The sequence below is a fragment of the Chryseobacterium sp. genome, assembly GCF_041914225.1.
In the GTDB taxonomy this organism is placed as follows: Bacteria; Bacteroidota; Bacteroidia; order Flavobacteriales; family Weeksellaceae; genus Chryseobacterium.
On record NZ_JAYSDT010000001.1, the window covers coordinates 172,651 to 216,312 of the forward strand.

The window sequence follows — 43,662 nt, forward strand, 5'->3', positions numbered from 1 at the left end:
CTGAATTAGTCTAGTATTTTCTGGCCAGTAACACGTTCAGTAAGAATGTTCCTGCCCAGTTACTGTTATTGGTAGTGGCCCCATTCGTACCAATAAAGTCTACACGGGCAACAGATACGGTAAGCCTGGTTTTACCACCTGTACCATTATTGGCCAGACTTACAAAAGATGCTGTAAATACATCCGGGAAACTTGAGTTATTTCCTGCAGTAAGAATAGGATACATATTGGTAACATTGAAAGGGGTACCCTGGTATTCATACACAAGGGTCATTCTGCTGGCATTGGAGTAGACAGCAGTTTGGGCTCTGTCCACAGATGTTTTACTCACGATCCACCATCTGTCTGTTGCAGCACCTGAATCATAGCTTGTATTCGTATGATTGGTCCAGTCTGCAATAGCTGCTGTTCCGAGTGCATGAGGAGGAATAAAGAGCTGTGTACCGTAAATTTCCACATTGCTTGGCTTGGGAAGAACCGTAAAAGATAAATCCCATGTTCCCCCTGAAGTATTGCTGTTGTTCACCACTTCAGCATAAGCTCCGGTAGGGATTACAAAAGAAGCAACAGGAGTGTTGTCAATCCTTAATGTATTACCGCTTGATGCCTGAAGCGTAATATTATTAGGCGAAATGTTTTTAATCTTATAAATTCTCCCTGTAAAACTTGTTGTACCAGTTCCGATGACGGGAAGTGTAAAAGTGGCATCAGCGGTTCCGTTATAAGTAATGTAATGATCAGTAGCCAGAATAGAATAGGTTGTGGCAGTGGTCTGGGTATAGCCGGCCCTTAATGAGCCATTGACGGGCAGTGTACTGTTGGGAGTGATGGTATTAATACCTACTTATGCAGTTAAGGGAAGCGCTGCAAATAAAAGGATCGAGATGTATTTTTTCATGTCTTAGATATTTGGTTCATAACAAAAATATAAAAAAAAATAGCTAAAAAATCAACAGAGACAGAATAAATTACATATTTTTCGTTAAATCCCTTCCTGGTGATAGGAGTTACTTGTAGAAATTCATTAAATCAGCCTGCATGGTACCTCCAGATCTTCCGTAAGATAATAGCTGCAGCACAGGCGGTGATAACCATCTGCAATGATCAGTTCATTTTGTCCTCTGACTAGTAATATTGGCGAAAGTTTTTTATTTTTTTCTACTTTTTTTAGATTTTCTTTCACATGGATATTGGTTTCAGGAAGAAGAGAAAGCTTACTGGCTCTTAAAATATCTTTCGATTTTTTGATAATGGTAGGAGCTGTTTTTAATTTTTCAACCATCTTTTGTGCATCATCCGGCTTGAATAGAAGTTCCAGATAATCCTGTGCCGCCGGGAAATCATGCTCCTCCGGTTCCTTCAGCCATATCGTATTTTTGGCCATATTGCTTTTTTTCACAGTTTTCATAAGTGCTTAATTAAGATAAATAAATGTATGAAAAATAGACGGTTATCAGCGTATTTAATTTCAAAATGAATCATCCGTTTGATACAGATTTTTGATTTCTTTTAAAAAATATTGGTATGATATATGCAAGATTTCTGATGAACCGGAATGAATTTAATTAACACTTTGAATTAATTGAAATCATTCAAAAATATGAACATTATGAAAAAGTTATTAATTTCAACAGTATTGTTACTAGGTTTATCTATGAATGTTTCAGCGCAAAAACATCCGCCAGTTCCTCCACATCCTTCAAAAAGTGAGCTGGTAAATATTAAAATGCAGGAACTTACCAAAAAATACAACACAGAGAAAAAACTGATCCTGAACCATCCGCTGGCTACCAAACGGATGAAGCGAGATCAGCTGAAAGCTTTAAATGAAAGATATGCGGCTGAGAAACGATTACTTAGACTGGCGAAATAACATAAAAATTTTGCAGTTATTCAAATAGGAAAAGACGTTTTTTATATTTTGAACTTTGAGAAGTTTTTAATGTAAGATAAAATTTATTGAAAGAGAATGCGGTATGTGTTCTCTTTCTTTGTTTAAAATCAAATGAAAACAGCTTTATTGATGCATTTTAAGATCAGGCTGCAGAAACATGAAACATCCAATATTTTTCCTTAAATTCGCATAAAAATTTTTAAAGTAATGAATTACGATATTATTGTCATTGGAAGTGGTCCTGGTGGATATGTTACTGCGATCAGAGCAGCGCAATTAGGTTTCAAAACCGCAATTATCGAGAAAGAAAATTTAGGAGGAATCTGCCTTAACTGGGGATGTATTCCAACTAAAGCTTTATTGAAATCTGCTCAGGTTTTTCATTATATCAACCATGCTGAAGATTATGGTTTGAATAAAGTGGAGGCAAGCTTTGAATTCCCTAACGTGATTCAGAGAAGCCGTGGTGTTGCCAGCAAAATGAGCAAAGGGATCGAATTCTTAATGAAAAAGAATAAGATTGACGTAATTCTTGGTACTGCAAAAGTACAGAAAGGTAAAAAAGTTTCTGTTACAGATAAAGAAGGTAAAGTAACTGAGTATTCAGCCAACCACATTATCATCGCTACAGGAGCCCGTTCAAGAGAATTGCCAAACTTACCGCAGGATGGTAAAAAAGTAATCGGATACAGACAGGCATTATCTCTTCCTGAGCAGCCAAAATCTATGATTGTTGTAGGTTCAGGAGCTATCGGGGTAGAATTTGCTGACTTCTATAATACAATGGGAACTAAAGTTACTATTGTTGAATTTATGCCAAACATTGTACCTGTAGAAGATGAAGAAATCTCTAAGCACTTAGAGAAATCTCTGAAAAAATCAGGTATTGAAATCATGACAAACGCTTCAGTAGAAAGTGTTGATACAACTGGTGAAGGAGTAAAAGCTAACGTAAAAACAGCTAACGGAAATATCACTCTTGAAGCTGATATCCTGTTATCTGCTGTAGGTATTGCTGCGAACATCGAGAATATCGGATTGGAAGAAGTAGGTATCCAGACAGATAAAGGAAGAGTATTGGTAAACGAATGGTATGAAACATCAGTACCTGGTTACTATGCGATCGGAGACCTTATCCCGACTCAAGCGCTAGCTCACGTTGCTTCTGCGGAAGGTATCACTTGCGTTGAGAAAATCAAAGGACTGCATGTAGAAAAAATTGACTATGGCAATATTCCTGGATGTACATACTGCCACCCTGAAGTAGCTTCTGTAGGTCTTACTGAAAAGCAGGCTAAAGAAAAAGGATACGAAATCAAAGTAGGTAAATTCCCTCTTTCTGCAAGCGGTAAAGCTACTGCTAACGGAAATACAGACGGATTTGTCAAAGTGATTTTCGACGCTAAATACGGTGAGTGGTTAGGATGCCACATGATCGGAGATGGAGTAACAGATATGGTTGCTGAAGCTGTTGTAGCAAGAAAATTAGAAACTACAGGGCACGAGATTATCAAATCTATCCACCCGCACCCAACAGTTTCTGAAGCAATTATGGAAGCTGCTGCTGCTGCTTACGGTGAAGTGATCCACATTTAATCTGAAAAGATAGAAATCTATATAAAAAAAGCCCGGAGAAATTCGGGCTTTTTCGTTTTCAAGAATCTGTAAGAGATATTTATTTACTGTATTGGAACTGCTGAGATCATGTTTTCTCCCCAATTTGATCCTCCAAGACGGTCTAAATAAACAGAAGATGATGGAGTTCCTATCACTTCTGAATTTCCTACTATAAGCCAGTAGGTTTTGCTCGTCCCTGAATTATTGTTGATAAGAAGCTGCCCATTGGCAATATTATATTTCAGTGCCCCTGAAGGAACAGGCCCTTGTAGCATACCACTTACTTTATCAGCACTTCCCTGAATATCCGGGCTTTTATCAGTAAAAAACTGAGAATCTGAAAATGTAGACCTGAACCATACATAATCATCAGAATCTAATACAGAATTGTTATTATTTAAGGATAATAAATTAACAGTAACAAGCCATTTTCCTGGAGGAAGAACAATATTAGAACCTGTTTGATGATAATTGTAATCATAAGAAAAAGGAAGATTATATCCGTTTCCCATAGTTCCTACTACAAGCTCTAAACTTTGTTTTTTCCATGTGCCTACACCATTTTCATCTGATGTGAGTACTTTATTTTTAGCCTGCAGTCCATCATTTATTTTAATTCCAGGGATCGGTGACGCAGAAGTTCCTGAAGTAGAAATATCCACTTTTACAGCAGGTGAAAGTATCCCAAAACCTACATTTCCTGTTTCTGAAACAATAAAATCATCTGATAATTGAGCTGATGATGGAAGTATGGATGTCGGGTTATTTTTTCCTCCGTCTACATGGAAGGTGCCAAGAGGATTTGCAGTATTTATCCCTACCTGGCCAAAAATAAAAGTATTCACAAAAATAAAGGAAGCAACGAAATGTTCCATTTTCAATAATGTCATGTGTTTTTTGTTAGTTTGATTAAGCGCAGCAAAATTAAAAGAGCATTATTAATTAAGCAATGAACAAATGTTAATAAATCTGCCTTTTGATTCTACTTAAAGCCTGAGGGGTAATTCCCAGATAAGAAGCTATATATTTTTGGGGAATCTGTTTGATTAAAATAGGATTTTCTTTAAATAAATTCTGATATCTGTCTTTTGCAGAATATCTTAGAAAGGAGTAGAGTCTTTGAGACCGTTCCAGAAACATATTCTGATGGGCAATTCTTCCAATGCGTTCTGCATTTTCTGTTTTTTTGTAAATGTCCTGAAGATCCTGATAAGTAAACCGATAAAGCAATACATTTGTCAATGTTTCAATCCCATATACAGAAGGTGTTCTGGTAATAAAGGACTCGTCAGCACACACAAACTTTTTTTCAAACATAAAATCATACGTAATATCTGTTTCTTTATTTTCCTCCGTTGGGATAAAGAACCTTAATACTCCTTTTGATAAGAGCGAAAGATGATCTTCCTGGTCACCGGGGTGTAGAATAATTTCCTTTTTTTTAAACTCCTGAATAAACATTTTAGAAGCTATTATTTCCCAATCTTCATAGGTGATGCCAAAATGATTTTGTAAGTATAAATAAATTTCATCCATAGATGCTGTTATAGATTTGATTATAAATGGTATTCTTACATGGTTATTGTTTTTTTATATATCAGAACTTTACAGCAAATATGAACAATTAATCCATGACAAATATTAAAATAATTTTAAAATCAGCATATTTATAAAAATTAACCTGATTATTTCAGGTCGTTTTCTTACATTTATTCTATGAATTTTGAAAGAGTAGGACTTGTTTTATCAGGCGGCGGTACCAAAGGAATCGCTCATGCAGGTGTATTAAAATTCTTACAGGAAAAAGGAATTGAAGTTGATATCCTTTCCTGCTGCAGTGCAGGCTCTATTGTGGGATGCCTTCATGCAATAGGTAAAAGTCCGGAGGAAATCCTGGAATTTTTCAATTCCGTCTATTTTTTCAACTGGAAACACTTTACATTCAACCAGCCGGGACTGGTTTCTTCAGTGATCTTCAGAAATTACCTGAAACCTATTTTCCATGATATGAAATTGGGAGATCTGGATATAGAAGTGAAAATTGTAGCAACAGAACTCGTTGCCGGAACCCTGAAAATTTTTGATCAGGATTTTGAAATTGTTGATGCTATTATTGCTTCCTGTTCCATCCCGGGTATAACCACACCTTACATTATTGGTGATGAAATGTACTGTGACGGAGGTGTCCTGAACAATTTTCCTGCAGATATCATCAGGGACGATTGTGATAAGCTGATTGGCGTATTTGTATCCCCACCCAATGAAGCAAAGATTAAAGATCTGAACTCCATTAAGGCTATCGTTTCCCGTTCCTATGACCTTCTTTCCTATAGAATAGAAAAAATAAAGTTTGATTATTGTGACTGGTTTATTTCTTCTCAGAAATTAGCGGCTTACGGAACTTTTGAACGTAGAAAAGACAGGCTTGAAGAGATTTTTAACATCGGTTACAAAGCTGCAAAAGAAAGTTATGAAGAAAGCAACTTTTTTACAGAATTAAAACAATCCGGAACATAAAAAATCCTGTATCAATACAGGATTTTTATTTTATCAAAGGTGAATTTGAGTAAACAGGCTATAATAACTTCCAGCTTCTATCCTCAAGCTTCCAGCCTTTATGTCTCCTAATTTTTAACCACATATCCGTCCTGACGTACAATTTCACGGTCGTTAGCATCATTTACAACCAATGTGTAAGGGGCTTTTTTCGGAGAATCCGTAAGGTAATTTCTCCAGACCTGGTAACTGTGTCCTTCATTGCTGAAGTTGATGTAATAATTTCCTCCCGTACCATCTGGAATCAGTTCTCCGTCACTGATGATCATACTTGGTTTTGCTGTAATCTTGGCATTGGCATTCCATGATTGGTAAAGGTACTTGTCGTTCGGCTGCTTGTCGATTCTGATTTTGAACTTTTTGGTTTTGATAATAACAGTCTTCGGAACCTGCTGAAAGGCAGAAAAAGTTATAAAACCAGCTGTTTTCGGATTGGGAACCTCTTTGGCATTAACGAAAGAAAACTGAGCTAAGCAGAAAGTTCCTAATAAAATATGCTTTATCATATTAAATGGTTATTGGTTAACATTTCAGATTCTATCAAATATGACGCCATTATGAAATCGGTCCGGAACTCAGTCCGGAACTTTATTTCAGAACTGCTGTATAGCTTGCAAACGCTTCTTCCAGGCTTTCAAATTTACCTTTGAACTCATCAATAGGGCAATCCTGAAGGATATTTCCTTTGTGAATAAGAATCACTCTGGAGCAAAGTGCCTCTACTTCCTGCATAATGTGGGTAGATAGTAAAACAGTCTTTTGCTGCCCGATTTCTTTTACCACATTGCGGATTTCAATGATCTGATTAGGATCCAGACCATTGGTAGGTTCATCCAGAATCAGTAAGTCCGGCTGGTGAATAATAGCCTGGGCAAGCCCTACACGCTGTTTGTATCCTTTAGACAGTTGTCCGATCTTCTTCGATTTTTCCGGGGTAATTCCTACCAGTTCAATAACCTCATTTACTCTGGATTCAGGGATTTTGTGAATGTTGGCCACAAACTGAAGATATTCTTTTACATACATTTCCAGATAAAGCGGGTTGTTTTCAGGAAGAAAGCCTATTTTCTTTTTGCTTTCAATCTCATTTTCAGAGATGTTCAGACCATTGAAAATGATTTCACCCTGGTCAATTTTCAGCGCACCGACAATAGATTTCATCAGGGTAGATTTTCCGGCACCATTCGGACCAAGAAGACCGATAATTTCATTTTTATCAATAGAAATGTTGATGTTGTCAAGAGCAGTCTGTTCACCAAATTTTTTGGTTAAATTGATTATCTGAAGCGGCATAATTTTTAATGTCTTTCTGCAAAAATAAAATAAAAAAACTCATCCGGTGGAATGAGTTTCGCAATATTTATAAAATATAATTATTTTCTTGATTTTTTCTTGGCACCGCCGGATCCGGGAGCTGCTGTAGAGGCTGTATTTGTAGTGCCTTTGGCTGCAGCAGGATTTATACTGGCTGGATTATCATACATAGTGTATTTTCCGTTCGTTCTTCCGAAGATTTTATCCACCTGTTTCTGGGTCAAAAACTGTGATTTTCCAATGTATTTACGGTTTTTGTTGATCACCTGGATAAACTGCATGGTTTGCTGCCCGTAATTCTTTTCATAATGAAGTTCAATGATATCATTAGGCAGCTCCAATACTACATTTTCATCCGGAGTGGAGGCAAAGCCATCCATAATAAGCTTGTATAATCCGGCAACATCATTATCCAGGTTCTGGAATGAAAAAGATCGGATTGTATTCAGGTTACTGGTATTCAGATCCTGGTAATTGACTGTAAATTTATCTTCCTTTTTATATAGACCAACGGAATTATCTTTACCAATTTCCACCAAACTTTCATTTTTCAACACTTTGATCTGTGAGAAAACTGAAATACCGAACATACATGTAAGAAGTAGAATTATTTTTCTCATGGAATGAATTTTAATGTTTTATAAATTGGTGCACATAAACTTACTCATAAAAAAGCTGAAAAGCAATTTTATTCGTTAAAGCAAAAGTAACATTTTTTTTTAATATCTGTCAGAGATTATCTGTCGGTGCTATGGATTGCATTGTTTATTCAAATGACTGTGAATCATTAATTTGAGTCTTCTTCTATAAAAGAATGTGTTTTCACATTGTGGCAGATTGATCATTACTGACACAAGGTAATGTGCTGAAAAACAGGTTGAAAAATATTTGTACAGGCATTTGATAAAAACTCATTTAAAATAAATGTTAAAAATGTGGTTTAGTGAATTAAAATAAAACCAAAAGTGAATTCAATCCTTTATAAAAGCTTATTTTTGGAAACTGCTGCTATAAAAGTATCAAAGTCTTGCTTATAGCTCCTTCCGACAGGTATCTGATGGTGGCCTGCCTTCACTTCATTATTGTTAAACGCAGTAACAAAAGCCGCATTGATCATAAAAGATCTGTGAATCCTTACAAAACCTTTACCGGATAAAGTTTTCTCCAGATCTGTTATTTTAGTTTTTGAGATGAAACTTTCCTGAGTGTTTAATACAACCTTGATATCATTTCCCTGGCTCTCAAAAAATACAATTTCTGAAAGAGAAATTTTACGATGTATTCCACCTGTTTTGATAAGGATAAAATCTTCTTTACTGCCGGCTGTATTTCTCAATATGCGTTCTGCCGCTTTGAAAAAACGTTCGAAAGTAATCGGCTTCAGGAGATAATCTACTGCTTCAAGTTCAAATCCTTCAATGGCAAAATCCCGATAGGCTGTAGTGAAAATAGTTTTAGGCCTTTGGGGCAGTGACTTTAAAAACTCGATTCCGTTCAGGTGAGGCATCTGAATGTCCAGAAACATCAGGTCAACAGGTTGATTTTGCAGTATCTTGTAAGCCTGCATGGCATTTTCTGCTTTTCCTGTAAGCTTCAGATCATCAATTTTTGTGATGTGGTTTTCCAGTAAGGAAGCCGCTAAAGGCTCGTCATCTACAATAATACAGTTAATCATAATGCGGAGGCGTTGTTATTTCAACTCTAAAAATATTGTTTTCCTGTGAAATCCGGAAGGTAAAATGTTCCTGATAATGATATTGCAGCTGCCTTTTTATATTTTGCAGCCCGATTCCTTTTTTATTTTCTTCCTGATAAGCTGTAAATGTATTTTCAATGGTGAAAACTGAGTGTTGGTTATTCGTTTCTGCTTTAATATGAATCTCGGTAGGATCTGAATTTTTTCCGGCTCCATGTTTAAATGCATTTTCTACCAAAGTAAGATACAGAAGCGGGGGAATAGTATTCGCGGTGTTTACGGTAATATGCTTTCGTATTTTCAATCTTTCATTATGATACCGCAGGCTTTCCAGCGCAATATACTCATCAATAATAGCCAGTTCGTCAGAAACCTGTACCCATTTTTTCTGTCCTTTGTATAAAATATAATCCAGGATATCTGAAAGCTGGCTTATGGATTGGGACGTTTTATCAGAGTGACTGACGGACAGAGAATAAATATTGTTCAGGGTATTAAAGAGAAAATGTGGGTTAAGCTGGGATTTGAGCGATTGCAGTTCCAGTTCCATTTTTTCTTTCTGAAGTTTGATTGTTTGCTCTTTTTCATCTTTATACCGCATGATAAACATGATCGAAATAAAAATAAAAGCGCCGCTTATAATCGGGAAGGTATAATGAAACAAAAGATAGGAGATATCTGTGAAAATACTTGAAACACTGTCCTTTACTTCATGGGTGAATAAAGGTTCTGCAATATAAACAAGAAATAACCTGTTGATGACGGAAATTATATAGAGACTCAGAAGAAGATACATCAAAAATTCAATATACTTTTTCCGGTCAAAAAAATGACGGATCAGGACAAAATAAATAAAATTGGCTCCGATAATCTGAAACATCCAATGGCAAAAATTATAGATCACCAGGACTTTAAAAGCCCCGCCATCATATTCTCCGTAGCTTTTTGCGGTTCCAAATAAAAATAGAGCAGTCCAGAATAACAACTGGAAGTATAAGGTATGCCTGATATGAGCTTCAAACGTGATTTTCATGACCTTCAAAAATATAAAATCTTGGGACAGATTGGAAAAAACGTTGTTAAAGACTTCAGAAAAGGTGGCGGATGACACCGTTTTTTATGTGGATGGAATATTCTGCTATTGGTATTGAAAAATCTGCAGTCTGGATGATAGGTCAGAAACTGCACCGGAATTAATCAATATTTGCATAAAAAAATATGACAGAACGTTCCGAAAGGCTTTATGGATTGGATCATCTGAGGGCAATAGCTATTTTGCTTGTATTAATGTATCATTACCGGGCATTCAAACATCCCGGCTGGATTGACAGTATTGGAAAATTTGGCTGGACAGGTGTGGACCTGTTTTTTGTTTTAAGCGGTTACCTGATCTCCGGACAGTTGTTTAAAGAAATAAGAAATAAAGGAGCAATCAGCCTGAAGACTTTTTATATAAAACGATTTTTCAGGCTTATTTTTTTACGCTTTTCCTGTATTTTACACTGCCTTTTTTCAGGGAACGGAAAGCTTTATCACCTTTATGGAAGTTTCTTACTTTTACCCAAAATTATGGGCTGGATGTTATCAGCCGCGGAACATTTTCACATGCATGGTCATTATGTATTGAAGAACAGTTTTATCTCATTCTTCCTTTGTTTCTCTTAATTCTGATACCGTCAAAACTATTCAAATATCTGGTGGTTCTGATGATGGCTGTTATCGGACTTTCTGTTGTATTCAGATTTATAGCATGGAATGGTTTCATAACAGAAATTAATCCTATTTCTACGGATTTCTGGAAGTTATGGTATATGAAAATATATTACCCTACTCATACCAGGCTGGATGTGCTTGGAACAGGTGTTTTGATCGGATATTTGATGCAATATTCATCCGTTTTTAAAAAAAGGGTTGAAGCTCATGGAAATTTATTATTCTTTCTGGGCATACTTTTATTGGGAATTTCATTCTGGATATGCCGTGAGCAAACTTCCCGAACAGCTTCTATCTTTGGTTTCTTTTGGCCGCGGTTTCAAAATCCTCCTTTCTATATCGTTCAAAATCTAATCTTACTGCTCAGCTGGCATCTTTATCATACGCTGTTTATCTTTCGCATAAAGGCATTATTCATATGGTGCAGACAGCTCTTGATGATTTTAATCTTGAAAGCTCAGGTAATGTAAGCCTTCTTCTGTGTCTGTCAGCCTGTATTCTTGGTGGCCTGATCTATAGATTTGCTATTGAAAAACCTTTTTCAATCATTAAATTTAAAATTCTGAAAAAAAGGATGTGATACCTCGAATTTTTGCTTATACAGGTTGTAATGCATTGTTCTTCGGATATGCGCAGAAGCATAAACCACCGGAATAAATATGCTTATTTTTATTGATCATTTTTGGACTTTTATCATCGTTTACTGTTCAGAAATGCTGTACTTTAGTCAGAAGAGAGAATCATCAATAAACTCCTTTGTTATGGAAAATACACAGCATACACCCGGAATATCTCCTTCCAGAAAGGCTGAAAAGCATTCAGCACCTTCTTCTTCAATGTACAGGCGTTTTGTGCTGATGGCTTTGATAATGTTTTTTGCCATGTATATTATGATGTATGTAATGATAGACAGCCTGCAGAATCTTATTTCGAATATTAATAATTTATATATGGCACTGCTGATGACCTCAGTGATGCTTCTTATTGAATTATGGATCATGCGAAAAATGTATACCGGTAAAACAATGAATTGGACCATCGCGATTATTGCTGTGGTAACAGGTATTTTTTCCTGGTTGGGAATCAGGGAACAAATAAATGTGGATGACAGGCAGTTTGTAAAAAGCGTGATTCCTCATCACGCTGCAGCTGTTTTAATGTCCGAAAAAGCACATCTCACCGACCGCAACTCATTACGTTGCAGAAAAATATTCTTAAAACACAGTCCGAAGAAATCAGGCTGATTAAGCAGAAACTCAGAGAATTTGAAAGAAAGTAAAGGGAAAACGGACTATTAATATGGGAAATTATAGAAAATTTCTTTTTGTTACGCAAAGTTTTAGTTCTTTCTCTGATTTTAAGGAAGCAAAGAGGAAATCAATTGCATAGATTCTTTCCAAGCGCATGTATTTTGTTAGCTTCATCTGCGACTTGGTCACTTTCTTCGCGTGCCTTAATATAAAAAAGGCACCATTTACAAGTAAATGATGCCTCGTCACTGAATATATTTGAATGTAAAATTGTTTTTTCTTTATCTATTCATTCTGTTTGATTTGTGGGTTATTATTAATTTCTTTATTAGGAATCTGGAACCTGAATTTATCCGGTGTCAGATTGAATCTTCCAAAAGTATGGTTGGTTCCTGTGTATATACGTTCTAAAGGTATATTTAATCTTTTCATATCAAACCAGGCATAGCCTTCACCCCAAAGCTCTATTCTCTTTTGCAGAATAATTTCATTGATTAGCTCACTGCCTGACTTGGTAGATAGGGTATAAGCCTGATCCCTTTTTGAAGTAATGTCAAATAATACCTGTTTTGCCTCTGCTTCTCTTCCTTGTCTGGCCAAAGCTTCTGCCTGTATATAATAAAGAGAAGAAGCTCTGATATAAATATAATCTCCTTCAAAAAGGGTAGGATCTTTAAATTTCCAGCTTACATAAGGCGGATAGTTTTTCGTTTTTCCGTTAAAAGTATATGTTGCATTCTGGCTGCCATTGAACACTTTTTTACGGTAATCTGTTGCCGGAATTGCTTCATAAAGACGCTTGTCGATCAGCTTCCGGATCTGTGCGGCCCCCGCATAGCCTTCGTTGGTATTATCAAACATTGAGAAGAAAGAGGCATAGTAATTTCCGATACTCATCGTGGAAATCGTATTATGAAAACCCCATATTACCTCAGGATTATTGATATTGGAAAATCCGGTAGTGGTATAATCATCTTCCGTCATAAGAGTAATTCCCTGCTTACTTTCCCCGGCATATTGGGCGGCTTGTATATAATCTCCTGTTTCCAGAAATATTTCGGCTGCAATAGCCTTGGCAGTTCTTTGATCTATCTGGGCTCTGGACGGGCGTGAATAACTATCCAAAAGTGAAACGGATTCCACAATATCTTTCTTGATCTGCGCATATACTTCAGCAACCGTTGATCTCGGAAGACCCTGATTCGGATTGCTTGCCGTAAGAACCAATGGAAGCCCCGGTTCAGATTGATGCCCGTTATAATCATGGGCATAGAAACGAACCAGATAAAAGTAAGAGTAGGCTCTCAGAGCAAGTAACTGCCCTGCAATCGCTCTGTTTTTTGCATTTGCGTTTTTATCCAGGCCATCAAGAAGTTTGTTGATCACAAAAATTCTGGCATAAAAAGTTGTCCATACAATTTCAGAAGCAATATTGCTGGCATTGGTCGCTTCGTAATTATAAAACATTCCCAGATGCTGGTTGGTAGACTGGATGACGTCGTTAGACATCAGATCGGCACCTGCTTTGATTCCCATGATTCCGAAATCTGAGTGTACGGTAGTACCTCCCGCACCGTTGCTGCGAAGATCAAGATAAATTCCACCCAGTATTTTTTCAGGGCTGTTAGCATCATTATTGAGTTGTTCACCGGAAATATCTCCGTCCGGTAAAGTATTGAGATCATTGGCACAGCTGACTGTAATAAAACCAATAGTGACAGTTGCTAGAAAGTATTTTATTTTTTTCATTCCTGTTCTTTTTAAAAATTAAGTTTAAAGCCTAATGAGACACTGGACAGCAGGGAATAACGGTACGGATCAGAAACTCCGGTCAGTGAAGCTCTCGGATCATATCCTTTTCTCTTGGACCACAGATAAAGATTGTTCCCGGTCACATAAATTTTCAGACCTGATAAGCCTGCCTGCTGTGCAAAACCATCAGGAAGCTGATAGGACAGAGTAACATCCTGAAGGCTGATATAATCTGACTTGATCAGATAAAGTGTTGAATTTCCGTTCTGGTTCTTAGCCGTAAGATCTACCCTTGGTAATGCAGCCGTTGGATTTTCCGGAGTCCAGGTTTTATCCAGATCTGTTGAATAGTTAGACCCATAACTGTCGGAATGGAATAAACTTCTGTAAATATCATCATAGCCATATCCCCCGAACTGGTAAGCGAAATTCACTGCCAGATTAAATCTTTTATAACTGAAATCTGTCCCGAATCCTCCATATACTTTCGGAATAGCAGATTTCCCCGTGTTATAATCAGTAGCCTCCTTATAATTATTGGTAATTGTTCTTTCTTCCTTTTGAGTAGCTGGATTTATTGCGGTACGGTACCACAGCGCGTCACCGTTTTCAGGATTCACTCCGGCAAATTCTTTCAGGAAATAGGTGTAGCGGTCTCCACCTTCCGTAAGGATAAACAAGCCGCTTACCAGACCTGTATTTCTCTGCTCGGCCGGTAACCGGGTAATTTTATTTTTATAATGAGTGGCATTGGCATAAACACTCCACTGGAATTCGTCACCGCGAAGGATATCCACGCTTAGATTCGCCTGAACGCCTCTGTTGGTCATATCCCCGATATTTCCATATTTCACATAGGAGCCTGCATTGGATGGAGGAAGGGGAAGAGTATAGATCATGTCAGAAACTTTCCTTTCAAAATAATCGGCATTTAAGGTTATTCTGTTCTTCAAAAGTGAAAGTTCAAAACCGGCATTCAGATTTTTGGAGGTTTCCCATTTTAAATCCTTATTTCCTTGTTTTTTAAGAGAAAGAACAGGTTTATCATCCCCGAAATTATTAATTCCGTAGATATCCTGGTAAGCATAATAATCTCTGCCGGAACCGCCTAAAAGGATATTGTCATTTCCCTGCTGGCCGTAGGAAGCCTTTAGTTTTAAAGAATTAATTATGCTGTTATCCTTAAGGAAATTTTCTTTTGCAATATTCCATGCCAGACCCAGTCCATAGAAATTTCCCCATCTGCTTTCCGGAGCAAATACTGAAGAACCGTCTCTGCGTATATTGGCATTAAAGAAGTATTTACCGTCATAATTATACAACAGCCTTGTAAAATATCCTTCTACAGCATATTCATAGCCGCTTCCTGATAAATCTGTGATTTTTACAGCATTGTCAAATGACTGAGAATCTGGTAATAAAAGCTGCTGCTTTGAACCTGAAAATCCATCATCTTTGATCTTATTCAGCTCATGCCCTACAAGGAGATTGAAGCTGTGATTTCCCAGTTTTTTCTGGTAAGTAAGCAATTGCTGGTGATTCAAAGTATATTTGAAATTAGAACCTTGAGAAATGGTGCCCCCTACAGAAGATGAAGTTCCACCCTCCGTATTCCCGAATTGCAGGTTCCTGGTATTTTCAAGATAGGCTCCAAAATTATAAGTGAAATCCAACCCTTTGATGATTTCGTAATTTAAACCAAGGTTAAGGTTGGTAATATTACTGACAATCTGTGATTTATCTTTCTGAAGATTACCTACAGGATTTTCAAAAACAGCATAAGATCTTGTGGCACCGTTAGGTCCCTGGCCGTCTCCATAGTCGTATAAAGCATTTCCATAGCTGTCATAAAGTCTTTGGTAGTTGTTGTCCCTCAGAAAAACAGGGTAGAAGGGAGCAATATTTCTGGCAAACTGGAAAGGATTGGAGAAACCGCCGGTTTCACCAAAATCCTGCTTGCTGTAAGTATAGGATAAGGCACTGGTTAATTTCAGTTTTGAAGTGATAGAGTAGTCTACATTAGACCTGATCCCGAATCTTTCAAAACCCGAAGAGATTAAATATCCCTTATCATCAAGATAATTAAGGGATGTATATGATTTTACCTGGTCACTATTGGCATTGATTCCTACGGTTGCTTCCCTTCTTAAAGCAGGCCTGAAAAGCAGTTTCTTCCAGTCGTCCTGATACAATAATTTCGCATCAGGATTAAAAGAACCATCCTTTGAAATGAGTTGGTTAAAAGGAACATTATAAGCATCATATCCCAGTTTGGTCAGTGCTGCAAGCCCTACGTCATGAGGAGAAGCTCCGGAAGGAACAGAACCCGGTTGTTTCAGTCTTGCAATTTCACCGATTCTGGCTCTGTTGTAATAAGCAGTATAATAATCCTGCGGAGAAGTATAAACTGAATAATCCCTGATAGATCTGAAGTTAACCCCGGTTCGGACATCAGCTTCAATGCTCAGGCCTTTGCTTTTACCTCTTTTTGTATTCACGATAATTACTCCATTGGCACCTCTGGAACCATATAAAGCGTTTGAAGAAGCGTCTTCAAGAAAGGAAATGCTTTCAATATCCGATGCGGCAATACTGTTGAGATTTCCGCTGTACGGAATGCCATCCAGTACAATTAACGGGTCGCTGGAAGCATTGATAGAGCCAATTCCTCTCATTCTGATGGTAGGCTGGGAACCTGGCTGCCCTGAAGAGATTACCTGTACCCCTGCTACTTTCCCACCAATTCCCTGGAGAATATTTCCGTTTTGAAGATTAGAAAGATCCTTAGCCTTCAACGACTGTACGGATCCTGTAATTTCTTCTTTTTTCTGCTTTCCAAAAGCTACCACCACAACTTCTTTTATGGAGGTTTCCCCGGAAAGGCTGTCTTTACTTTGTGCAAAACCATATTCCGCGAATAGCAGTAAGGCCAACACACCAAGCTTGCATTGTTTCTTTTTCATTATATTAATCTAAGTTTAAAATTAACTGTGTATTACTGCTGGTCCTCTGTAAAAAATGTAACTTCCCGCCTCCTTTTTCAGGGAGGTTATAAAATCAGAAGGTCAAAATTACAGGAGATATATCCGGATGAAAAAAGCCTTGATCATTCTGGCTTTAATTCCTACAGTAATGAATGTATTGCTGGAGAGTTAGTACATCATCATGCACATCATATCAAAGCACATGTCTTGAGAAATACGGTTGTGCTGTGAAAGAACCGGCATTCCGCAACAGGTATGCTGTGCAGAAGCTGTCACCATAATGGTGCATAGGTAAGAATTAAAGCTATTCTTATTCATGAGAATAAAGTTTATTTTTTTTAACTGGTTCAAAATTATTTAATAATTGACAAACCCCGGTAAAAGACTGGTATGAGAAAAATCATATTAACCTACTAATTTAGTAGACTAGTGTTGTTTTATGAAATATTTTTAGTCTATTTATTTGTAAATCAGATGTTTATTTTATTTGTTAAAATGTTAAAAAATGATAAAAAAGTTATATTTCAGATAGTGAATTAAAATTAATATTATAAGTCTATTGATTTTATAGACTTATTGTTTATTTTATAGCATTACTAATCATAAAACCAGGCATCAGGAGCTTTATCCTGCTATCCGCTCATACTCCTCGCACCTGGCTGAATCCACTTCCTGCTGTGGGGTAACCGCTGCTATCAGGGCTAAGAACGATTGAATGATGAATGATCGATTATCAATTATCATTCATCAATTATGATCTAAAATTATCCCAAACATCTGTGTTTATCTGTGTAATCTGTGGGAAAAATGAGGTTTCAGCCAAAACCTAAAAAAAGAAGCCTGCCTCACGACAGACTCCTACAAAAACAAGATTGAAAAGATTTATTGTTTGGTTATATCCGGAACTTCCAAAGGATTCTGGTCCCAGCTGCCACCCAGTGCTCTATAGACAGCAACACTCGCTTTAAGCTGACTGACCTTCTTTTCTATCAGCTCAAACTTAGATTCCAGTGCATCCCGCTGAGTAAGCAGGACTTCCATATAATCTGCACGGGCATATTTGAACAGATCGTTGGAAATATCGATGGACTTGGTTAAAGCATTCACTTCCTTCGATTTGATATTCACACTGCTTTCCAGATTATGGATTTTAGACAACTGATTCGCTACCTCAATATAAGCTCCCAGAACAGTCTGCTCGTAATGATATACTGCCTGGATCTGTCTTGCATTCGCATTATAATATGCAGCTTTAATCGCTCTTCTGTTGATCAATGGAGCGGTAAGTTCTCCTGCCAGAGAAAACAGAAACGACTGTGGTTTGATAATATACAGCGGATTAAAAGCCTGCAACCCGATTCCGGCAGAAAGATCAAGAGAAGGGTAGAATCTTGCCTTGGCTGCTTTGATGTCAAGTTTGGCTGCTGCAAGTTCATATTCTGCCTGTTTGATGTCCGGACGGTTTTCCAGAAGTTCAGAAGGAATTCCGCTATACACCGCCTGGGGAACAACAGAATCAAAGGAATTCTGACTCCTTTCTACAGGCTGGGGAAATCTTCCTACCAGATAGTTGATCTTATTTTCAGTCTCTACAATCTTTTGCTGGATATCATACTGCATTCCCTGGGTTTTCAGAACCTGCGCTTCAAATCGCTGTACTGCCAGCTCATTGGACCGGGCATTCTTCTTTAAATCTCTGATAATCTCCAGTGCGTCATTCTGGATTTTGATATTCTGGTTCAGAATAACCAGTTCATTATCTAATGCCAGCAGCTCGTAATAAGAATCTGCAATCTCTGAAATAAGATTGGTGGTCATGAAATTTTTGCCTTCAATGCTGGCAAGATATCGCTGTACCTGAGCTCTCGTCGCATTATGAAGTTTTCCCCAGATATCCGTTTCCCACTGTGCCTGGGCACCTACTCCAAAGTCGAACAAAGGATCGGGCATTTCCCGACCGGGTTCTATTTCAGTATTAGCTTCCATAGCTCCGATATTAGTGTACCGGCTTACTTTATCTATTCCTGCACCGGCTTTCAGACCTACAGAGGGAAGATATTCACCTTTTCTGGCTTTGATTTCATTTTTGGACATTTCAATTTCCTGAAGGACAATATTCAGCTCCTGGTTATTCTGAAGAGCCTGCGTAATCAGCTCCTGAAGATGCGGGTCACTGAAATATTCATTCCACTTCATCTTTCCCGTATTGATGGTATCATTTTCTGCTGAACCGTATTTTTCAGGGACAGTTTTATTTTCAGCACGCTGTTCTATTTCGACAGGCTTACAGGCAGTAAGACTTAATAAGAAGACTGCCAGCCCTGCATATTGATATATTTTTCTTTTATTCATAATGGATCATGTCTTCGCTTAATGGAGATTCATCTTCGTCTTTGATCATTTTTTTACCGTCAGACCATTTGGCAAATATGTAGTAGAGCCCCGGAATCACAATAACTCCGAATAGCGTTCCTATCAGCATTCCTCCCAATGAAGATGCCCCAATGGTATGATTCCCGATAGCCCCGGCACCTCTGGCAAAAACAAGCGGAACCAACCCTGCAATAAAGGCAAATGAGGTCATCAGGATAGGTCTGAAACGGGCCTTGGATCCTTCTACAGCGGCTTCAAGAATAGAATCTCCTGCCTGACGTCTTTTCACGGCAAATTCTACAATAAGTACCGCATTTTTACCCAGTAATCCAATAATCATGATCAATCCTACCTGTGCATAAATATCGTTTTCCAGTCCCATAGCTTTTAATAATAAGAAAGATCCGAAAACTCCCACAGGCAACGAACAAAGTACTGCAAACGGAATAAGGAAACTTTCGTACTGAGCTGCCAGAACCAGATACACAAATACCAGAACAACAAGAAAGACGTAAATGGCTTCATTGCCACGCTGTGCCTCATCATAAGACAATCCTTCCCAAGCCACTTTGTAACCGTGAGGAAGTGTTTTGGCAGCGGTTTCATTGATAGCCTGAATAGCATCTGCTGTAGTGTATCCTGCCGCCGGAAGTCCGCGGATAGCTGCCGAATTGTACATATTGTAACGGGTAATTTCGTTAGGTCCCTGTGTCTTTTTCATGGTCATGAATGCCGAATAGGGAACCATTTCATCACGGTCGTTTTTCACATACAGATTCATGATATCCGTAGGGAGCCTTCTGAATTCAGGAGATGACTGTACATACACTTTAAAGAATTGGCCGAAACGGATAAAACCCTGTTCATATGTACTACCGATCAGAATGTTGAGGTTATCCATTGCTTTTCCGATAGAAACCCCTTTCTGCATGGCGGCGTTATTGTCAAATACCAGTTCATACTGAGGGTAATTGGCTGCAAAAAAGGTGAATACTCCTGAAAGTTCCTTGCGTTTTTTAAGCTGTGCGATGAAATCCTTATTGGCTTTGTCAAATTCCTGATAGTCTGTCGTTCTGTTCAAATCCAGAAGCCTCATAGAGAAACCTCCCGAAGACCCGAATCCCGGTACAGCCGGTGGTTCAAAGAATTCAATAGTTGCTCCCAGATCTTTTGACTTTTCTTCAAGCTCCTTCATGATATCTTTTACAGAGTGCTCACGATCGTTCCAGCTTTTAAGGTTAATCAGGCAGGTTCCTGCATTGGAGCCGCGTCCTTCTGTCATGATTTCATATCCTGCCAGGGATGATACAGATTCAACACCGTCTACACCCATACAGATTTTCTGTAAGGTTCTCGAAACTTTATTGGTCTGTTCCAGGGTAGAACCCGGAGGGGTCTGGATAATCGCATAAATAGTTCCCTGGTCTTCATTAGGGATAAATCCACCAGGAAGGACTTTGTTGATTACAAAGATTCCGGCACAGAAAGCAATCAGAATTCCCCATGTCACCACTTTTCGGCTGACAATTTTTCTAAGGAATGAAGCATATTTTCCGGTTACTTTATCAAAACCGTTATTAAAGGAGTCCAGAGCTTTGGTGAAAATATTTACCTTTTTAGGTTTTCCATGATGGTTCTTCAATAACATGGCGGCCAAAACCGGAGTCAGTGTAAGGGCTACAACCGCTGAAATCACGATAGAGCTTGCCATGGTAATGGAAAACTGACGGTAAAAAGTTCCTACAGGACCCGTCATGAACGAGATCGGAATGAATACGGCTACCATCACGGCTGTAATGGCAATAATAGCTCCGGCAATTTCTCCCATTACTTCTTTTACCGCTTTATAAGGCGAAATATTACTGTCTTCCATCTTGGCGTGAACAGCCTCTATCACCACAATGGCATTATCAACCACAATACCGATGGCCAATACCAATGCGAAAAGCGTAACAAGGTTGATGGTCAATCCGAAGAACTGAATAACAAAGAAAGTTCCGATCAGAGAAACAGGTACGGCAATAATAGGGATCAGGGTAGAGCGCCAGTCACCAAGGAAAATGAAAACTACAATAGCAACGAGAATAAATGCATCTCTCAGGGTATGTATTACCTGCTCAATAGAAGCATCCAGGAATTGCGAAACGTCATAACTGATTTTATAATCAACACCCGGGGGGAAATTCCCTTTCATTTCTGCCAGTTTCGCTTTCACATCTCTGATCACGTCATTGGCATTACTTCCGTAATTCTGTTTTAAAACAATAGATGCGGAAGGATGCCCGTCAAGGTTGGAATAAATATCAAAGAATTCACTTCCCAGTTCTACTTTGGCAATATCTTTCAGCTTTACATTCTCTCCTTCGGCATTGGAACGTACAATGATATTTTCATATTCTTCCGGTTTGTTATACTGTCCTTTATACGTCAGTACATACTCCAGTGACTGGGCTGCAATACCGGAACTTTGCCCGATTCTTCCCGGACGCCCGATAATACTTTGTTCACCAATAGCTTTCATCACCTCATCTACCGAGATATCGTAAGCACGCATACGGTCAGGATTCAGCCAGATACGCATGGCATACCTGCGGCTTCCCAGGATCTGAGATTTTGCAATCCCGTGGATACGGTTAATTTCCGGGATGATATTCACCATAGAGTAGTTGTACAGGAATTTTTCATCCATACTTTTATTCGTACTGTAAAGATTCACGTACATCAGCATACTTGGCTGGATAGGGTTTACCACAACGCCTTCTTTCTGTACCAGTTCCGGTAATAAAGGCATTACCTGATCCACTCTGGTTTTTACCAGAACTACTGCCTCGTTGGGATCGGTTCCGGGATCAAAGACAACATTTACAGTGGCTTCTCCGGCACTGGTCGCGTCGGTAGTGATGTAACGCATTCCCTGAACTCCGTTGATGGCATTTTCAATCGTAATCAGAGATGATTTTACCAATACATCTGCACTTGCTCCGGGATAGGCAATGGAAACAGCTACGGTAGTAGGAGCAATTTTTGGAAACTGTTCCGTAGGAAGCTGCTTCATGGCGATACCTCCCATAAACAGGATCACAACCGATATCACAATGGCGAAGACCGGTCGGTGTATTACTTTTTTAAACATAATGCTGCTTTGGGGTTACTCGGCGTACAGATCCAGGTTAGACATTACTTTTTCAGGCTTTTGATATTTTGAGCTGATCTTTTGGTTTTCCTGAACCATTCTAAGACCTTCCAGAAGGATTCTGTCATCCTTTCCAAGCCCGGAAGCGACTACATAAATATGCGGTAATTCGGCAGCAACTTTTATTTCTCTGGCATGTACTTTACCGTCTTTACCAATCACATAGACATATTTCTTTTCCAGCTCTTCGAAAGTGGCTTTCTGAGGAATCATCATAGCATTGGCATAAGGTGATGTGATGACGATGTTTCCGGTTTCCCCGTATCTCAACAGTCCTTTCGGATTCGGGAAAGTGGCCCTGTAGGCGATATTCCCGGTTTCATTGTCAAAATCAGACTCTATGGTCTGTACGATGCCGTCTTGTGCAAACTCTTTCCCATTGGCCATTCTCAGGCGTACATGCATCGGGCTGTTATCCTTTTTCGCATCCATCTGGTTAAGATATTCAGCTTCCGGAACATTGAAATAGACCCACATTTTGCTGTTGTCGGAAAGCTCCGTTACCAGTTCCCCTTCATCCACCAGACTTCCTTTTCTGACGTGTAATTTTCCTACGATTCCACTAAAAGGCGCACGGATTTCTGTGAATTTCAAATGGGTATTCATCGAAGCCAGTTCAGCCTGGGCTTTTTCATATTTTGCTTTAGCCATCGCCATTTCCTGTGGGGCTACAATGTTTTTATCGGAAAGGTTTTTGGTATTCTGATATTCGATTTGCGCATATTTCGACTCTGCTTTTGCACGGTTTACATCAGATTCATAAAGATTGGGCATGATTTTGAACAGCAGCTGTCCTTTCTGTACGAATTGCCCTTCATCTACATAAATAGACTGAATATATCCCTTTTCCTGAGCACGGAGTTCGATATGATTAATAGAACGGATTTGTGCCACATAATCTTTGTTGACCAAAGTATCTTTTACAAGCGGGCTTGTAACATTGAATGTTGCCGCTTCTGTTTTTTCTTCTTTTTCAGATTGACAGCCTGCCAACAGGAAAATAAGGCACAGGTTAATATACATGAGACTTTTCTTGACCATGATCATATTTTTATAATAATTTATAATTGAAAAATAGAGTTACCTGCTCTCAAACGGGTATGAAAGCATATAAGAATTATCGTAAAAAATATTATAAAATCACAGTCTGATGACCCTGTACTGGATGTACAGATCATCATGTAAAGGCTTTAAATGTTCTGACTGAGCGAGTGAAACAGCGATTTGTCTGTCATGAAATGTAGTGACAAAGCCGGAGATCAGATGCCAGAAACCTTCTTTGAAAAGGGCAAGAAGTTCTGTAGAGTCAGATGTTTCTACATTATCATCATTTTCGTTGTCATTTTCAGAAAGATTTGCTCTGATTTTGTTGTAGCGGGGATGGCTGATATTGTAAGCATCACTGGTCTCATGATTTTTAAGAAATGCAAATGATTTTTTGATGCTTTTTTTCTGGTGAACCAGAAGATCAGTTGTAAAATGAAGATCAGAAGGAGTATCTGTTGAGATATACTGCTGGATTTGCCCATAGTACCAACCTAAAATGGTAAGCAATGCAAATAACAAACTGTACAAATATTGATAAAATCTTTTCCGCATCCCAGAGACAAAGGTAGTTAAACTTCAAAATAAGTACAACCGTTATAGATTAAAAAAGTGTTAAAAAGTACCCTGTTTATTGAAAAAATAAAGAGAAGATTATTATTATTATGGCATTTTCCGGAAGGGATATCGGAAACATAAAAAAGAATTTGCAGAAAAGGATGGCCTGAGACATGTTTACTGGTGCATATCTGGTGTTTTTAACAGAAAAATTAATCTTATTTTTGAAACAGCTTTATTCTGCACAATTTTTGCTGTAACAAGCTACTTTTAACGGTTAAACATAACCGGTATTACAAAAATCTTCCAATATTATGATGAAAAAATACCTTATTTATATATCACTTTTAGGAGCACCTTTATTTTGGGGACAAGGTAAAATGACTGAAACGTCTGTGTATCAGCATAACCTGGCTTTATCAGAGCAGGAAAACAAAGCGATAGCATTTGATGCAGATATCAGCCTATCTGAGACAGAACTGGCCTTGGATAAAAAAATATCCGGGATCCGGAAACAGCTCCTCAGTGATACAGAAGCAAAGAAAATATCTTTATATAACAGTTCTTTTAATGAATTAAAACCATTAATAGAAAACAGTAATCTGTTTCAGCTTCTTCAGACTATGCCGAAAGGAGGTTTGCTGCATACCCACAGCGGAGGGATAACAGATGTGAAATGGATCATTTCGAGAGTGAGAAAATATCAGGAAAGCTATGTTTACGACCAGAAAGATAATGATCAGTTTATTTTCGGGCAGCTGGCTTTTTTTGAAAAGGGAAAAGTTCCCGCAGGATTTGTGAACCTTGATAAGAAACTGGCTTCAAGCACTGGTTTTGAAAAAGAGCTGCAGGATCTTCTTACGTTGAAACGTGATAATCTTTGTTCTTATACAGATTATTGGATTGAATTTGAAAAACGCTTTAAACGCATCAGCCTGCTGCTTCCATACCGTCCTTTCTTCAAGGAATATTATCTGAAAGGATTTCAGGATCTGATAAAAGATAAAGTACAGCATGTAGAAATCAGGTATATTTTTGATGAGCTTTACGATTTTCAGCATGGAAAATATCCTTTGAAAACTTCCATCACAGACCTGCAGGATATTCTTAAGCAGATACACCAATCGGATCCGCAGTTCACGCTGAAGCTGATCTATTCAAGCTTTAAATTCTTAGATAACGAAAGTATTGAAAAACAACTGGAAACTGCTTTCGTAATGAAGAAAGAATTTCCGGATATGATCTCAGGCTTTGACCTTGTAGCGGATGAAGCAGCGGGACATGATATCCGTTTCTTTGAGAGAAGCTGGATAAAAATGGATGATCTCAGCAAAAAGTACGGTGTGGAACTGCCTCTTTTCCTTCATGCAGGAGAAAGCAATTCTGCCCTGAATGAAAATGTTCTCGACGTAGCCCTGTTGAACAACAAAAGAATTGGTCATGGTCTGAATCTTATTTATTTCCCAAAAACCATGGAGAAGATCAGAAAACAAAACAAGCTGGTTGAGGTAAGTCCCATCAGCAATCAGATTTTAGGATATGTAAGCGATCTGAGAAACCATCCTGCAAGGGTTTTATTAAGCAACGGAATACAGTGTTCAATCAACAGTGATGATCCTTCAGTGTATGGATATACGGGACTGAGTTATGATTTCTGGACAACACTGGTGTATTGGGAGCTGGATTTAAAAGCATTGAAAAAACTGGTTTTTAATTCTATTCAGTATTCTTCTTTGAATGACAATGAGAAAAAGAAAGCCACAGCTTATCTGAACCAGCAATGGAATGATTTTGTACAGAAAGCCAACCGGCAATTCAACTAATCAGAAAAGATTTCCCTGATAAAATAAAATCGCATTATTGAAGCCAATGATGCGATTTGTCTTTTCAGCAGATCAGTAAAGATTACTTTTTAGCTTTAACCCGGACAATTCTTTTTTGATAACAGTACCCAGTTTTGAAGGGCTTACTTTTGTCAGAACCAAAAATTCACAGCCATTGAAAGCAGCAAAACGTTTTAAGGTTTCTGCAAAAGGAGTAAGCCAGAGTTCAGGGGCGATCGTATTGTTTTCAATATGTAAATGATAAGCTCAAGCCTTTTTTCCTTTCTGTGGGCTTTACAGTCGACTCTTCCGATAAACTGATCTCCGAACAGGATAGGAAGACAGAAATAGCCATACTGTCTTTTTTCTTTCGTAATATAGCATTCCCCCTGCGTGATGATAAGATCCATAATCTCTTTATCACTTGTTTTTTCGGTTGCCCATACTTCTCCATTTCTCACCAGATAGTTTCCCAGCCCGCTGGTATGCTCCAATAAATTTTTAATTGTTATTTTATCAGCATTAACAATTTCAGGATAAAACTCAGAAAGTTTACTATTTAAATACAGTTTATTTTCTTCAATTAACCTGAAAATTAAAACTGCAGTAATCATTTTGGTAACAGAGCCTACCTGATATCTGGTATTCTTATCGTAAGTTAATCCGGGAATATTTTTTTGCCCGAAATTTTTAGAATAAATTTCTTTACCGTTTTTAAAAATAGACACACTACCCACTCCCAGATTATTTTTTTCAATATAATTAAAGTAATGATCTAATTTCTCAGGATTAATGGTTTGTGAAAAAATATAATTTGAAATAAGTAACAGGAGTAATGCAACCGTATTTTTCATTATTAGTTTTTGTTGGTTAATCATTGATATAACAATTGGGCATCCGCTGTATTACAGGTATTGATATTCCAACCAGGTCAGAAAGCTTTGTCCTTACCGAGAATAGTTCTTAGATCACCTGATGATGAGTCAGGTGACCTAAAAAAAGCATATGTTTTATCCCTTTATCAGTGGTCAAGCCTGTAAATAAACTCCTCAATCTCGGTTTGTCTGGCATTGGCAAAGCCTTTATCTGTACCGATTCTGACAAAACCACATTTTTCCAGAACTTTTTGCGAACCCAGATTATCAAAAGCAACACGTCCAAAAATAGGTCTTGTTGTCTCAATGGCAAGGAAATCTTTCAATGCTGCTGTGGCAACACCTTTTCTCCAGAAAGGCTTATCGATCCAATAGGTGATTTCAGCATCTCCATCCATGATAAACTTGGCAACACTTCCGGCGATTACTGTACCGGCCATAATGGTTTGGTTGTTGACGGTGGGGTCTGCCAGCAGCCTGGTGAATTTTTTGATATATGCTTCTTTATTTGCAGAATCTTTTGAAGTGAATGCTGCAAGATGATTGGCTTCAGGATCAAGCTGAAACTCAAAAAGAGTCTTGAGATCATCCACTACCGTTGGTCTGAGCTTTATTTCATATTGAATGTCTTTCATATTGAGTATTGATTTGTTGATTTCCAAATATAGAACTTATTTATACTTTTTTATATAACAGCCGATCTTTAAAAACAGATTTATGTTGCCCACAGATTTTCGCAGATTTTCACTTACAAAATAGGACAGTAATTTTATACGTGAAAATGCTTACGTATTACAGTACAAATACTTAGCGTTAAAATTAGAGATTTATACTCTACAATTCGTCCCTTTTTCGCCGTTACTTTGATATGTTCAAAAGAAGCTTCAAACCCTGAACAACGGCAGCATCCGAAAAGCCATCAAAAAGAGTAGGAACAATACCAATATTATTAATCATGAAAAATCCTGAAAGTGTTGCTCCTTTTGTAGAAGCATCACAAATTATCACAGAACTGAAAGACAGAGCTAACGAAATCCTGTCAAGTGTTTTAAGTACAGACCTGTCTGCCATCACCATTAACGGAAAAGGAAATTTCCCATATTACTGGCAGGATCCCTCCAATCTGAAATTTAATAAGAAAACCTATGACTGGATAGCATGCAACCTGAAAGCAGATACCGAGCCGGTACAGCTGGACCAGGTATTTACCAATTATTTCATTGATGTTTTCTCAAAAGTCAATTATTCCTTATCTGAAGAAGATACAGCTGTACTGAATGACGCCCATTCAAGAGCTACTGATCAGCAGATGGCTTTACTCACTGCCTGGGTGGGTGCCTACGGCTCACTTCCTCCTGCTACGGACACCATGCAGCCTATTGATATCATTATGGATAAAATTGCTACGGAATGGGCCAATCCTGCTACTACTTTATACCAGATCCAGAAAAGTGAGAATCTTGATGCTTTACTGAACAAAACACCGGCAAGCGGAAAGCCTATTCTTCCTGTTTTAGCCAGCTATCTGGATGCTTTGGGAGCTACGATATCTTTACAGAACAATGTAACTATGAATAACGGCTATCTGTCCAGAGTTTTAAAGAATGTACAGAATCCTAAAAAAGAAAACGGAGGGTTGCAGCTGAATGACGACAGTTTTTTACCTGCTTTTGAGGTGACAACTCCACTCAACCAGATTTTAAACGGTCTTAAAAATACTTCCCAGGCAGCCCAGATCGATATGGAGGTCAGCCGTGAATCTGAAAGCCGGTTCCGTGTTTCCGTACAGGGGAAAACGGGTTTTTCTATTCCTATCTTTGATTTCTTTACGCTGGGAATAGGCGGTAATGCCAATTATTTCAGTGAAAATATTGCCATCAGCAAAAATTCTATCAAAATATCGATGTCTTTTACCGGGGTTACCCTGGTGAACTTTGGTCCGAAGGATTTTAATATTGCCAGCAATTTATACTGGGCATGGTTTGATCCTATCCGAAAAGCGCAGATCAACAGCAGAGACAAACAGGAAGAAAAACATATTTCGGGGTACAAATTCTCTCCGGATCCGGCTACGAAATTCGGACCTGACGGACCTTTCGGTTTGCTGAACGGAGTGGCAATTTCCAATTATCCAAGTGTAGAGATCACGGTAACCGGTGAAGATTATAAAAGTATTCAGAAAACCTTTGAGCAGTCTACTTCTGCAACGCTTTCTTTCTTAGGAATTCCTCTGGCAAGCGTTAAGGAATCTACTTATTCCTCTTCTTATTCTGTAGACCATTCAAAATCTACAATCAAGATTACACTAACACCTCCTCCAAGCCTGGTAGCCGGTAATAATAAAGATTCCATAGCCTGGGTACTTGGCGCTATTGTGGATTATCCTGCCCAGATAGGTGAAGGTGTGGAACTTCTTGATGATGAGGAATTAGTGGCCAGAGGTGCTTATCCTAATTACCAGCTGTATAAAGACAATACCGGAACTACTTATTGCTCAGTAAAAAAAGTAAAATCCCACGCAGTGGGCAGCGAATGGGTACGCGAGTGCCTGGCAGCCCACCCGGGAACGAGCCCATCCGGAAAACCATGGACCAGTCCCCGACAATCAGGGGTGATCTGGCCTTAAACAATTAACAAATAAGCCATAAGAAAACAGACTGTCTCAGCGAGGCAGCCTGTTTTCTTATATCAAGATCTTCTGATATCGGTATGTTTACTCTTTTTTGCTGTTCCCAAAAAGAATCTCCAACGTAGCAGACTTAAAAAATCTGAAGGTTTAAAATACTATTTGACAAGAAGATAGATTCCAACCCCAATGGCAGCATAGGCAGTCACCGTAAGAATATCAGCAATAGGCTGTGAAAAACGTCTTTCCGCAATCTTCTCACTGTTGATCTGGTTCTTATGGAATTTCAGATTCTTTTTAGCATTATGAACCGAATGTACTACGAGACTGTCTCCTTCCCATCGGTCAACAATAACTTTGTAGCTCTTGTTATCCACTTCAATTTTAACATTTTTACCGGCAGCCAGTTTCTCCTGAACATTAACAGGAGCAGGCGATTGCTGAATATTCAGATTCTGGGAAACAGGATTGTTTTTCGTTTGCGGAGCGGTATTATTAGCTGGCTTATTGTTAGCTGCCGGATCCGCAGGCTTTTTTACCTGATACGTATAGCAGCTGGTAAGGGAACATAATATAATGATGAAATAAAGATTCTTTCGCATGAGCCAAATTTAAGAATTAAACGGAATATTTGGGAGTTTGTTTTGAAAGATCGTGTTTTTTTGGAAAATATTGTTGAGGAAAGGTTCCTGACTTTGAATATATGTTGTTAGAAAGTTTAATTATAATTACTAAAGCAAGAAGAAAGGATTTGTGCGAAATTGCAGTATAGTTACTTATATTCTGATTTTACGGTTTTCCATAATTCCTGGATATCACTATTATTTAAATTTGAAAAAATTTTAGAAACATTTAAAAAATAGAATAATCTACAAATATTAACTAAAAACTATTTTATAAGCATGATAACTTTTGCAACAACCCTAATATGTTTATTTATTGTATTTCTAGTAAATGGCATAATAATAAAATCTAAACGAAATAACTTTCCCAATAATACTGAAGCTGAAAACATGAAATCCACAGAAAAATCTAGACAAATAGTATTGGTTGTTGGACTGGTAATGGTTTTTATTTCAATGTTTTATGTGAATACTTTTTATAAATCAAAAGAAGAAATATTGATTGAAAAAGAAAAGAAGAATGAATTAGATAAAATTTCTTCTAAAAAATTAGCAGAAGACAACGAAATTAAGAGATTTGGATTGACTAAAAGCGAAATTGAAATTTTAAACCAGCATGATATCCCTATCAAAGATTTATCTGATGAAGTTAAAAATGCTTATTCAATATTAAAGTCACAAAAATATTTTGTTGATACTGAAATTATAAGATTTACCGGACTTGCTAAAAAAGCTAAAGGATCTGAATTTGAAAATAAAGTTATAAAAACCAGAGACTCATTAGTGAAAAATGAAAATGCAATTGGTAAAAAGCAGAGTGCTGATTTTAATAAGAAACAATTGGCGGAAGAATCTCAAGCACGTTTAAAATATGGAGAAGATTTTAGAAATTTGTTACTTGATAGAAGCTTAGATATTAAGGTTAAAGTTTTTGGAAAAGATAATAAAAAAATTAAACTAACATATGTTCTTTTTAATGATGTATGGTTTAGGAAATTTGAAACGTTGGGCTATTTTGAGATGATACACGAAAAAGGATTTACACATATTGAATTATCAGATGGATATGGATATGGAAAAGGAGTGCAATATGGTAACTAATAAGACTAATATTTAAAGGGCTGGAAGTTGAGGCTTCTTTGAGTTGCAGCGAATAAATCATTGAAGGTTGAAAGTCTTTGAATGTAACTCTGAGGTGAGATTCTTCCTTCGTCAAAAGGATAATTATGCAGGTGAAGTTTAACGTGAAAGTTTATAAGTTTTCTGCTATAAACGGATAGTCTTCAGCCTGACTGCTATGACTTCCGGCTTCCTTCTTCAAAACTAAAAGAGAGACTTTCTCAGTCTCTCTTTTATTATTTTAAAATCTGCTGGTCATAAAGAATATTGTCATCTTCATCAAAGCTTATGATGAGTACTTTAAATTGCTTTGCACTGTCGTTATTGAAGAACTTGATTCTTGGTGGAACGTAATCGCTGTCGAATAGGTTTGGGTTCCAGTACAGGGTTTCGCGGGTGTCGTTTTCAATTTTTTCCGGGGCGTTATCATCAATCATTTCAATAGGGAATTCAGAAGGTTTATCATATCCTTTGATGATGGCTGAGTTGTTCTTTTTCGCTTCTTTTTCGTTGCTTTTAGGTTTCATATTGCCTCTCATCGTATAGACGGCCACGGCATCGCCTACTAACCCTGCTCCTTTAATAATTTTTACCATCGCAATGTTGTCGACGGGAAGATTGGCAATCATGGAAGCATCTGTAGGTATTTCATCTAAATAAAGCTTAGCCTGCTGGCCCCGTATGTAAGGTACATTGACGCCTGTATTATTTCTCTGAAAAGTAAGGCCGGCGGCTCTTCCCTGCAGCCAGTCGAGGATGTTGACTGACCCTGAAGCGTGCTGGTCTTCATTCACAAAGTCAAATATGGTTGAATTGGCAGAAGTGAACATGCCGCTGGACAGCTGTTTGTCAAGCTCTGCTTTCGGGTCTTTCTTTTTTCCTACCAAAGCAACTTCCTGAATCTGTATGTCATTACTCTCTTTCTTTTTAATGTTTTTTTGAGTATTGATGGCTCTTGAAATTGTTGAGGGAAGCGTTTTATTTTTATCGGCTTTTACCAATGTATATTTTGTAGGCGGGAAATTGCCTTTGAATGTTGTAGGGGTAACTAACGGTTCTGCGGTCACAAACAGATCATCATTGCCTGATTCTTTATTTTCTGCATTGACGAATGCTGAAATTTCCAGAGGTTCACTAATGTTGAGGTTATTTAAATAAATATACCCGTTCTGATCTGTTTTAAACTGGCTGAATGCAGGCTGGCCCTGACCTGACTTTGATAATAAGTTAACCGTCGTATTGATCATCAGGGCATTATTTTTAACAGGTTTCAACCGGTAAGAAAGATATTGCTGAGACTGGGTTTTAATGGTGGGGGCAGCTCCGCTCAGTACGGAATTCCAGTCGAATCTTTTCCAGTTTTCAGAAATAAGCAGGGCATCCAGCGCTTCAGTGTTGGCATTTTTAGAGAAATACTGTGCCGGGCTGTCTATTCTTGTTGTAAAATCTCCTGTCAGCCAAAGTCCGCTTAAGATATTTTCTTCTTCCGGAGTTGGGGTCCCGTTATCTTCACTTACTACAACCGTATAATTTTTAAAATAAGATTCCGGAGAAAGATCAATGCTGTTGAAAGCTCTTGGTATTGTTTTCAGGCTTTGACCTACGATTTCAGCCTTCTCAATTTTTAAATTACCAGGTTTTATAAAACAAAGTCTCTGTGCCGCAATATTGTCCTGTTCATCAAAAATCACCAATTGTAAAATACCGTTGGCCCCGTTACTGATTTTGGTGGGGATAAGGCTTGATACATCATTGGTCAGATGGTTGATATTGGCTCTGTAAGCAAGATGATTATTGATAAGCCCTATAATTTTATACCCCTGAAGCTGTTGTTTCAGGTTAACACCTTTCAAGGTATATTTAATCCCTTCTTTGGAGCTTGAAACCTGTATATTCAAGCCGCTGTCCGCTACCGGTGGCAGGTCTATTGTCTGGCTTTTTCCCGCATTGTCCCGGATGATAGCCTGGTATTTCTTTCCTGCAGCCGGAGTTATTGTAAAAGAGGCTACATTTTTATCAAAAGATGTAAAAGTGGTAACCGGAGTATTTGGGTTCTGGCTGTCGATTACTTTTCCGGTCCAGTTTTCCGGCAGGGAAGAATTACCTGATAATCTTACTGCAAATTTTACCGGCGTACCGCTAATGAAAGTTCCTCCTTCCGGGAAGGCTTTGGCTGACCAGTCCGAACTTTTGGCAACCACCAATGATTCCGCAGAGTTCGGGTTATAAACCGGAATGGTTTTAACGATCTGAAAATCTTCATTAAAGTTGGTCATATAAGGCGTATATGCCCTTACAAAATAAACCTGCTCCGGAAGGTCTTCTTTCAGCTGAAAATCTCCGCTGCCTTCACCATTGGTAAGGAGCACGGTTTTCCAGTCAATTAATTTTTTATCAGAATTATAAAGCTCAACAAAGAGGGTAGTGGATAATGGCGAACGGTTATATCCGTCGAATACAAAACTTTTGAACCATATTTTGTCACCCGCTGCATATTGGGGTTTGTCGGTAAGTAAATATACTTTTTCCTGTTCGTAATTATTCTCAAGATTGGTGATGGCTTTTTCCAGTTTGGTTTGTGCCAGTACAGGCTGTACCATTGAAAGAAGCACTACACAGAATATATTTTTCATAGAAATCTCGGCGCATTTTAATTCTGTGCTAATGTAGTTAATTAAACGTTTCGGAAACTGATATTTACAGGTTATTTCGCAGGGAATCATAAAGAGGAAGATTACAGGCATATAAAAAGAGACAGCTGTTCAATAGCTGTCTCTTAAAGTCGTTATTTTTTAAAGTAAACCTTATCGTTTTTATTCAAAAAGGTTTTTAATTCTTACGGTTCAAGCCCTGGGCCGCCACATGAGCTATACGGAACGCATGTTAACTTATCATTTACAAAACACATTCTTACACACTCTGATCCTCCGGCAATTGTTTTTAATTCTGCTTTGCTAAGCTTTTTTAGATTTTTCATATGAATATATTTTATGTTCCTGACAAATCTCTACATAATTATTTTACGATGGATGACATTAACAAACTTTAACGCTAACATTGCCTGTTACTTTGACCATAATTTTTTCTATATTTAGAAAGAAGTATATGAGTATACTCATGTCAGGAAATGACTTGTTTTTGTATTTTGTACTCTGGTATTCCTGTCCATATAATTTAAAAGAAAACAATGCCGATAAACCTAATACCTCCGGACGGAGGCCTGTTATATAAAGAAACAGATATGACTCAGTTTTTCCCTGAGCCGTTAAATGCAATTACTGCTGTATTATTTTTAACCATAGCCATTTTCTGGACTGTTAAATTGAAGGGACATTTTAAAGAATATCCTTTTTTAACCTACTGCCTGGTTTTATTATATATTGGAGCCATAGGAGGTACTGTTTACCATTCATTCAGGCAATGGCCGGTTTTCATTATGATGGATTGGCTGCCCATTATGCTACTCTGCCTTTCTGCCGGATTTTATTTTATAGCTCAGAGTACCAGATGGTACTATGCTGCGGTAATGGTTCTTGGATATGCAGTACTGATGTTCGCTTTAAGGAACTGGATTCTGGCAGATAGCCCTTCTCTTTTTATCAACGTCAATTATGCCATCATGGCCTCGTTTGTAGTTTTCTCGGTATTAAGGTATCTGATGTATACCCAATGGAAAGCCGGCAAATGGGTAGGCTTTGCTGTATTGTCATTTGTTTTTGCACTGACGTTCCGTATCGCTGATAAATGGGAATGGTTCAGCTTCGGAACGCACTTTTTATGGCATACGTTTGGGGCGGTGGCGACGTTTTGTATGTTTAATTATATTTTTCTTACGAGGGATGTAATTAGGAAGAGATAGTTGGTTTTATTGTCAAGTTTACCTGCTTTAAGCTAGTAAATATGATCATGAAATTGTTCCAAACAGAAGGTTTTGGAAGAGAAGGGAGTAAAGGAACACCTATTTACATATAGAAAAAATACTTGTTTGGAGGGTTTTCAATATCCTTAGGAAAATACTGAATGATTTCACCAACTTTCTTCGAAAATTGAATAGTAATAGGTAGTCCGTCGCAATAACTGCAATTATTGAAATTCATTTTAGTCAATGCCAAAATTTCCTTACAAATATCTACTATCGGTGTCTCTCCTATATTTTCTATTGATAAAGGCATAGGAACATAAGCACCTGGATAGGTATCATAATATGGAATAAATCCATTAGTGTATAAATAAGCCTTTTCATTACTAACTTTTAAAAGTGTGCCCCGTAAAACTGGATAGTCACTATTTCTTAAAAGTCTTAATTGTGAGCTTTTAATAGTAACTAAATCATATTCAACATTATCTCCAAGTACTTCTTTTATTCCATCAATAATGCCATCAAGTTCATTATAGTCTGAATTAATATAAGCATCCCAAAAATCTGAGGTTTTATGTATTACAACTCTCTTTGGGGTATGTTTATTTATGAGTTTATATTGATTTAGAACGCTTATGATTAGTTCTTTTGCATAACCATATTTAAGGTGTGGGGTACTAACTCTTGTTTTTTCACTTTTCCATTCAAATTGTTTACCAGTAAAAACTAATCCCTTACCATCTTTATTAAATGCTTGAGCAATACTTGACCTCAAATGATTGTTTCCATCTTCATTAATTCTGTGAAAACTTATACCTAAATAGCAAGTATCTGCATCTATATCCTTTATTGTCCATGGTGTACAATTTGCAGTTTTATAATATTGAGCTACACAATAATTCCATGCAATCATTGATAAATCTTGTAAACTTTTTTTAGTACCATCAATTGTTTCCTCTAATATTATTTGAATAGGTATATTTTTATCTGTAGCTAATATATCAGCTTTTACTTTTCTTCGTAGATTATGAAAGACATTCCCTAATGTAAATGCTCCAATTTTCTTAAAAACATCTTTACCAATTAATACTATAATTATATCAGGTCTTACATATTCATATATCTACTTATAGTATTGGGGGAACTGCTCAAGAAAATGGGCAAAGAAGTCTTTCGGAGCAAGATTTTTATATTGGACAAGTTACGGATAATGAATATATCCGCACTAAATTTGTAGCAGAACAACTTGTTCTACAAGCTATTGTAGATAGAGGATTGAAAGCCAAGATAATGAGGGTAGGAAATCTTATGGGCAGAGCAAGTGATGGTGAGTTTCAGATCAATTTCAATAGTAATGCTTTTGTAAGTTCTCTCAAAAGTTATAAAATTTTAGGAGTATTTCCTTTAGATGAAATGACAAATTCTATTGAAATTTCACCCATTGATAAAACTGCAGAAGCTGTAGCAAAACTTGCGAGCACTCCACAAGATATGATTATATTCCATCCGTATAATAACTATAAAATAGATATGGCTGCTATTGTGAAGTCATTTAATGATTATGGTTATAAAATTGATGTAGTTTCTAATAATATCTTTTCAGCCCGTATTTTAGAAATGATGGGGAACATCGATAAGGCAGTATATTTACAAGGACTTATGCATTTTGGAAAGCTGAATGAAGGTCTGTCAATTGTAGAACCTGTGAATAATTATACAACAAATATATTGTATCGTCTAGGTTTTTATTGGAATCAACCTAATACCAACTATATCTATACCCTTATAGAAATGTTGGACGGATTAGGCTTTTTTGATGATTATAAATTAATGAAGGGAGGGGAAAAGAAAACAGACATTTATCTTTTATAAAATAATAATAAATTAGGTTACTGTTTGATTGTAATAGTAACCTAATTTATTATAAAAAAAATTGTTTTGTGAAGGAATTAATCTTTTTGAATTATTTTAGAATGCAGAATGTGGCTACATAGCCTTTTTCTTGATTAATAATTGATTGAAAATGATACTGAGAATAATTTTGTAAAATGTTAGGTAAAGTTTGTTCATCTATTCCCTTGCCTATTAATTTGATAAGACTTTCTTTCTTAGTCCATAATAAAGTAAATTCTATGGCTGAATTTTCACTTATTTCTACCTGTTGATATTCTTGTGGATTAAGGACATATTGGGCAAAGTTAGAATCGAAGGAATCTATTTTTTCAACATCTACTCCTACAGGACGTTCTGAAATATAACAGGCAGCAGCATTTTCACAATGGCTCAAATTAAAATGAATATTTGGATAATTAATTAATGAAGGTTTTTTGTATTGGTTATATGTAAAAATAGGAGGATCCGAAATACCATACTTATTTTTAAGTCCTTTTTGTAGGAGTAAGTAACTTTTAAGACTTAGCTCCCGATCAAGAGTAGTCGTATAACTGCGTATTTTCTCTTGTCTTTCTAGGGATACACCGCTTAAATGAAACTCAATCTCATTATCACTCCAATATCCAATACTATCATCCAAATAGAGCATAGCTTTTATTATCATCTAATGGATCAAACAAAGCTGAGAATCCTGTCATGTCAAAAATATCCTTTACTTCAGGACGTAATTGAGTAAGGAAAAGTTGGCCATTCATACTATTTATATATTTAAGTAATGTTATAAAAACACGCAAACCATTGCTATTTATGTATTGTAATCCAGAACAGTCTATACAAACAACAGGTTTATCCTCATTGAATAGAGGTTGAATGCATTGAGCAAATTCTTTATCCATACATCCATTAATTTGAACGAGAGTTTTGTGGCCTATTTTACTGATATTTTTTTTCATGTTTATTTTATAAAGTCGTAAAATTAGCGAAAAATTGATCATCAATAAAAGAAGTATATCCATGATATTAATCAGGATTTACAATAAATCATTTTGTTTATAATCAGATTATGTAGGTGTATGTTTTCTTGAATTGCAATAATTTTTTATAATTTACGAGTGAGTAGTTTTACCACTTAAGAAGTGGAATAAAAACAGAAGATAAAAGTCTTTTGCTCACTACTATATTATTCGATGGAATTAACCAGGGCTTATGAAATAGCAGAATTTTCTCCCTATACATCATATGCTAAACTTTCCTTAATACAGTCATGGTATGTCCGTAAAGAAACCTATTCCTTATCATTAGCTAGTATTATAAATTATCATCATTAGCATCCATTTTCTGTCTATTGGGGAGAAAGGAAAACATCTTCTTCAGATGGTCGGCATTTTGCTACAGGAAGTCATGCTAAAAATAAGGACATGTCAATCCTAAGTACAGCTCAGAGCCGGAAGCTCAATTCTATACTCATATCAATACATTCCTTTTTATTCTGAAGATATAAGTATGGTAGGGAGACTCAACTTATATAATTGATGGTTTACTGTATCATGAATCCGAACTACAGATTGAAGAACATTATACGGACACCACAGGGTTTACCGATCATATACTTGCGTTGATGTAGCTTCTTGGCTTCTGATTTACTCCAAGGATTAAAGATCTTTCGGATAAGAAAATATATTTACCTCCAGGGGACCATGATTTTTCTGTATTGTTGGAGCATATATATGAAACAATCAATATTAAGAAGATTACTAAGAACTGGACGATATCTTAAGATTAGCTGTTTCAATTAAAAAAGGAACTGTCAAAGCTCCTCTTATTATCCGGAACATAGGAAGTTATCCCAGGCAGAACGGATTTGTAACTGCTCTTAGTGAATTTGGAAAAATAGAAAGATCTTTATTCATGTTAGGTTGGTATGTAGGTCCTGCTCTTAGAAGACGAGTTACTATAGGGCTCAATAAAGGAGAAGCAAGGAGCGCTTTAGCCAGAGAGGTATTTTTCAATCGGGTGAAATAAGAAAAAAGTATAGAAAGCCAAAGCATCAGGTAAGTGGGCTTAATTTGCTGACAGCTGCCATTATACTTTGGAATACAGTCTATCTTGAAAGAGCTGTAAATTACTTGAAGAGTAATGAAGAAATAATCGATGAAAATCTTTTGCAATACCTCTCTCCTTTAGGTTGTATCCATCTAAATGGGGTTACATTTTCAAATTTTCTATTAGAATTTAAAAATTAATAGATTTTATCCTTATCCTAAATGTTTCCGTTTCTTCAGCTAACCTCAATATTATCTTTATATACGGATATACAATTATCAATTCATTTATTTTCTTCTAATTCTCGCTTCAAAGTAGTAATCCGTTCATCTTTACCGTTATGATGCCAGCCCGGAGCATTGAATATATACCCCAATTTCGCTTTCCATGTAGGTGCATTTCGGATATCCTTTATCATATTTCCAAACTCGTCAAAGACGATATGAAAAACATTATAAGTATGAATATTATGATAGATTCCGTAGTCCGTCGTTTTCTTTTCTTCCGCTTTATACGTGCCGAAAAGATGATCCCAAATCATCAAAATACCCCCATAGTTGTTATCTAAATTTTCAACTCTTCGAGAATGATGCACTCGATGGTTGGATGGTGAATTAAATACTTTATCGAACCATCCTAATTTTCCAATAGCATTGGTATGCGGCCAAAATTGAAAAATCAAATTAAATTGATGCATCATAGCAATCATAATAGGATGGAAACCAATAATAATAAAAGGGATATACCAAATGTCTCGATATATGATTTCAAACCATCCTTGACGCAATGCAATAGTAAGACTCAAATGAGTAGCCGAATGATGATTGACATGACCTGTCCAAAATAATCTGATTTTATGGCTCAATCGATGATGCCAATAAAATCCAAAATCCTGAACAATCATAACCAATAACCAAAGCCACCAGTGATCTATATGCCATTTTAAAGTGAAAAAATCATTGAAATCTTTGATCCCGAAAATATCGGTAAGTCTAAAATGATTGTAAATCCAAAAAAAGTAGGATAATGAAATAGCTTTCATCCCAAAGTCTAACATTACCGCCCCTATTCCCAATCCGATACTCGATACATTATCTTTAATGAGTTGGATATATCTCAGTTTGTATCTTTGCTCAATATTTTGTATAAAGGATGGATTTTTTTAAAGTTACGACATTATAAAAGACAGCTTTAGCCAAGGCCTTTTCTAGAAACAAATGATGAACAAATTACTACTTTAAAATAGATCCAATTGTAAAGTAAAAGAATTCTGTTGAAAAAGTTTATTCATTTCTGTAAATTTTAATGTTAACTATCGTAAAGCTAGAGTGTTCCAGCTTTAACCAAGTATAATTTCTTATACTTGAATCTAAATGATAATTAGAGTATGAAAACTTATACTATTTTAACTAGTGCAAAACTGAAGATAAATTTCTAATAACTTTTATAGTTTTAGAACTATATATTATATAATTTTCACTTATAGAGATATGCTATGCATTGGATGATAATTCGAAATTATAGCACCTGCTAAATTACCCAATCCCTGGGTTTGGATATTTTTATCTTCAATGATTAGGAAATACAATAAAATTTTTATATTTTATGGAATATTGGCCCGATGGCCAAAGAGGCAATGTAAAGACAGTTTTCAGAAGCAATAAGCGATCACACTGAACAAGTTTTTAATGAATTAGTCAATACTTAATCTGACAGATATAATCAAATTGAATAACTTTAAAACAGATTAAGTATTATGACTACACACCAAAAAATCATCAAAAAATAAGTTAGGTGTACTTGAATTAACACAACATTTAGGAAACGTATCCAAGCCTGCAAAGTAATGGGATATTCCCGAGATAGTTTTTATAGATTCAAAGAATTGTATGAACAGGGAGGCGAATTAGCATTACAGGAAATCTCAAGAAGAAAGCCAGTGTTAAAGAATCGTGTAGATGAAGCTATAGAAAAGGCTGTTGTTGAGATAGCCATTGAGAACCCTGCTTTAGGGCAGCTTAGAGTAAGTAATGAGCTTAAAAGGAAAGGCTTTATTATATCTCCGGGTGGAGTTAGAAGTATTTGGTTAAGACACGATCTATATACGTTTAAACTAAGATTAAAAGCCCTAGAAGCCAAATCTGCTCAAGATGGTGTAAGTCCTTACTAAATCTCAACTTTCAGCACTAGAAAGGGCTAAGGAGGAGAAAAAAGCTCATGGAGAAATTGAAACTTATCATCCTGGATATTTAGGTGCTCAAGACACTTATTATGTAGGCAATATAAAAGGAGTTGGACATATCTATCAGCAAACTTTTATTGACACCTATTCCAAAGTAGTATTTGCAAAGCTATATGACCGTAAAAACGCTCTTATTGCTGCTGATATGCTTAATGATCAGGTGATTCCTTTCTTTGAGCAACAGGAACTTCGTTTACTCAGAATTTTAACCGATAATAGAGGAACTGACTATTGTGGGATAAGAGAACAGCATGAATATCAGCTCTATTTGGCCATTGAAGATATTGATCACACGAAGACCAAAGCTAAAAGCCCTCAAACCAACGGTATCTGTGAACGTTTTCACAGGACAATTCAGGAAGAATTTTATGCCATAGCTTTTAGAAAGAAAATTTACAGAAGTATTGAAGAACTGCAATTAGACCTGAACAGCTGGTTGTCGTATTACAACAATGAAAGAACGCATACGGGAAAACATTGTTATGGTAAAAACACCAATGCAGATGTTTCTAGATAGTAAAACTATTGCAAAAGAGAAATTATTGGAAACTTTTGCAGAGGAACAAAAAATCCTTACTTTTGGAAATAAGGATAATATTGGATAACTGACAATTATTTTTAACCCCTAACTGTCAGATAAAGTCGTGGCTATTACATTTTAGATATTCTACTTGAAATTTTTAAAATAGTCTTGAACTGCTTTGGAACAGTTCTATAATTTTTAAGCCAATCTCATGGGCGAATTCTTCCATAATATCAAACGTTGACTGTTCCTTAGGGGTCTATGTGAAGCATTTTAATGCTTTTCTTTTCATCTACTAGTTTAAGGTTCGTTTCTTAAATACTTATAGTACTCTTCATTCTTGGATTCTTTCAAGAATTTAGATTTCCTAATGAGCTATGCGGTCTGTAATCATTATAATCCAACTTCCATGCATTTAATTTTTCCTGTACATACTGAAGCGACAAAAAACCAATTTACGCTTAGGCACTCATCCCTCAATGAACCGTTAAAGCTCTTTATAAATGCATTATCAGTAGGTTTTTCAGATCTGGAGAACTCCATTCTACGTTATTTTCATAAGCCCATCGATCCGATTCTTTGCTGATAAATTCAGGGCCATTATCTATCTGATATGCTCGGGAGAAGCCTTCCCTTCAAAGGTAATGTTTTTTTAACTGTTTTAATGCAAATACAATTTGGCTCTCTGTAAATCTGCTCTTTTTCATAAGATTTTTCTTTATTTAAAATTAATTATTTTTGAAAATCTCTACTTTTAATTGATACTGTTTTTTGGGAAAAGGTCAAATTTCTTCATATCGTAATCTTTTCGTTTGATTTTTGCAATTATTAGTTTGAATTCTGTCTACTTTAAAAGAAACACTATTTATAGTTTTGTCTTAATAATCTTTAGAAGCACATTCCCTAAAGAACAATAATTTAGCTGTTAAAGATTTAGTAAAATATTAATTTACAAATAAATAACACATAATAATATAATAATTGAATCTTATGAAAAAAACAATATTAATAACAGGAACAGGAACTTTTGATGGTTTCGGACATGGAGTAGCATTAGGTTTAGCTAAAGATCATAAAGTAATCGCAGGGGTTCTAGATAATAATGAAAAAACCAATTTTGAAGATAAAATAAAAGGACGAAACCTAAATATAGAAATCATTAAGCTAGATATTACTAATGATGATGACTTAAAAAAACTAGATGAATATAGTGTAGATATTTTAGTTAATAATGCAGGTATTGGAGAAACAGGTCCTCTGGTTGATCAACCTTTTGACAATTTTAAAACAACCTTTGAAGTCAATGTTTTTGGAACCTTTAAAATAACGCAAAAAGTATTGCAAATGATGCTCGCTAATAAAAACCCAGGAAAGGTTTTATTTATTTCTTCTAATGCAGGGCTTCAGGGGCTGCCAAATCTATCATCATATGCAGGAAGCAAGCATGCCATAGAAGCCATGGCTTCGTCTCTGAAAAAAGAAATGAACAGATATGGAATCAAAATAGCTGTAATTAATCCAGGGCCTTATGCTACAGGATTCAATGAACGCATAATGGATACAGCCAAAAAATGGTATAATAAAGAGAAATCATATGTAGATCACCAAGATTATCATTATTATGATGAGATCTTAGCAAATGGTCAAGCAGATCCTCAAGAAATCATTGATGAAATGATAAGAATTATTCCTTTATATCAGCATCCATATCGAATTTTTTTACCTGAAAAAGTTGCTGATGAAGTAAAAAAAGAACAAGCCGAAACATGGGAGGAGCAAGTTTAAATATTGAAATAATGTCTTTCAAAATGAATTCGCTATAAGGGCTATAAATAAAGCAAGAGAGCTCTCAGCCTCTATTTCAGTTGCTATTGTTGACGAAGAAGGATATCTATTGTTTTTCTTTAAAATGAATGGTTGCTTTAATGCAGCCATAGATACAGCTATTAACAAATCCAAGACCGCAACGGATAAACAAATGTCAACAAAAGACCTGAATAAGTTCTATAGAAATGAGCAATTATACGGTGTGAAGATTAATAATAATAATAATAATAATAATAATAATAATAATAATAATAATAATAATAAT

At 36.7% G+C, this 43,662-nt stretch carries 37 protein-coding genes and 3 pseudogenes; 15 read left to right on the top strand and 25 right to left on the bottom strand.

Annotated elements, in window-relative coordinates; genetic code table 11:
• Nucleotides 1–10 precede the first annotated feature (10 nt).
• Nucleotides 11–526, bottom strand: coding sequence for a hypothetical protein (locus ACE3RB_RS00745; protein WP_374462425.1), 516 nt, complete (start codon nt 524–526; stop codon nt 11–13).
• A 498-nt stretch (nt 527–1,024) separates the two neighbouring features.
• Complete coding sequence (locus tag ACE3RB_RS00750; protein WP_374462426.1) at nt 1,025–1,408, bottom strand: hypothetical protein; 384 nt, start codon at nt 1,406–1,408, stop codon at nt 1,025–1,027.
• 201 nt (nt 1,409–1,609) lie between these two features.
• Here ACE3RB_RS00750 and ACE3RB_RS00755 point away from each other — a divergent pair, with 201 nt between their 5' ends.
• Nucleotides 1,610–1,873 carry a hypothetical protein gene (locus ACE3RB_RS00755; RefSeq protein WP_374462427.1) on the top strand — a complete coding sequence of 88 codons (264 nt, stop codon included), beginning with the start codon at nt 1,610–1,612 and terminating at the stop codon, nt 1,871–1,873.
• A 228-nt stretch (nt 1,874–2,101) separates the two neighbouring features.
• Entirely contained in the window at nt 2,102–3,490 is a 1,389-nt protein-coding gene (gene lpdA, locus ACE3RB_RS00760; protein ID WP_374462428.1) for a dihydrolipoyl dehydrogenase, read from the top strand.
• 83 nt (nt 3,491–3,573) lie between these two features.
• On the opposite strand, the gene ACE3RB_RS00765 is transcribed toward lpdA, so the two are convergent.
• Both ACE3RB_RS00765 and ACE3RB_RS00770 read right to left on the bottom strand, forming a co-directional pair.
• Nucleotides 3,574–4,401: a hypothetical protein gene (locus tag ACE3RB_RS00765; RefSeq protein WP_374462429.1), complete on the bottom strand. Its 828-nt coding sequence runs from the start codon at nt 4,399–4,401 to the stop codon at nt 3,574–3,576.
• 70 nt (nt 4,402–4,471) lie between these two features.
• Entirely contained in the window at nt 4,472–5,047 is a 576-nt protein-coding gene (locus ACE3RB_RS00770; RefSeq protein WP_374462430.1) for a Crp/Fnr family transcriptional regulator, read from the bottom strand.
• A 180-nt stretch (nt 5,048–5,227) separates the two neighbouring features.
• Between ACE3RB_RS00770 and ACE3RB_RS00775 the strand changes: the two genes are divergently transcribed.
• The gene (locus ACE3RB_RS00775; protein ID WP_374462431.1) at nt 5,228–6,028 is read left to right on the top strand and encodes a patatin-like phospholipase family protein; all 801 of its coding nucleotides are present in this window, start codon (nt 5,228–5,230) and stop codon (nt 6,026–6,028) included.
• Nucleotides 6,029–6,135: 107 nt separating this feature from the next.
• On the opposite strand, the gene ACE3RB_RS00780 is transcribed toward ACE3RB_RS00775, so the two are convergent.
• From ACE3RB_RS00780 to ACE3RB_RS00800, 5 genes are all read right to left on the bottom strand, one after another.
• Nucleotides 6,136–6,573, bottom strand: a complete 438-nt coding sequence (locus ACE3RB_RS00780; RefSeq protein ID WP_374462432.1) for a hypothetical protein — start codon at nt 6,571–6,573, stop codon at nt 6,136–6,138.
• Between the two features lie 82 nt (nt 6,574–6,655).
• Nucleotides 6,656–7,360, bottom strand: coding sequence for an ATP-binding cassette domain-containing protein (locus ACE3RB_RS00785; RefSeq protein WP_312287998.1), 705 nt, complete (start codon nt 7,358–7,360; stop codon nt 6,656–6,658).
• Between the two features lie 80 nt (nt 7,361–7,440).
• Nucleotides 7,441–8,001 (bottom strand): hypothetical protein, encoded by a 561-nt coding sequence (locus tag ACE3RB_RS00790; RefSeq protein ID WP_374462434.1) that lies wholly within the window; start codon nt 7,999–8,001, stop codon nt 7,441–7,443.
• A 359-nt stretch (nt 8,002–8,360) separates the two neighbouring features.
• Nucleotides 8,361–9,056, bottom strand: coding sequence for a LytR/AlgR family response regulator transcription factor (locus tag ACE3RB_RS00795; RefSeq protein WP_374462435.1), 696 nt, complete (start codon nt 9,054–9,056; stop codon nt 8,361–8,363).
• A complete protein-coding gene (locus tag ACE3RB_RS00800; RefSeq protein WP_374462436.1) occupies nt 9,049–10,110 on the bottom strand; it encodes a sensor histidine kinase in 1,062 nt (353 codons plus the stop codon). The genes ACE3RB_RS00795 and ACE3RB_RS00800 overlap by 8 nt, the downstream gene beginning before the upstream one ends.
• A gap of 185 nt (nt 10,111–10,295) precedes the next feature.
• On the opposite strand from ACE3RB_RS00800, the gene ACE3RB_RS00805 reads away from it, so the two are divergent.
• The 3 genes from ACE3RB_RS00805 (at nt 10,296) to ACE3RB_RS00815 (ending at nt 12,034) form a co-directional block, all read left to right on the top strand.
• The gene (locus ACE3RB_RS00805) at nt 10,296–10,742 is read left to right on the top strand and encodes an acyltransferase family protein (protein ID WP_374462437.1); all 447 of its coding nucleotides are present in this window, start codon (nt 10,296–10,298) and stop codon (nt 10,740–10,742) included.
• Nucleotides 10,730–11,260: a hypothetical protein gene (locus ACE3RB_RS00810; protein ID WP_374462438.1), complete on the top strand. Its 531-nt coding sequence runs from the start codon at nt 10,730–10,732 to the stop codon at nt 11,258–11,260. The genes ACE3RB_RS00805 and ACE3RB_RS00810 overlap by 13 nt, the downstream gene beginning before the upstream one ends.
• Before the next feature lie 291 nt (nt 11,261–11,551).
• Nucleotides 11,552–12,034: a DUF305 domain-containing protein gene (locus ACE3RB_RS00815; protein ID WP_374462439.1), complete on the top strand. Its 483-nt coding sequence runs from the start codon at nt 11,552–11,554 to the stop codon at nt 12,032–12,034.
• Between the two features lie 291 nt (nt 12,035–12,325).
• On the opposite strand, the gene ACE3RB_RS00820 is transcribed toward ACE3RB_RS00815, so the two are convergent.
• The 7 genes from ACE3RB_RS00820 to ACE3RB_RS00850 all read right to left on the bottom strand — a co-directional run bounded on the left by ACE3RB_RS00820 (nt 12,326) and on the right by ACE3RB_RS00850 (nt 23,917).
• Nucleotides 12,326–13,789: a RagB/SusD family nutrient uptake outer membrane protein gene (locus ACE3RB_RS00820; protein ID WP_374462440.1), complete on the bottom strand. Its 1,464-nt coding sequence runs from the start codon at nt 13,787–13,789 to the stop codon at nt 12,326–12,328.
• 11 nt (nt 13,790–13,800) lie between these two features.
• The gene (locus ACE3RB_RS00825) at nt 13,801–16,755 is read right to left on the bottom strand and encodes a SusC/RagA family TonB-linked outer membrane protein (protein ID WP_374462441.1); all 2,955 of its coding nucleotides are present in this window, start codon (nt 16,753–16,755) and stop codon (nt 13,801–13,803) included.
• Nucleotides 16,756–16,944: 189 nt separating this feature from the next.
• Nucleotides 16,945–17,094 (bottom strand): hypothetical protein, encoded by a 150-nt coding sequence (locus ACE3RB_RS00830; RefSeq protein ID WP_374462442.1) that lies wholly within the window; start codon nt 17,092–17,094, stop codon nt 16,945–16,947.
• Between the two features lie 564 nt (nt 17,095–17,658).
• Nucleotides 17,659–19,128, bottom strand: coding sequence for a TolC family protein (locus ACE3RB_RS00835; RefSeq protein ID WP_374462443.1), 1,470 nt, complete (start codon nt 19,126–19,128; stop codon nt 17,659–17,661).
• Nucleotides 19,121–22,282: an efflux RND transporter permease subunit gene (locus tag ACE3RB_RS00840; protein ID WP_374462444.1), complete on the bottom strand. Its 3,162-nt coding sequence runs from the start codon at nt 22,280–22,282 to the stop codon at nt 19,121–19,123. The genes ACE3RB_RS00835 and ACE3RB_RS00840 overlap by 8 nt, the downstream gene beginning before the upstream one ends.
• A 15-nt stretch (nt 22,283–22,297) precedes the next feature.
• Nucleotides 22,298–23,383, bottom strand: coding sequence for an efflux RND transporter periplasmic adaptor subunit (locus tag ACE3RB_RS00845; RefSeq protein ID WP_374462445.1), 1,086 nt, complete (start codon nt 23,381–23,383; stop codon nt 22,298–22,300).
• Nucleotides 23,384–23,482: 99 nt separating this feature from the next.
• Nucleotides 23,483–23,917: a hypothetical protein gene (locus ACE3RB_RS00850; RefSeq protein WP_374462446.1), complete on the bottom strand. Its 435-nt coding sequence runs from the start codon at nt 23,915–23,917 to the stop codon at nt 23,483–23,485.
• A 341-nt stretch (nt 23,918–24,258) separates the two neighbouring features.
• Between ACE3RB_RS00850 and ACE3RB_RS00855 the strand changes: the two genes are divergently transcribed.
• Nucleotides 24,259–25,767, top strand: coding sequence for an adenosine kinase (locus ACE3RB_RS00855; protein ID WP_374462447.1), 1,509 nt, complete (start codon nt 24,259–24,261; stop codon nt 25,765–25,767).
• Between the two features lie 194 nt (nt 25,768–25,961).
• On the opposite strand, the gene ACE3RB_RS00860 is transcribed toward ACE3RB_RS00855, so the two are convergent.
• Entirely contained in the window at nt 25,962–26,621 is a 660-nt protein-coding gene (locus ACE3RB_RS00860) for a serine hydrolase (RefSeq protein ID WP_374462448.1), read from the bottom strand.
• 167 nt (nt 26,622–26,788) lie between these two features.
• Entirely contained in the window at nt 26,789–27,277 is a 489-nt protein-coding gene (locus ACE3RB_RS00865; RefSeq protein ID WP_374462449.1) for a GNAT family N-acetyltransferase, read from the bottom strand.
• Between the two features lie 320 nt (nt 27,278–27,597).
• Between ACE3RB_RS00865 and ACE3RB_RS00870 the strand changes: the two genes are divergently transcribed.
• Nucleotides 27,598–29,268, top strand: coding sequence for a lamin tail domain-containing protein (locus ACE3RB_RS00870; protein WP_374462450.1), 1,671 nt, complete (start codon nt 27,598–27,600; stop codon nt 29,266–29,268).
• A gap of 158 nt (nt 29,269–29,426) precedes the next feature.
• On the opposite strand, the gene ACE3RB_RS00875 is transcribed toward ACE3RB_RS00870, so the two are convergent.
• Nucleotides 29,427–29,870 (bottom strand): hypothetical protein, encoded by a 444-nt coding sequence (locus ACE3RB_RS00875; RefSeq protein WP_374462451.1) that lies wholly within the window; start codon nt 29,868–29,870, stop codon nt 29,427–29,429.
• Nucleotides 29,871–30,281: 411 nt separating this feature from the next.
• Here ACE3RB_RS00875 and ACE3RB_RS00880 point away from each other — a divergent pair, with 411 nt between their 5' ends.
• Complete coding sequence (locus ACE3RB_RS00880; protein WP_374462452.1) at nt 30,282–30,992, top strand: hypothetical protein; 711 nt, start codon at nt 30,282–30,284, stop codon at nt 30,990–30,992.
• A gap of 254 nt (nt 30,993–31,246) precedes the next feature.
• On the opposite strand, the gene ACE3RB_RS00885 is transcribed toward ACE3RB_RS00880, so the two are convergent.
• Nucleotides 31,247–33,643, bottom strand: coding sequence for a TonB-dependent receptor plug domain-containing protein (locus ACE3RB_RS00885; RefSeq protein ID WP_374462453.1), 2,397 nt, complete (start codon nt 33,641–33,643; stop codon nt 31,247–31,249).
• Nucleotides 33,644–34,197: 554 nt separating this feature from the next.
• On the opposite strand from ACE3RB_RS00885, the gene ACE3RB_RS00890 reads away from it, so the two are divergent.
• A complete protein-coding gene (locus ACE3RB_RS00890; RefSeq protein ID WP_374462454.1) occupies nt 34,198–34,869 on the top strand; it encodes a hypothetical protein in 672 nt (223 codons plus the stop codon).
• Nucleotides 34,870–34,972: 103 nt separating this feature from the next.
• On the opposite strand, the gene ACE3RB_RS00895 is transcribed toward ACE3RB_RS00890, so the two are convergent.
• Entirely contained in the window at nt 34,973–35,782 is an 810-nt protein-coding gene (locus tag ACE3RB_RS00895) for a hypothetical protein (RefSeq protein WP_374462455.1), read from the bottom strand.
• Nucleotides 35,783–35,988: 206 nt separating this feature from the next.
• Between ACE3RB_RS00895 and ACE3RB_RS00900 the strand changes: the two genes are divergently transcribed.
• On the top strand, nt 35,989–36,741 hold the full coding sequence (locus ACE3RB_RS00900) for an SDR family oxidoreductase (protein ID WP_374462460.1): 753 nt from the start codon (nt 35,989–35,991) through the stop codon (nt 36,739–36,741).
• A 91-nt stretch (nt 36,742–36,832) separates the two neighbouring features.
• Here the strand turns inward: ACE3RB_RS00900 and ACE3RB_RS00905 are convergent, their stop codons facing one another.
• Complete coding sequence (locus ACE3RB_RS00905; protein WP_374462456.1) at nt 36,833–37,402, bottom strand: 4'-phosphopantetheinyl transferase superfamily protein; 570 nt, start codon at nt 37,400–37,402, stop codon at nt 36,833–36,835.
• Nucleotides 37,395–37,715: an STAS domain-containing protein gene (locus ACE3RB_RS00910; RefSeq protein WP_374462457.1), complete on the bottom strand. Its 321-nt coding sequence runs from the start codon at nt 37,713–37,715 to the stop codon at nt 37,395–37,397. The genes ACE3RB_RS00905 and ACE3RB_RS00910 overlap by 8 nt, the downstream gene beginning before the upstream one ends.
• 572 nt (nt 37,716–38,287) lie before the next feature.
• Between ACE3RB_RS00910 and ACE3RB_RS00915 the strand changes: the two are divergent.
• Nucleotides 38,288–38,963: pseudogene (locus ACE3RB_RS00915) on the top strand (Tn3 family transposase); the annotation flags it as partial.
• Nucleotides 38,964–39,088: 125 nt separating this feature from the next.
• On the opposite strand, the gene ACE3RB_RS00920 reads toward ACE3RB_RS00915, so the two are convergent.
• Nucleotides 39,089–39,862 carry a sterol desaturase family protein gene (locus ACE3RB_RS00920; RefSeq protein ID WP_374462458.1) on the bottom strand — a complete coding sequence of 258 codons (774 nt, stop codon included), beginning with the start codon at nt 39,860–39,862 and terminating at the stop codon, nt 39,089–39,091.
• 703 nt (nt 39,863–40,565) lie between these two features.
• Between ACE3RB_RS00920 and ACE3RB_RS00925 the strand changes: the two are divergent.
• A pseudogene (locus tag ACE3RB_RS00925) lies at nt 40,566–41,652 on the top strand (IS481 family transposase); the annotation flags it as partial.
• Between the two features lie 268 nt (nt 41,653–41,920).
• On the opposite strand, the pseudogene ACE3RB_RS00930 reads toward ACE3RB_RS00925, so the two are convergent.
• Nucleotides 41,921–42,181 (bottom strand): annotated as a pseudogene (locus ACE3RB_RS00930) (integrase core domain-containing protein); the annotation flags it as partial.
• A 379-nt stretch (nt 42,182–42,560) separates the two neighbouring features.
• Between ACE3RB_RS00930 and ACE3RB_RS00935 the strand changes: the two are divergent.
• Together ACE3RB_RS00935 and ACE3RB_RS00940 are read left to right on the top strand one after the other, a co-directional pair.
• Nucleotides 42,561–43,355, top strand: coding sequence for an SDR family oxidoreductase (locus ACE3RB_RS00935; protein WP_374462459.1), 795 nt, complete (start codon nt 42,561–42,563; stop codon nt 43,353–43,355).
• A gap of 43 nt (nt 43,356–43,398) precedes the next feature.
• Nucleotides 43,399–43,662 (top strand): heme-binding protein (locus ACE3RB_RS00940; protein WP_374462461.1); only part of this gene is annotated, 264 nt, incomplete at its 3' end.

Bases quoted from the DNA above. Each gene is read 5' to 3' on its own strand.
- ACE3RB_RS00750 (WP_374462426.1), bottom strand. From the start codon at position 1,408: ATGAAAACTGTGAAAAAAAGCAATATGGCCAAAAATACGATATGGCTG.
- ACE3RB_RS00755 (WP_374462427.1), top strand. From the start codon at position 1,610: ATGAAAAAGTTATTAATTTCAACAGTATTGTTACTAGGTTTATCTATG.
- lpdA (WP_374462428.1), top strand. From the start codon at position 2,102: ATGAATTACGATATTATTGTCATTGGAAGTGGTCCTGGTGGATATGTT.
- ACE3RB_RS00765 (WP_374462429.1), bottom strand. From the start codon at position 4,401: ATGACATTATTGAAAATGGAACATTTCGTTGCTTCCTTTATTTTTGTG.
- ACE3RB_RS00770 (WP_374462430.1), bottom strand. From the start codon at position 5,047: ATGGATGAAATTTATTTATACTTACAAAATCATTTTGGCATCACCTAT.
- ACE3RB_RS00775 (WP_374462431.1), top strand. From the start codon at position 5,228: ATGAATTTTGAAAGAGTAGGACTTGTTTTATCAGGCGGCGGTACCAAA.
- ACE3RB_RS00780 (WP_374462432.1), bottom strand. From the start codon at position 6,573: ATGATAAAGCATATTTTATTAGGAACTTTCTGCTTAGCTCAGTTTTCT.
- ACE3RB_RS00785 (WP_312287998.1), bottom strand. From the start codon at position 7,360: ATGCCGCTTCAGATAATCAATTTAACCAAAAAATTTGGTGAACAGACT.
- ACE3RB_RS00790 (WP_374462434.1), bottom strand. From the start codon at position 8,001: ATGAGAAAAATAATTCTACTTCTTACATGTATGTTCGGTATTTCAGTT.
- ACE3RB_RS00795 (WP_374462435.1), bottom strand. From the start codon at position 9,056: ATGATTAACTGTATTATTGTAGATGACGAGCCTTTAGCGGCTTCCTTA.
- ACE3RB_RS00800 (WP_374462436.1), bottom strand. From the start codon at position 10,110: ATGAAAATCACGTTTGAAGCTCATATCAGGCATACCTTATACTTCCAG.
- ACE3RB_RS00805 (WP_374462437.1), top strand. From the start codon at position 10,296: ATGACAGAACGTTCCGAAAGGCTTTATGGATTGGATCATCTGAGGGCA.
- ACE3RB_RS00815 (WP_374462439.1), top strand. From the start codon at position 11,552: ATGGAAAATACACAGCATACACCCGGAATATCTCCTTCCAGAAAGGCT.
- ACE3RB_RS00820 (WP_374462440.1), bottom strand. From the start codon at position 13,789: ATGAAAAAAATAAAATACTTTCTAGCAACTGTCACTATTGGTTTTATT.
- ACE3RB_RS00825 (WP_374462441.1), bottom strand. From the start codon at position 16,755: ATGAAAAAGAAACAATGCAAGCTTGGTGTGTTGGCCTTACTGCTATTC.
- ACE3RB_RS00830 (WP_374462442.1), bottom strand. From the start codon at position 17,094: ATGAATAAGAATAGCTTTAATTCTTACCTATGCACCATTATGGTGACA.
- ACE3RB_RS00835 (WP_374462443.1), bottom strand. From the start codon at position 19,128: ATGAATAAAAGAAAAATATATCAATATGCAGGGCTGGCAGTCTTCTTA.
- ACE3RB_RS00840 (WP_374462444.1), bottom strand. From the start codon at position 22,282: ATGTTTAAAAAAGTAATACACCGACCGGTCTTCGCCATTGTGATATCG.
- ACE3RB_RS00845 (WP_374462445.1), bottom strand. From the start codon at position 23,383: ATGGTCAAGAAAAGTCTCATGTATATTAACCTGTGCCTTATTTTCCTG.
- ACE3RB_RS00855 (WP_374462447.1), top strand. From the start codon at position 24,259: ATGATGAAAAAATACCTTATTTATATATCACTTTTAGGAGCACCTTTA.
- ACE3RB_RS00860 (WP_374462448.1), bottom strand. From the start codon at position 26,621: ATGAAAAATACGGTTGCATTACTCCTGTTACTTATTTCAAATTATATT.
- ACE3RB_RS00865 (WP_374462449.1), bottom strand. From the start codon at position 27,277: ATGAAAGACATTCAATATGAAATAAAGCTCAGACCAACGGTAGTGGAT.
- ACE3RB_RS00870 (WP_374462450.1), top strand. From the start codon at position 27,598: ATGAAAAATCCTGAAAGTGTTGCTCCTTTTGTAGAAGCATCACAAATT.
- ACE3RB_RS00875 (WP_374462451.1), bottom strand. From the start codon at position 29,870: ATGCGAAAGAATCTTTATTTCATCATTATATTATGTTCCCTTACCAGC.
- ACE3RB_RS00880 (WP_374462452.1), top strand. From the start codon at position 30,282: ATGAAATCCACAGAAAAATCTAGACAAATAGTATTGGTTGTTGGACTG.
- ACE3RB_RS00885 (WP_374462453.1), bottom strand. From the start codon at position 33,643: ATGAAAAATATATTCTGTGTAGTGCTTCTTTCAATGGTACAGCCTGTA.
- ACE3RB_RS00890 (WP_374462454.1), top strand. From the start codon at position 34,198: ATGCCGATAAACCTAATACCTCCGGACGGAGGCCTGTTATATAAAGAA.
- ACE3RB_RS00895 (WP_374462455.1), bottom strand. From the start codon at position 35,782: ATGATTGCATGGAATTATTGTGTAGCTCAATATTATAAAACTGCAAAT.
- ACE3RB_RS00910 (WP_374462457.1), bottom strand. From the start codon at position 37,715: ATGAAAAAAAATATCAGTAAAATAGGCCACAAAACTCTCGTTCAAATT.
- ACE3RB_RS00920 (WP_374462458.1), bottom strand. From the start codon at position 39,862: ATGTTAGACTTTGGGATGAAAGCTATTTCATTATCCTACTTTTTTTGG.
- ACE3RB_RS00935 (WP_374462459.1), top strand. From the start codon at position 42,561: ATGAAAAAAACAATATTAATAACAGGAACAGGAACTTTTGATGGTTTC.